The organism is Novosphingobium sp., assembly GCF_965229225.1.
In the GTDB taxonomy this organism is placed as follows: Bacteria; Pseudomonadota; Alphaproteobacteria; order Sphingomonadales; family Sphingomonadaceae; genus Novosphingobium.
Genome location: NZ_OZ245867.1, coordinates 3,210,789 through 3,267,891 on the forward strand (window position 1 = coordinate 3,210,789; position 57,103 = coordinate 3,267,891).

Genomic DNA, 57,103 nt, shown 5'->3' on the forward strand with positions numbered 1-57,103 from the left:
GCGCCCGCGCTGCGGCGGAGATCGATCCGGCTTCGACGATGGCGAGGAAGAGATCGTAATCGGGATCGAACATTGTTTCCCTGTAGGAGAAGCTGCATTGAATTATTTCCTTCTACCGGAAGACGGCAGCGGGGCCTAGGGGAGGGGCATCGGATTTTGGGAGTCGGTGCGATGAGCGGATATGTCGAGCGTTCGGGGCTGCAGGTCGCGGGAGTTCTTGCGGACTTCATCGAAACGCGCGCACTGCCGGGGACGGGGCTGGCGGCAGATGCCTTCTGGGCCGGGACGGCGGACATCTTCGGGAAGTTCGCGCCGCGCAATGCCGCGCTGCTGGCCAAGCGCGAGGGCTTGCAGGCGAAGATCGACGCCTGGCACAAGGCACGCGCCGGGCAGCCGCAGGATATGGCCGCGTACAAGGCGTTCCTGACCGAGATCGGCTATCTGGTGCCCGAGCCCGCGCCGTTTTCCGTGGCGCCGCAGAATGTCGATGCCGAGCTTGCCGTGACGGCGGGGCCGCAGCTGGTCGTGCCGATCCTCAATGCGCGGTTCCTGCTGAATGCGGCGAATGCGCGCTGGGGCAGCCTTTATGATGCGCTCTATGGCACCGATGCGATTCCGGGTGCAGCCGCTGGCAAGGGCTATGACCCGGTGCGCGGCGAGCAGGTTATCGGCTGGGCCAAGGCGTTTCTGGATGAGGCGGTGCCGCTGGCGACGGGTTCGTGGGCGGACTGGACCGGCGGCGATCTTGCGCTGAAGGATCCGGCACAGCTGGTAGGCCATGCGGGCGCGAACCTGCTCTTGCGCCACAATGGCCTGCACATCGAAGTGGTGATCGATCCGGCGCATCCCATCGGCAAGGACGATCCGGCAGGCATCGCCGACGTTGTGCTGGAAGCGGCGATCTCGACGATCTGTGACTGCGAGGATTCGGTCGCGGCGGTCGATGCCGAGGACAAGGTTGCGGCCTATGCCAACTGGCTGGGGCTGATGCGGGGCGATCTCGAGGACACCTTCGAGAAGGGCGGCGCGATGATGACGCGCCGGCTCAATCCGGACCGCGTCTATACCGCGCCCGATGGCTCGGCGTTGACGCTGCATGGCCGTTCGCTGCTGCTGGTGCGCAATGTAGGCCACCTGATGACCAATCCGGCGGTGCTGCTGCCGGGCGGTGGCGAGGCGCCGGAGGGCATTCTCGATGGCATCGTCACCAGCCTGATCGCGATGCACGATATCAATGGCGCGCGGACCAACAGCCGCACGGGTTCGGTCTATATCGTGAAGCCCAAGATGCACGGGCCGGAAGAAGCCGCCTTCGCCAACGATCTGTTCGATGCGGTGGAGGATGTGCTGGGCCTTGCGCGCCATACGCTGAAGATTGGCGTGATGGACGAGGAGCGCCGCACGAGCGCGAACCTTGCCGCGTGCATCCATGCGGTGAAGGACCGCATCATGTTCATCAACACCGGCTTCCTTGATCGCACCGGTGACGAGATGCACACCTCGATGCAAGCCGGCGCAATGCTGCGCAAGGGCGACATGAAGACGAGCCCGTGGATCATATCCTACGAGGATCGCAACGTGCAGATCGGCCTCGCCTGCGGGCTTTCGGGCAAGGCGCAGATCGGCAAGGGCATGTGGGCAATGCCCGACCGCATGGCTGACATGCTGGTGCAGAAGATCGGTCATCCCAAGACCGGCGCGAACACCGCATGGGTCCCTTCGCCGACGGCGGCCGTGCTGCACGCCACGCATTACCATCAGGTCGATGTATTCGCCCGGCAGGTGGAGCGGCGCGCGGAAGGGATCGCCAGCCTCGACGCACTGCTGACCATTCCGGTCGCGGCAGGCCAGAACTGGTCCGAGGCGGACATTCAGGCCGAGATCGACAACAATGCGCAAGGGATTCTGGGCTATGTTGTGCGCTGGGTCGATCAGGGGATCGGCTGCTCCAAGGTGCCGGACATCAACGACGTCGGCCTGATGGAAGACCGCGCCACCTTGCGGATTTCGAGCCAGCATATCGCCAACTGGTTGCTGCACGGGGTGGTGACGGCGGAACAGGTCGATGCGGCGCTGCTGCGCATGGCGGCGAAGGTCGATGCGCAGAACGCGGGCGATCCGCTGTACCAGCCAATGGCGGGTGATCCGGATGGCAGCCTCGCGTTTCAGGCGGCGCGGGCGCTGGTGTTCGATGGCGTATCGCAGCCGAGCGGCTATACCGAACCGCTGCTGCACGCGTTCCGCCAGAAGGTGAAGGCGGCCGCCTGATCCGGAGAACCGCCCGATGACGATTGCCATGCCGGTGCCAGATGCCGAGACGCTCGCCAAGCGCGAGCGGATCGCGCGGGCGCTGCGGGCGATCGTGCCGGGAGAAGGCGTGATCGATGCGCCCGAGGCGCTGCGTCCGTGGGAATCGGATGGGCTGACGGCCTATCGCCAGCCGCCGCTTATGGTCGTGCTGCCCGAAACGACGGCGCAGGTATCTGCCGTGCTCAAGTGGTGCCACGCGGAAGGCGTGAAGGTGGTGCCGCGCGGGGCGGGGACGTCTCTTTCGGGCGGGGCGCTGCCGCTGGCGGATGCGGTGCTGCTGGGGCTGGGCAAGTTCAAGCGGGTGCTGGAGATCGACTACGAGGACCGCGTGGCAGTGGTGCAGCCCGGCGTTACCAACCTTGCGATCACGCAAGCGGTGGAGGGGCGGGGCTTCTACTACGCGCCCGATCCTTCGAGCCAGATTGCCTGCACCATCGGCGGCAATGTCGCGGAGAATTCGGGCGGGGTGCATTGCCTGAAATACGGCCTGACCACGAACAACGTGCTCGGCGTCGAGATTGTGATGATGGACGGCGAAATCGTGCGGCTGGGCGGGCGGCACCTCGATCCGGGCGGGCTGGACTTGCTCGGCGTGGTGGTGGGGTCTGAAGGGTTGCTGGGCGTCGTCACCGAAGTGACGGTGCGCATCCTGCCCAAGCCCGAGACGGCGCGGGCGGTGCTGGTGGGCTTTCCCGATGCTGAGCAGGCAGGCGCGTGCGTGGCGCAAGTGATCGCCGAGGGGATCATCCCGGCAGGCATGGAAATGATGGACCGGCCCGCAATCCATGCCGCGGAAGCCTTCGTGCAGGTGGGCTATCCGCTCGATGTGGGGGCGCTGCTGATCGTCGAGGTCGATGGGCCGGCGGCGGAATGCGATTTCCTGATCGGCGAGATTGCGCGGATTGCCGATGCCAATGGCGCGGTGACGACGCGGGTATCGCAGGATGAGGCCGAGCGCATGGCGTTCTGGGCGGGGCGCAAGGCGGCGTTTCCGGCGGTGGGGCGGATTTCGCCGGATTACCTCTGCATGGACGGGACGATCCCCCGCCGCCGCCTGCCCGATGTGCTGCGGCGGATGGAGGAGCTTTCCGAGGAGTACGGCCTGCGCGTTGCCAACGTGTTTCATGCGGGCGACGGCAACCTGCATCCGCTGATCCTCTACGACGCAAATGTGCCGGGGGAGCTCGACAAGGCGGAAGCGTTCGGCGCGGATATTCTGCGGCTGTGCGTGTCGGTCGGCGGGGTGCTGACGGGCGAACATGGGGTGGGGATCGAGAAGCGCGATCTGATGCCCGAGATGTTCAGCGAGGCGGACCTCAAGCAGCAGCAGCGCGTGAAATGCGCGTTCGATCCAGAGCTGTTGCTCAATCCGGGCAAGGTGTTTCCGGTGCTGCACCGCTGCGCGGAGCTGGGGCGGATGCATGTCCATCTCGGCGCGCTGCCGCATCCCGAGCTGCCCAGATTCTGATGATGGGGCGCTTCTGATGCTGGAGCCGAGGGATGCGGCGGATCTTGCCGAAATCGTCGCCGATGCGGCGGCGGAGGGGCGCAAGCTGGAACTGCGTGGCGGGGGCACCAAGGCGGCGTTTGGTGCGCCGCGTGAGGCGGAGATTGTCTCGCTGGCGGGGCTGACGGGCGTGGTCGACTACGATCCTGCGGAACTGGTGCTGACGGTGCGGGCGGGGATGCTGCTCTGCGATGTGCAGGCGCTGGTGGCGAGCGAAGGACAGATGCTGGCCTTCGAGCCTTGGGGCGATCCAGGCGCGACGATCGGTGGCACCGTGGCGGCGGGCGTGGCGGGTTCGCGCCGGGTGACGGCGGGGAGCGCGCGCGATCATTTGCTGGGGCTGACAGCGGTTTCGGGGTGCGGCGAGGTGTTTGTCGCAGGCGCCAAGGTCGTCAAGAACGTGACGGGCTATGACCTGCCCAAGCTGATGGCGGGATCGTGGGGACGGATCGCGGCGATGGCCGAACTGACGCTCAAAGTGCTGCCACGTCCGCGCCATGTGGTGACGTTGGCGGCGCGCGGCTTGGCTCCGGCGGCGGCGCATGCGGCGATGGCCTGCGCGCTGGGGAGCCGGGCGGATGTGTCTGCCGCTGCCGCATTGCCGGATGGGACGGTGCTGCTGCGCGTGGCGGGCTTTGCGCCCTCGGTGGCGGCGCGTTGTGCGGTGCTGCCGGAGCTGCTTGCGGGCCATTGCGCGCTTGAGGCCATGGCCGAGGACGAGGACGAGGCCGCGCCGCTCTGGCGGCAGGCGATGACGGGTGAGGCCTTGCACGGGGCGGTGCGCTGGGATGTGCATCTGCCGCCGCGCCATGCGCCAGACCTGATCGCTGCGCTGCCTCCGGGGGCCGAGTGGGCCATGGACTGGGGCGGAGGGCGGCTCTGGATCGGCAGTGACCACGAGGACGAGGCTGTGCGCGAGAGTGCGACACTGCTGGGCGGAGAGGCGCGGCTGGTCCTGGCGCCCGAGGCGATGCGGGCGCGTGTGCCCGCGTTTCATCCGCGCGCAAAGGGCGTGCTGGCGCTGGAAGCGCGGGTGCGGCGGGCGTTCGACCCCAAGGACGTGTTTGCCACTGGCCGGTTTGCGGAGGATGCGCATGCAGACGCAGTTTGACGCAGGTGCGCTCGCCGATCCGGCGATGGCGACCTCGGAAAGCGTGATCCGCAAGTGCGTGCATTGCGGGTTCTGCACCGCGACCTGCCCGACCTATGTGCTGCTGGGTGACGAGAACGACAGCCCGCGCGGGCGAATCTATCTGATCAAGGACATGCTGGAGAACCAGCGCGTGCCGGGTCCGGAAACGGTCAAGCATGTCGACCGCTGCCTTTCCTGCCTTGCCTGCATGACGACGTGTCCTTCGGGCGTGAACTACATGCACCTCGTCGATCACGCGCGGGTCTATATCCACGAGCATTATCGGCGGCCCTGGCATGAGCGGGCCACGCGGCGGTTGCTGGCATGGGTGCTGCCCTATTCCGGGCGGATGCGGCTGGCGCTGGAGCTTGCGCCGCTGGGCCGGCCATTCGTACCGCTGATGGAGCGGATCAAGGCGCTGCGACCCTTGGCGGCGATGGTCGCGCTGGCTCCCAGGCGGGTGCCTGCGCCGGTGCTGGTGCAGCCTGAACGGATGGCGAGGCCCAAGGGCCGCGTCGCGCTGCTGCAGGGCTGCGCGGAGCCGGTGCTGAGCCCTGAGGTGCGCGCGGCGACGGTGCGCCTGCTGGAGCGGGCGGGGCACGAGGTGGTGTTTGCAAACGGCGAGGGCTGCTGCGGCGCGCTCGTCCACCATATGGGGCGCGAGCATGATGCGCTGGATGCGGCGCGGCGCAATGTCGATGCGTGGATGGCCGAGATCGAGGGGAAGGGCCTCGATGCGGTCATCGTCACCACATCAGGCTGCGGCACCACGATCAAGGATTATGGCCATATGCTGCGCGGCGATCCCGCCTATGCCGAAAAGGCCGCGCGGGTGAGCGCGCTGGCGATGGATGTGAGCGAATATCTCGCCAAAGTGGGGCTGCCACCGGTGACGGCGCGGGGGCTTGCTGTGGCCTATCATCCCCCCTGCTCCTTGCAGCACGGCCAGAAGGTGACTGAGGCACCGAAGCGGCTGCTGGCGGAGGCAGGCTATGCCGTGCGGCTGCCGGCGGAGGCACATCTGTGCTGCGGTTCAGCGGGCACCTACAACATTCTCCAGAGCGAACTCGCCGGCCAGCTCGGTACGCGTAAAGCTGAGCGGCTGAGCGTGCTGGAGGCCGATGTGATCGCCACCGGCAATGTGGGCTGCGCGGTGCAGATCGCGCGCCACTCCGGTCTGCCCGTCGTCCACACCATCGAACTGCTCGATTGGGCCACTGGCGGCCCGAAACCCGCAAATCTCAGTCATCTTCCCCAGGAGTAACACGCATGACTCGTATTTCGCTCGAACAGGCTCAGGCCGTGATCACCGGCGCGCTCAAGGAAGCGCGCGTGCTTGGGCTGAAGCCGATCAGCGTGGCCGTGCTCGATGCCGGCGGCCACATGATCGCCTTCGCGCGCGAAGATGGCTCGTCCAACCTGCGCCCGCAGATCGCGACCGCCAAGGCATCCGGCGCGCTGGCGCTGGGGGTTTCCTCGCGCACGATCGGCGAGATGGCGATCGAGCGGCCAACCTTCATCAACGCGGCGGCGGGGCTCAATCCGGCGGGGATCGTGCCCGCCGCTGGCGGCGTGCTGGTGAAGGATGCAGACGGCGCGGTGATCGGCGCGGTCGGCGTGACGGGCGATACCAGCGACAACGACGAACTCGCCGCGCTGGCCGGAATCAGGGCGGCGGGGCTCGCCGCCTGATGCCTCAGCCGGGGCGGTGGCCCATGGTCCACACGTAGGCCGCCACCGCCCGCGCATCGGCCTCATCCAAGGGCGCGCCGCCCATCGCGGGCATGCCGCCGCTGGCCTTCTTCGGCTTGGCGACACCGGTGCGGATCGTGGCGGCAAGGCCTTCGAGCGAGCCGTCGCTCCATTGATAGGCGGGGCCGACAAGCGAGCCGCCGGCGGAGCTGCCGCGCCCGTCAGAGCCGTGACAACCCGCGCAGGTGCCGCCCTTGGCCTCGCCGAAATAGATTCGCTGGCCGAGCGCGACTTCTTCCGCGTTCGAGCCGGGCGGGGCGAGCGGGGGCTTGCCGCTGAACGGATCGCCGGTGGTGAGCGCGCTTTTCACCGGCGCGCGCGGGGCGGCGGTGAGCGGAGCGTCCGCCGCGCCGTGGTACGTCACGCGCCAGATCGTGCCGCGCACGTCATCGGCGATATAGAGCGCGCCGTCCGGCCCCACGGCGAGGCCCGCCGGGCGGTGGGCGGCGCGGCCGGGTTCGCGGTATTCTCCGGCAAAGCCATCGGCAAAGCGGATCCATGTCCCCGAGGCCTTGCCGTCCTTCAGCGGCTGGAACGCGACGAGATAGCCGTCCTGCGGCGCGGGCGCGCGGTTCCATGAGCCGTGGAAAGCGATGAACGCGCCTTCGGCATAGGCGGCGGGGAAGCGGCGTGCGCTGTAGATCGCGACATCATTGGGCGCCCAGTGCGCGGGATAGGCAGCCACGATGGGCGTTTTGCCGGCGCAGCGGCCCTGCATTTTGCCCCCATCGCCGCCATATTCGGGGGCGAGCACATGGCGCTGGCCATCGTAGTAGCAGGTCGGCCAGCCGAAATCCGCGCCCTTGAACGGGGAGAACAGGATCTCGCTCGGCAATTCCGCGCCTTGTTCGCCGGAATAGAGCGCGGGCCAGTTCTGCGAGAGCTGATCGCGACCGTGCTGGGTGGCGAAGACGCGGCCCGCGCTGTCGAACGCGATGCCGCCGGTGTTGCGGATGCCGGTGGCCCAGCGGTCGGCGGGGGAGAAGACCTGTCCGGTCTTGTCGGCGCGGTAGGCCCAGATGCCGCCGCGCGTCTGCTGTTCGATGCAGGGGTCTGCGCCCTTGGCACCTGGCTGGCGATTGGGGCTTTCGCACGTGTTGGAGGCTGAGCCGGAATTGACGAGGATGAGGCCGCCCTTGTCGATCGCGAAGGGGTGCATCGGGTGATCCCCCTTCATGACGAGGCCGGAGACGACCGTTTCGCCCGCGCCGCCGGGCACTGCCACGCCGGGGGTGAGCGCATAGCGGACGATGGTGCCGCCTTCTTCGGCATAGAGCGCCCCGTTCCACAGCGCGATGCCGGTGCCGCCTTGTCCGCCCTTGCGGGCATTCGAGCCGAAGCGCTCGGTCACGTCGGCGGCGCCATCACCATCGCGGTCCTTCAGCGCGACGATGAAGCCGCCGGCAGGTGCGGGTGCGCCGGGGAAGTAGTCGGGATAGTCCCAGGTGTTGACGTAGACCGTGCCGTCCGCACCGACGGTGAGGTGGCGGGCATGGCCGAGGTGATCGGCAAAGACCGTGGCGCAGAAGCCCGGCGGCAGGCTGAGCCCGCCGTTGTCCGGCGCGCAGTCTGCACTCGCGGGTTCAGACGCGGCAGCCAACGGCGCGCGCGGCGAGATGATGGCGAGGCCGAGCGCGGCGGCGCTGGCGGCGGCGAAGACGGTGCGGCGCGAGAGATGTTTGATCATGGCGGGACTGTGGTGGTCCGGCCGCCGACGGTCAATCCTGATCGGAGGGAAATGGCGGTGAAGACGGTGCCATGATGGGTGGCAGGGGACCACGCCTGCCAGTGATGAGGGCTGGTGGCAGATGCGCCAAAGGACCAGAGCCGCGCAGTACATGTGACTTTATGGTCACGTAAGTACCATGTGCATAGGTGTGAGGTTCAGCAGCATGTTTCAACGTGGCGCTGGTCGCCGGTTGCAAATGCCATATTCCCATTATATGACCCTTAAGTCATGTCAAAATCTTGGACTCACACCGCCCCGATTGCTGAAATCCGCTCTCATGTCGCGGGGCACTGGTTGTTCGTCACGGTCACTACCGAGTGCGGCACGACCGGGATCGGGGAGGCGACGTATTTTCCCCATCCGCTGGCGACTGCGGCGGTGATCGAGGACCTCGGAAGCATCTATATCGGTGCGGATGCCTTCCGGCCGGAGTGGCTGTTTCAGCTGGCGATCAAGCACCACTGCATTCGCGATGCGTGCCAGATTGCGGCAGTTTCCGCCCTTGATCAGGCGCTCTGGGATATCAAGGGCAAGGCGCTGGGCGTGCCGGTGTGGCAGCTGCTCGGCGGGCTTGTGCGCGACAAGGTGCGCGCAATCCTGCTGGTTGAAGCGGCCTCGGTCGATGCGCTGATCGCGGGGGCCGTGGCCGCGCGCGACGAGGGCTTCACCGCCATCAAGCTCAAGCCCTTCGTGGGTGATTGGGCACGGCAGACGACCGCGCGGATGCTGCAGGATGTGATCACCACCGTGCAGGAAACCCGCGCGGCGGTGGGCTGGGATATCGACATCGCGGTAGAGTTGCACCGCAATCTGCCACCGGACCTTGCGGGTGTGTTTGCCGATGGGGTGCGGTCCATGCGGCCCTACTTCCTCGAAGATCCGGTCATGCCGTTCAGCCTTGCGGCCAATGTGCAGGCCGCGCGCAGCATGGGCGGAACGGTCGCGCTGGCTGAGCGGGTGACCAATATCTGGGAGTTCCGGGATTACTCGGATTGCCCCGATATCGCGATCCTGCGGCCGGATATCGGCCTAGCTGGCGGCTTTACCCAGATGCGCAAGATTGCCGCGATCGCCGAATCGCGCCAGCAGCGCATCGTGCCGCACAACTTCACTTCGCCGGTGGCGACGGCGGCCCATATCCAGATGGCGGCGGCGACGGTGAACTGGGATGTGCAGGGCTATGTCCGCGAGGATCGCGATCCCTGGCGGCAAGTGGTCAAGGCCGTCAACCGGATCGAGGACGGTTACCTCGTTATCCCCGAGGTGCCGGGGATCGGGATGGAGCTTGATCTGGAGTGGCTGGAAGGCGCGAGCTACCAGCCGTTCGGAAGCCAGTTCCACCATGGCCTTGCGCGCGCGGCTGATGGTGGGCCGCGCCAGATATGAGCGCATCGCTCGCCGAATTGCTGCGCGGTTTTGCCGGTGCGCGGGTGGTGGTCGTGGGCGGACGCGGGGGCGTGGGCGCGGCGGTGGCGGCGCAGGCCTGCGATCTGGGCGCGCAGGTTGTCGCAGCCTCGCGCCAGGGCGCGGCGGACTGGACCGCGCCGGGGCGCGGCCATGCTGTTCACGCCCGGCTCGATCTGGCCGATCCCGCTTCGATCCGCGCCTTCACGAAGCGGATGGCGGAGGAGTTCGGCGCGGTCGATATTCTGGTGACGGCGGCGGGCGTGACCCGCTCGGTCGCGCTGGCGGACCTGCCGCGCCTTGATGATGCGTTGATCGAAGAAGTGTTCCTTGCGAACGCCATCGGGCCGCTGCGGTTGGCACGAGACCTTGCGCCGCTGCTGCGCGCCGGGACCGATCCGGTCTTCGTCAATGTCTCTTCAGTCGCCGCGCGGACAGGCCTTGGCAGCAACATCGCCTATGGCGCCGCCAAGGCTGCCATGGATACGGCGATGATCTCGCTCGCCAAGGCATTGGCGCCGGCCGTCCGGACGGTGAGCGTGGCCCCCTCGGCGCTCGACACGCCGTTTGCGCAGGGACGCGGCCCCGAATTCATCGCGCGCACGATTGCCGCCACTCCGCTCGGCCGGCTGGCGAACGTGACCGAAGTGGCCAATGCGGTGCTGGCCGCGGCGCGCCTGCTGACGGCCACCACGGGGGCGACAATCTACGTCGACGGCGGCCGCCATCTCTGACTGCGGGAATGAACCCGCCGCCGCTTGCCAAGCTGGAGCCTGCCGATGCGCGATGTGATCCTGACCTGCGCTCTTACCGGGAACATCACCCGGCCTGAAATGACCCCCTATTTGCCGATCACGCCCGAGCAGATCGCGATTTCGGCGCTGGAAGCGGAAGCTGCGGGGGCGGCGATCGTGCATATTCATGTGCGGCATGATGATGGCCGGCCCTCGATGGAACTGGCGCATTACACCGAGGTGGTCGAGCGCATCCGGAACGCCGGATCGCAACTCATCCTCAACCTCACCACGGGGCCCGGTGGGCGCTTTGTGCCGGATGCCGATGATCCGCGCATCGCCGCGCCGGGAACGACCCTGCTGCCGCCGCTCGAACGGGTGGGCCACATCCCGGCGCTGCGCCCCGAAATCGCCACGCTCGATCTCAATACGATGAATTCGGGGGATCAGGTGGTCATGAACACGCCGCGCAATGTGCGGGTCATGGCGGATGCCATTCTGGACGCGGGGGCGAAGCCTGAGATCGAAATCTTCAATCCGGGCGATCTGGTGCTGGCGCGCGAACTGCTGGCGGACGGGCGCTTCGGGCCGAAGCCGATGTTCTCGTTCGTGCTTGGCATCAACTATGGCTGGCCGGCGAGCATCGAGGCGATCCAGCTGGGCCTTGCCATGCTGCCGCCGGGCGCGATCTGGTCTGCCTTCGGGGTTTCGCGCAGCAGTTTTCCCATGGTGGCCGCCGCGACGCTGATGGGCGGGCATGTGCGCGTGGGCTTTGAAGATAACATCTACCTTGAAAAGGGTGCGCTGGCCCGCAGCAACGCCGAGCTTTGCGCCAAGGCGGCGCGGATCGTGCGCGATCTGGGCGCGCGTGTGGCAACACCATGGGTGGCCCGTGAAATGCTGGGGCTGGGTATGCCGGGAACCAGCGCATGACGTTCCTGGGCAAGCTGCATGTTCTGGATCTCTACGGCACGCCGCGACAGCGCGGGCACCAGCACGGCGAGGCGCTGCGCCAAGAGATCGCGCGCCACCACGAGCTGTGGGAGGAAGCGATTGCTGCCGATCTCGGCGCACCGGCGGGCGCCTATCTCGACGGACTGATGGATCAGGGCTTCCTCGATGCCGCAGAGCGCCTTGCGCCCGACCTGCTGGAGGAACTCCGCGGCATCGCCGAAGGCTCCGGCATCCCCTACGCCCGCGTGTTCGCGCGGATGCTCTCCGATGAGGAGCCGTGGGTGCGCATGGAATATGCGCGAGACCGCGAGACCGCGCCCAAGGGCTGCTCATCGCTCGGTTCAGATGCCGGACCAGATGCGCCGCTGCTCATTGCGCAGACCATGGACGTACCGACATGGTGGGATGGCGGACAGACTCTGCTGCGCTTCATGCAGCCTGATGGCGACCGTGCCATGGTCTTCACGGTGGCTGGCAAGATCAGTTTGTGCGGCATGACCAGGCGCGGCCTTGCCATCACCTGCAATTCGCTGCTGCAACTCGATCCGGCACGCACCGGCCTTGCCGAAGACCTCGTCGTGCGCAGCTACCTGGCCAGCGGTTCTCCGGCAGCCGGGCACGGGTTCCTGCGGCATGTTCACCACGCTTCGGGCCAGAACTATATCGTCCCCGATGGCCACGGCCGCGCCGTCAGCCTCGAATGTTCGGCAAATGGCGTCAGCGAATGGCGCCGCGATGCCGGTGATCTCGTTGTGGCGCACAGCAATCACCCCGTCGCCAATCCGCACCAAGGCTGGTTCGAGGCGATGATTGCCGGGATGGACGAAGCGCAGCGCACCGCCCGCTTCGGTTTCACCACCGAGGCGCGCCTCGCGACGCTTTATGAGCGCATCGATCCAACCCAGCGGCTGGATGTCGCGGCGGCCAAGGCGGTGCTCGCCTGCCGCGAGGGGCCGATTTGCCGCGTGGGGGAAATCGAGGGCAAGCGGGATGGCTTCAGCTTCGGCTCGCTGGTGATGGAACTGGGGGAAGTGCCGCGTCTCCATGTCGCGCCGGGACCAGCTGACAGGACAGCCTGGCAGGAGTTTGACGCGTGACACTCGATCCACTCCTGCCGCGCAAAGTGCTGTTCATCGGCGATTCCATCACGGACTGCGACCGGCTCCGCCCGGTGGGCGAGGGGGTCATGGGCACGCCGCTCGGCACAGGTTATGTCGCGCTGGTCGCCGCGCTGCTCACCGCCCGGCGCCCGGCGCACCGCCAACGCATCGTCAACATGGGCGTTTCGGGCGATACGGTGCGCGGCCTTGCGGCGCGCTGGCTGAGCGATGTTCTGGCGATCGCGCCCGATCACGTGGTGATCATGATCGGCATCAACGATGTGTGGCGCGCGTTCAGCCGCACGAACTGGGGCGATTGGCAGATCGGGCCGGAGGAATACCGCGCAACGCTGACGCGGCTGGTGACCGAGACCCGCGCAGCGGGCATCGGGGTGAGCGTGGCAGGGCCCTTCTTCATCGAGCCTGATCGCACCGAGCCGATGCGGGCGAGAATGGATGCCTATGCAGCAATCGCGGCTGAGGTCGCGGCGGAGCAAGGCCTCGGCTTCATCGATGTGCAGGCCGCGTTTGACCGGGCTCTGGCTTCGCTGCATCCGATGGCGCTTGCCCCGGATCGCGTGCATCCGGGGCTTGCCGGGCACATGATCATTGCAGATGCAGTGGTGGCGGGCCTGTTCGGGGCGCTCTGATCAGCGGTCAAGCACGGTCGCGCCGATCAGGCTCGGTTCGCCGCCGATCATGGCCTGATCGCGCCGATCGAGTGCGCGGCGGATCGCGGCGTGGCGGCGGGCGGTGATCTCGTAGCCGCGCATCAGTGCGCCGGAAAGGATGAAGCATACCAGCGGCACGAAGGTGGAAGTCATCAGCATGCCGAAGGTTGCGCTGGCACTGTTGAGCTTGGCCGAGGGATCGAAGCCGACAATCGAGAGCATGTAGAACCCCAGCGCCCCGCCGATCGCGCCGCCTGCAGGATTGAGCAGCGTGCGCATCGAGAAATAGATGCCCGGGCGCGACTGGCGGGATTTGAGGCTGTCGTAATCTGCCAGATCGGCCAGCAGCGCGCTGGGAAACAGCATGTTGGGCGTGCCGAGCGCGCTGACGAAGCTGCCGAAGGCCAGCATCAGCAGGAAATTGGCCTGCCCGCCCGGCGGAAACAGCAGGTAGACCGGCAGCAATGCGCCGTTGAGGATCTGGCCCCAGGCATAGACCTGATGCTTGCCGAAGCGCGCGGCGAGCCGGGTGCAGACCGGGATCGCGAGAAGTTGCGCAGCGGTGGCGCTGAGCAGGAACAGCACGATCCCCTCGCCAAAGCCGAAGTAGTTGTCGAGCACGATGGTGATCAGCGCATAGCTCACGGCCCAGCCGATCGCGCTCAGCAAGTCGGCGGCGATGAAGCGGCGGAACGGGCCGTTGAGCGTAAAGACCGTGCGCATCTCCAGTATGCCGTAGCTTTCGCCCTGCGTGACGGTGCCGACGGGCACTTTCCACACGGCAAGGCCAATCGCGATGGGCATGGTGATCATGCCGATCAGGCCGAACACGGCCATGGCCTCGCGGTTCAGCGCCGAAGTCTTGAGCAGGCCGATCCCCGGCGCCGAGAGGATTTCAGGGAGGGCAAGGAAGAACACCCCGCCAATCAGCAGGGTCAGCGTCTGCGCCCCGGCAATGCGCGAGCGTTCGGCGTAATCGGTGCTGATCTCGCCGGTCCAGCTGTTGTAGGGCGTCGCGATCACTGAATGCGCGATGTAGAAGCTGACAATGGCGAGCGCGAACCATGCGTTGCCGGCATCGGCGGGCGGCATGTAGGCCACGTAGAACGCGGGAACCGAGATGAGCGCGCCGCCGATCAGCCAGGGCTTGCGCGGGCCGAACCGGCCACGGGTGCGATCGGAGAGATAGCCGATCGGCGGATCGATCACGCCGTTGAGAATGCGCGCAAAGAGAATGATCGTGGCAATGCCAGCGGTCGTCGCGGCAGTATGCTTGGCGTAAAACGCCATGAGCAGCGCCGGGAAGGGCGAGATCAGCAGCGAAAGCGGCAGCCCCGGCAGGGCATAGGCCGTAAGCTGGCCGAAGGGGACCTTGCCGCTCACCAGCCGCCGACTCTGGCGGCAAAGCCCTGAGCCGCGCGCGCGACGGCGCGGGCGAAGGTCGGTTCGGTGGGATAGTGGCCTGCGCCGGGCACGATCTCCAGCACCGCATGCGGCACCGCCTGCGCCAGATCGAAGGCGTTCTCCGGCGTGGTGCAGCAATCGTAGCGGCCGGTGATGATATGGACTGGAATGCCCGCCAGCCGGTGCGCATCGCGCAGCAGCTGGTCATCATCGACGAAGAAATCGTGCGCGGCAAAGTGCGCGAAAATGCGGCCATAGTCGCGCCCGCGTGCGGGGTCGGGCGGGGTCAGCGGCGCATCGAAGTGCATGAAGCCTTCTTCGTAGAGGAACAGCCGGGTGGCGAATTCTGCCGCAATCTCGGGATCATCGCCAAGGATGCGCTTGCAATAGGCAGCGCGCAGATCGCCGCGCTCCTCGGGCGGGACCGCACCGGCAAACGCCTCCCACAGTTCGGGAAACAGCGCGCGGACGCCGTGGAACCACCAGCGCGTGTCACGCTTGCGGCAGAGCCATGCGCCGACAAGGAACAGGCCAAGGCAGCGTTCGGGATGCGCCTGCGCATAGGCGAGCGCGAGGGTGGAGCCCCAGGAACCGCCGCTGACCAACCAGCGCTCGATGCCGAGATGGCGGCGCAATGCCTCCATATCGGCGATGCTGTGCTGCAGGCTGTTGGCAGCGAGTTCGCCGCGAGGGGTGGACTGGCCGCAGCCGCGCTGCCCATTTCGGCCCAATGGATCTGGTGGCCATCGCCAACGTCGAGATGCCCCGAAGCGCGCGGGGCGGCCATTGTGCAGAACGGATCGTCGAGCCGCCGCATCAGCCGATGGCTTCGCCGCGTTGCAATTTCTGAAGCGTTTCGATCACCATCGCATCCTCGCGCTCGGCGAGGGCGGCGTGGGCCTTGGTCGGGCGCACGAACACGGTTAGCTCGCTGATCTGGCCGCTGTCGTCGATGGTGAAGATATCGAGCCCGTGGACTTCGACCGCGCCGATATTGCCCTTGAACTCCATGATTGCCTCGTCGCCCGCTGCCCAGGTGCGGTCGTAGCGGAAGTTTTCGAGGACCTTGGGGATCGACTGGAGAATGATCGCGAAGTGATTGGGATCGGTGACGGGCTTGTGATGGCGCGGGGTGAACAGCCGCGCGCCGGGGGCGAGCCATGCGCTGACCGAACTGCCGGTGCCGGCCCTGACCTTTTCAAGCACGGTTTCGACGAAGGTTTCGGCGGCAGTGGTCATGCAAATTCCTTTCGGGCGAGGGCGAGCAGCGGCCAGTGCCAGTCCGCCGCACCGATGGCCTGATTGGCTGTGCCGGTGAGGAAGAGGCCGCTTTCGGGATCGGTGAACATGCGCGCGGCGGGGGCACCGGAATGGCCGATGAGGGTCATGCCATCGCGCTCGACCCGGAACAGGCCGAGCCCGACACCGGTGCGCGGCGCGGCCATGCCTGCGGGCGCGGTCCAGTCCTGCATTCCCGCCAGTGTCTCAGCTTTGCGGAACAGCGACCCGGCGAGCAGCGCGCGCAGGAACGTGGCGAGGGCCGCAGCGGTGGCGACAAGGCCGCCGCCAGCCCAGTCGAAGCTGAGCGAAACGCCGCTGGCGAGAAGTGGCATGTCGCCGAAGTATTGATCGATTTCGGGCAGCCGCGCAGGCTCGCGGTAGGCCAGCCAGATATCGTCGATGCCAGCCGGATCGAACAGGCGGCGGCGATAGGCTGCGTGCAGCGGCTCGCCCCCCGCGCGCTCGATGAGGAGGCCGAGCAGCATGTAGCCGGTATCGGAGTAATGGAAGCGCGCGCCCGGCGGGGAGAGGCGCGCATCTGCCGTTCCGCTGGCAAAGAAGTGGTTGATGACCCCGGCATTGCCATCTTCGGGGCGGGCCGGGTCGAAGGGCTGCCAATGCTTGCCGGGATCGAGCATCAGGCGGCCGATCACGCTGCCCGGTGCCGGGCCGCCCAGCGTTTCGGCATCATCCTCCATCGTGTCGCGGATGCCGGCGGTGTGCGAGAGCAAGTGGCGGATCGTGATCCCGCCATCGAGCCGCCCGCAGGTCAACGCGCGGTCGATCACGCCGAGATCGTCGAACGGGGTGTCGAGCGAGAAGGCGCCTTCCTCGATCAGCTGGAGGATCACCGTGGCGGTCATCGTCTTGGTGATGGAGGCGACGTGGAACGCGCCATCGGCGGTCGCGGGTGCGCGGGCGGCGGCGAAGCGGCAAGTGCCGTGGCGATCCTCGATGCGCAGGATCGGCGTGTGGAGCGCCGGAGGGAGCGCGGCGAAGGACTCTGCCAAGCCTGTTGCTGTTGGCGTCACGCCAGCGCCTCCATCCAGCCGAGCGTTGCGCCGGTGCCGGCAAACGACATGTATTCCGCGCCCCAGGCTCCCGCGTAGCCAGCGGCCTCGATCCCGGCGAACAACGCGGCGAAATCGAGCGTGCCCTTGCCGGGCGGCTGGCGGCCGGGCAGGTCGGAGAACTGGATGTGGGCAATAGCCTCCCGATGCGCCCGGTAGCTGGCGAGCGGATCCTCGCCGCCTGCCGCCGCGTGATAGAGATCGAACAGCAACTTCAGCGCCCCGCCATAGCCGGCGGCGATGGCGGCGGCTTCGACGGTTGTACCGATGAGTGCAGTGGGGGCTTCGGCACGGTTGACCGCTTCGACCACGAACTGCGCCGTGATCCCGCGCTTGCAAGCTTGCTCCAGCGCGAGCGCGACACTGGCGCGGTAGACATCGAGACAGGCTTCGCGGCTCAGGCCATCGGGCACGCGTGAGGGGCCGATGTGAAGGAAGGCGGGCTTCAGCAGCGCGGCGGCATCGAGCCCGATATCAAGCGCCGCGGCAAAGGCGGCTTCGCGCCCCGGTACGCCCGAAAGGCCGGGGCCGCCGCCCAGATAATCGCCCATATCAAGGTTCATCAGCGTGACGGGCAGGCCCGATGCTTCTGCCGCTGCGGCCCAATCGGCTGCGGCGGCTTCGCCCGGCACCTGAATTTCCGCGCCGCAGAAACCCGCCGCTTTGGCCGATGCAAAGCGTTCCGCGATCGGCAGATCGCGCCACATCAGGGATACGCTGGTGGTAAAGCGCCTCAAGCCGCGATCCTTTCCGCCTCGGCAAAGCGGGCCAGCGCTTGCCCCGCGCGGTCCACCGTCTCGGCGATATCGGCATCGGTCATCGCGGTCGAGCCGACCATCAGGCCGCGCGTGGCCATCAGCACGCCCGCCTCCAGCATCAGGCCGTGCAGTTGCTTCATCCGCGTGAGGGAATCGCTGCCGGAGCGCACATGAAACTCGCGGTAGTTGCGTGCCGGTTCGCGGAAGAACTGCAGGCTGGTCATCGAGGCAAGGCCATTGGCGCGCATGGCAAGGCCGAGCGCCTCGAAATGCGCGGCAAGCCCCGCGCGCAAGGCATCGCCCTGCCGTTCGAGCTGCGCGAAGGCCTCCGGCGTCAGCGCATCGAGGGCGGCGCAGCCGGCGGCCATCGTCATCGGATTGCCGGTGAAGGTGCCCGAATGGCTGATCTTGAGCGGCCCCGCCAGATTGTCGAACACGGCCATCGCCGCGCGCGTGCCGGCCACTGCGCCGATGGGCAGGCCGCCGCCGATGATCTTGCCGAGCGCGGTCATGTCCGGCGTGACGCCGAGGCGGCCTTGCGCGCCGTGGTAGCCCGCGCGGCCGCAGAACACCTCGTCGAAGATCAGCACCACGCCGCGCCGCGTGCAGAATTCGCGGATCGCGGCGAGATAGGCGGGGTCTGCGCGGGAGAAGCCGAGCCGGGCGGGGATCGGATCGATCACCACGGCAGCGAGATGATCGGCCTGATCCTCAAGGATTGCCAGCGTGGCGGCGGTATCGTTGAACGGGAAGATCACCGCTTCATCGAGCAGGCTCTGCGGCGTGCCGCGCCCGAAGGGCGGGGCTGCGGGGCGGTCCGCCGGGCCCCAGGTCTCGGCAGTGGGCAGGAAGCTCGCTTCGACCAGATCGTACTGGCCGTGATAGCCGCCTTCGGACTTGGCGACCTTGGAGCGGCCCGTCAGCGCCCGCGCGCCCTTGATGGCAACCATGACCGCTTCGGTCCCCGAATTCATGAAGCGCACCTGATCGGCACCGGGCCAGCGCGCGCAGATGCGCTCGGCCAGCTCCACTTCGGGCTCGGCGGGGAGGATGCAGCACAGCATGCGCTCGGCCTGCGCTTTCACCGCCTCGATCGTCGGGCGGTGGCCATAGCCGTGGATCAGGGTCGAGAAGTTGTTGACCCAATCGATATAGACGTTGCCATCGACATCGGTGACGCGGCAGCCCTCGCCGTGGCTGGCGTAGAGCATCGGCGGGCCGAACACGATCATGTGGCGGGTGTTGCCACCGGGCTGGACGGCGCTGGCACGGTCGAACAGTGCGCGCGAACGATCATAGGCCATGGGCTTGGTTCTCCCGTTCGGACCAGATGCGTGAGGGATCGGTGCGGCCATCGCCGCCGTGGAGCCTGAGCCGGGTCGACCAGCCGAGGTCCTTGCCCGAAATCAGCAGCACGATGGCCGCCGCGCCGAGCCATAGCCAGATAGAGTGGCTATAGACATTGCCGCCGCCGCCATCACCATCGGGGCGCAGCTTGAACGCGCCGTAGAGCATGTTGAGACTGCCGTGGACGATGATCGCAGGCCAGACGCTGCCGCCGGACAGGTTGACGAAATAGACCGCCACGATCGTCATCGCGGTGCAGGTGATGATGAAATTGAACTGGCCGAGCAGGAGGTTCGGGATCGTGTTCTGCCCGGTCAGCAGCAAGGGCACTTCGCGCGGGAAGTGCCACAGCGCCCACATCACGCCGAGCAGGAGCGCTGCGGACAGCGGGCTTGCCAGACGGCGGGCGAGCGCGGGCCAGGCAAAACCGCGCCAGCCCAGTTCCTCCAGCAGAGCGCCCTGATTCATGAACAAGGCGATGCCCCAGGCTGCGCAGAACGAGCCGAGCGACTGCATGCCGAACGCCTTGACCAGAACGCCGCGCGCCGCATCGCCGACCAGGAAGAACGCGGCGGCGGACGAGAGCCCGGCGGCCCCCGCGACGATCAGCAGCAAGGCGGCATAGAGCCGCACGCCTTCGCGCCAGGTCTGGTCCCCCAGGATCGGCTTGTAGAGCGAGAGCAACGCGCCAAGACCCTGCCGGCCCCAGCCGATCCCGGCCACAAGCAGGGCCGCCGTGGTCGGCGCGCCCGGGAAGAACAGGAACATCGAGACCTGCGGCACTTGCCAGTAGCCCATGAGGCTGAGCGGCACGCCATCCGAATGGGCCGCCCAGTAGGGGTGGGCAGCGGCGACCTTGGCGCGCTCGATGTAGAAGTAATCCCCCAGGCTCACGCCCGGTCCGCCGAAGTTTGGCCAGAGCACGGTGTGGATCATGGCGTAGGCCCACAGCAGCGCGGCGATGCCGACAGCGATGCCATAGAACCAGCGGACCGGATGGCGGCGGATCGCTGCGGAAAGGTTCATTGCGCCATGATCCTCGTCCAGGCGCGGCGGGCGCCGGCGATGGTGAAATCGATATCGTCATCGGTCATCGGGGTCGAGCCGACAAAACCGCCGCGCATGGTGAGGAGATCTTCTGCCAGCAGCTCCGTCTGGATCACCGGCAGCTTGGGGGCGATTTCGGTGGCGAAGGCATAGGCCAGCTCGCGGTAGTTGTTCAGCGGAAGTTCGGTAGGGGTCATGCCCGAAAGCGAGCCTTCGCCCAGCACTTGCGCCTTGATCCCGAGATCGCGCGCAGGCCTTCGCGCAGCCTTTCGCCCTGCGCGGCCATTCGGGCGAAGACTTCGGGCGTCAGCAGGCGCAGCGAGGTGGTGCCGCAGGCCATCGCCATCGGATTGGCGGTGAAGGTGCCGCTGTGCTTGATCTTCGGATCGCCCTCATCGACCTCGAACACACTCATGAACTTTTGGCGGCCGCCGCAGCCGCCGACAGGAATGCCGCCGCCGATGATCTTGCCCATGGTGGTGAGATCGGGCGTGATCCCGATCTCGCCCTGAAAGCCGTTGTAGCCGGCACGCAAAGACCAGACCTCATCGAAGATCAGCACGATACCGAGCTTCTCCGTCTCCTCACGCAGCATTTCAAGATAGGGGCGGTGCGGCGCAACCATGCCCAGCTGCAAGCGCTGCGGATCGAGGATCACCGCGGCGAGCTGGTCCGCCTCGGCGCGCAGGATGGCGCGCGTCGCCTCGATATCGTTGAGCGGCAGGACCGTGACGAGATCGAGCAGGCCCTGCGGGTGGCCGGCCTGATAGGCCGTGGCATTGGGCCGCTCGGCCGGGCCCCAGTTGCCGGGGTTCGACTGGAAGCTGGCTTCCAGCAGGTCGAATTGGCCGTGATAGCCGCCTTCCATCTTGGCGATCCTGGGCTTGCCGGTATAGGCGCGGGCGGCCTTGATCGCGATCTGGTTGGCCTCGGTTCCGCTGTTCATGAAGCGCACCCGTTCGACCGAGGGAATGCGCTCACACAGGATTTCCGCCAGCGAGACTTCCCATTCGGTGGGGAGCACGGCGGACATCAGCCGCCCCGCCTGCGCCGCAAGCACATCGACGATCTCGCGCTTGTTGTGGCCGTGGATCAACGAGGAGAAGTTGTTGACCCAATCGAGCCGGCGGTTGCCTTCGACATCGGTGATCCAGCAGCCATCGCCGGATGCGGCGTATGTCGGGTTGGGCTTCTGCACGACGAGGTGCCGCGTGTAGCCCGAGGGCATGACATGGCGCGCACGTTCGAAGAGCTGGGCGGAAGCGGTCTGGTTGTGTCCGGCGGCAGCGGCGGCCATGGCGGATTCCTTCAAAAAATGGAGACTAGAACTTGACGTTGTTGGCGCCCTTGGTGCCCAGCATCGCCCGCGCTTCGTCTGGCGTGGCGATCTCGAGGCCGAGCTCTTCGAGAATGCGGCGGATGCGGCCGACCTGTTCGCCCGACGATTTCGCGAGCTGGCCCTTGCCGTACCAGAGCGAGTCCTCGAGCCCGACGCGCACGCTGCTGCCCAGCAGCGCGCCTTGCGTGATCGTGGGGATCTGCGCCTTGCCCGCCGCGAGGCATGACCAGATGTAGTTCTCACCGAACAGCTCGTCCGCGGTGTCCTTGAAGTGGTGGACATGGCGCATGCCGGTGCCGATGCCGCCAAGGAAGCCGAACACCGACTGGATGAAATAGGGCGGCTTCACCCAGCCCATCGTTTCCAGCATTTTCAGGCTATAAAGGTGGCCGATATCGAAGCATTCATACTCGAAAACGACGCCGCGTTCCTGGCCGAGTTCCTTCGCGATGCGCTCCATCGAGGCGAAGGTGTTCTGCATGGTGAGGTCCTTGGTGCTCAGCACGAAGAGCCTTTCCCAGTCGCTCAGCTTGTCGAGATCATACTTCATGCCGAGCATCCAGTTGGCCGCATTCATCGGCCCCATGTTGAAGCTGGTGATCTCGGGCTCGAACTGCTTGGGCGCGGCGAGCCTCTCATCCAGCACATCGGCCCAGGCGGTCTTCACATCGAACCCGCCATCGGGCTTGCGGCGGATCGCCGGCTGGCCGGTGGTGATATTGATAATGACGTCGGACTGCTGCTTGATGCTGGGCAGGTACTGGGCATAGACCGCCGGATCGGTGACGGGGCAGCCGGTTTCGGCATCGCGCGCATGGAGGTGGACGATGGCAGCGCCCGCTTCCGCTGCGCCGACCGAATCCGCGATGATCTGTTCGGGCGTGATCGGCAGATAGGGCGACATGACCGGCATGTGCATTGCGCCCGTGGTCGCGCTGGTGATGATGACCTTGTTGGTCTTGCGCATCAGGTTCTCTCCGGATTGTTCTACTGTTGGAAAATTCGGGCCGGGCTGAACGCGCCGTTGCCCGCCAGCATCTGGCCGCCATCGGCCGGCATGATCGCGCCGGTCACATAGGATGCGGCGCCTGACGCGAGGTAGAGCGCCAGCATCGCGACATCGCCGGTGCTGCCGAAGCGGCGCAGCGCAGTCGCCTCGGTCGCGATCTTGCGCATCGCTTCGTTGGGGGCGAGCTTGGCCATGCCTTCGGTGCCGTCGATCGGGCCGGGAACGAGGCTGTTCACCCGCACGCCTTCCGGCCCCCATTCGAAGGCAAGGCATTTGACCAGCATGTCGATCCCGGCCTTGGCCGCGCAGACATGGGCCTGCGCGAAATAGGGGGCCGAGCCTTGCGGCGCGGAGATCGCAATGAAAGAGGCACCGGGCTTCCTCGCCAGATCATATCCGGCCCGAAACACATGGAAGGTGCCAATCAGGTCGATGTCCACCACGGTCTTGAAGCCATTGGGGGAGAGCGCGGCCGCAGGGGCGACGAAATTGCCCGCCGCACCCGAGACGATCACATCGAACGGGCCGTTTGCCTCGGCAGCGGCTTTCATCGCCGCGCCCACCGCATCGGCATCGCGCACATCGGCGGCAAAGCCGATCGCGCCGTGACCGATCGCGGCGGTTGCGGCCTCCACCTTTTCAGCCTTGCGGCTCAACACTGCCACCTTGGCCCCGTGCGCGGCATAGGCCTGGGCGATGGCGAGATTGATGCCGCTGGTTCCGCCAGCGATGAAGGCGCTGCGGCCAGCGAGCAGATCGGGGACGAAACTCACGATGCAGGTCCTTCAAAGGCAAGAGGCTGACCGGGGCAGGGCCATTCGAACGACACCAGCCGCCCGGTTGAGGAGAGCGTGACGAAAGCCGTGCGCCGGTCCGGGCCGCCGAAGGCGATGTTGGTGGCGTAGTAATCGTCGAGCGGAGTGAAGGTGCGCGCAGCGCCATCGGGCGAGATGCGCCAGATGCCGCAAGCGTTGAAGCTGGCGACGCAGATGTGGCCCTCGGCATCGAGCGCCATGCTGTCGAGGAAGTTGCGATCGGGCAGGCCGGCCACGAGGTGCCCGCCAGCCGGGGCAGGCCAGGGCAGCAGGCTGACTTCGCCAGGTGCGACAACGGGATAAGACAGGATCCGGCGCGTGACCGTTTCGGCCACGAACAGCGTCTTCCCGTCGGCCGATAGGCCCACGCCGTTGGGGGTGAGCAGGCCGCTGACGACCGGACGCAGGAAGCTGCCATCCGGCGCGCCGTAGTGGATCGCACCAAGCCCCAGTGTGCGTCCGTCACGCTTGCCGTGATCGGTGACGTATAAATTGCCCAGCGCATCGAACACCAGATCGTTGGGGCTCTGCAGGCGCATGCCGCCGGAGGCATCGTAGAGGCGCTGACTCTCTCCAGTGACGAGTGAGACGCGTTCGATCCAGCCGGGGACATCGGATTGCCCGGTCGGCCGCCGCCAGCCATTGGCTTCACTGGTATAGAGCCAGCCGCCGGAATTGGCGACGACGACCCACCCATCGGGGCCGAGCGCTGCGCCGTTGGGGCCACCATCAAGCTGCGAAATGACCTCAAGGTCACCGCTGGGATGGACGCGGGTAAGGGCGCCGCCCTCGATCTCCACGACGACCACACTGCCGTCCGAAAGCGCGATTGGGCCTTCGGGGAAGCGCAGCCTATCTGTGATGACCTGAAGTGTCACGCGCGACTCTCTCCCGTTCCGAGAGAAAGTTTATGACCCGTGGGTCATATAATGCAACCGGTTTTTACGCGGGCGGTTTTCCGGCGCCCCGCGCGGCCAGTTCCAGAAAGAGCGCGCTGTGATCGAGTTCGGCGTTCGGCCCTTGGCACATGGCCGCGTAAAGCGCCTCGGCAAGGCCGGCGAAAGGCAGGTCGAGCCCCACGCCGGCAGCAGCAGCGGTGATCGTGCGCATGTCCTTGAGCTGCACGGTCGCCTTGCCGCCGGGGGCAAAGCGGCGCTCCAGAATGCGCGCGCCGTGCTGGCGCCAGATCGTGGAATCAGCAAAGCCGCCCATCAGCGCCTGGTGGACCGCCGCCGCATCGCCGCCGCCCGCCTCGACCAGCAGCATGGCCTCCGATACCGCCCCGATCGTCACGCCGACGATGAGCTGGTTGGCAAGCTTGGCCAATTGTCCGCTACCGGCGGGGCCGACATGGGTGACCCGGCCGAGAGCCTCCAGAACCGGCTGCACCCTCGCTACCGCTTCGGCGCTGCCGCCTGCCATGATCGAAAGCGTGGCCTCGATCGCCCCTTTCTCGCCGCCCGAGACCGGCGCATCGACGCAGGCAATGCCGCGCTCGGCAAGGCGCGCGGCCTGCGTGCGCGAAGTCGCGACCGGGATTGAACTCATCACCACGACCGCCGAGCCCGGCGCGAGCGCCTCGGCCACACCAGCATCGAACAGCAAGGCATCGCAGGCTGGTCCATCGGTGAGCATGAGAATGGCGATCTCTGCGCCGCGCGCCGCCTCTGCCACATCGGCAATCGCGACGAGGCCATCCTGCGCCAGCGCTGCCGCCTTTGCGAAGCTGCGGTTCCACACCGTCACCCGGTGTCCGGTCCGCGCCAGATTGCGCGCCATCGGGGCGCCCATGATACCCGTGCCGAAGAGGGTGACGGCGGTCATGCCAGAGCGGTGGGTCCCGCGATCGCGGCCACCAGATCGGCGACTTCGGGATCGGGCGGATTGTGCGCATAGACCGCGCGGTAGATGAGGAGCGCATGGAAGCGGCACAGGAATTCGGGATCCGCGTCACCTTCTCCTGCCTCACCGGTGTCGGTCTGGACCCGGGTGCGGTTGAACAGGCTCTGGTCCATCATCCCGCCGACGGTGCGCACGGCCAGCATCAGCAGCGCCGGATCGAGCGCGGGATTGTTGAACCGCGCCAATGTGCCATCCCAGGCATGTTCGGCAATGATGCGGTTGCGGCGCTGCCACAGCTCGCGCATCGCATCGTCGGTCTCGCCCATCTGGATGATGCAGCGCAGGATGCCGACATTGCGCAGGAAGCCGCGTTCATACCAGGTGACTAGCGCCAGCGTATTGCGAAACGCCGTCTCGCGCGGGGAGAACGAGGGCAGGGTCTGCGGCTCGAACGCGACGAAGCGGCGCGCCAGCTCGATCAGGAACTCGTCCTTCGTCTTGAAGTAGATGTAGAACGTGCCCTTGGCGAGCCCGGCCTCGGCCGAAATCTCCTCGACGTTGAGATCGCGGTAGCCGACATTGTCCAGCAGACGTGCCCCGGCGGCCAGCAGCTTGAGGCTGGTCTTCTCGCCACTGCGGACTTTGCGGATCTCGAGCGCCAGCGCTTCGAGATAGGTGGTAAACTTGATCGCGCCGATATCCGACAAGGCCCGGTCCTCTGGTTAGACGGCCTTCCCGATAGCGCGGCAGGGCCGAGGCGTCGACACCGCGCATCAGGCCGATCAGTACCGGAAGCTCACCCGCGCGCCGATCACGCGCGGCGAGCCCTGATAGTAGAGCACATTGCCAGTGAGCGGATCGCCGCCGCCGGGATTGCTGGCGTTGGGCGCATAGAAGATCGACAGCGGCACGAAAGTGTTGGTCACGTTTTCCGCATAGACCTCGAAACGGGCAGACCCGATCGTGGCGCCCGCGCGCAGATCGAGCGTGGTATAGGCGGGGATCTGCTCCACCGGGGTCCCGATGCGCAGCAGGCCCGAAAGCGCATTGCCGCGGTGGGTGACAGAGGCGCGCGCAAAGCCTTCGACCTTGTCCGTCACCGGGAAGCTGTAGTTGATCGATCCGCTCGCGGTGAAATTTGCTGTGCCGGGAATGCGCGCTTCCTTGATCAGCGCACCCGATGCGATGACATCCTTGAGCTTGCTGGAAATGATCGTGGTGTTGGCTGCGAGCACAAGGCCTTTGCTCACTTCGTAGCTGGCATCGAGATCGACGCCGTAGCTGCGCGCGGAGCCGGCGTTGCCGATCACTTCGCCCACGCCGCCGGTGCCTTCCTTGGTCACCACCTGCAGGTTCGACCAGTCGTTGTAGAACACTGCCGCATTGAACCGGCCGCCCGTGCCGAACTGGGTCTTCACACCCGCCTCGTAGGCGCTGAGCCGTTCGGACTTGAAAATCTGGTCCGCCGGTGTGGCGCCGGCCACGAGCACGAAGAGATCGTTCTGCCCGCCGGAGCGGAAGCCCCGGCTGAACGCGATGTACGCAGAAACGTCGCTGTTGGGCTGCCAGCGCAGGGACACGCGCGGGTTGAACACGTTGTCCTCGCCCTTCGAGCCGAATGTCTGCGGGAAGGGCAGGCCGCTGAACAGGCTGGTCGCGAGTGTCGCGGACTTGCGCTTGTCGTTGAAATAGCGCGCGCCGGCAAGCAATTGGAACTTGGGCGTTACATCGAACGTGCCCTCGGCAAAGGCCGCGATCTGGCGCGAGTTGCTGGTGGTCTGGGCATCGAGATCACCCGAGCCGGGGAGCGTATAGCCGCACAGCCCGCCGCACAGGATATTGGCGATCCCCGCCGGGGTCAGCGGCTCCTGCGGGCCGCGGATGCGGAAGCCCACATCGCGGTTGCGGTAGAAGCCGCCGGCAGTGAGCTGGAACGGCCCCTTGAACGCCGAGACAAAGCGCAGCTCCTGATTGAATTCCTTGACCCGTAGTGTGTTGTCGGTGCGCGATCCCTGGAACACGAACTGGCCACCGCTCAGCGGCACGCCGATCTGATTGGCGAGCGCAATGATGCCGAACTGGTCGGTGGTCTGGTCGATCCGGCGCTTGAAATAATTGCTCGAGGACAGGAACGTGCCGAAATCAGCCTTCTGTTCGAGCACGAGGCTGTACATCTCGAAATCGTCGGTCATCCCGACTTTGCCGGACGAGAAATAGCCGGTGCCGTCGCGTCCGCCGCGATTGGGATAGCCGCGGTCGGCGCGGCTGAGGAGCACCGAGGCCGTGGCTTTGAAGCTATCGTTCGGCGTGATCGCCAGCGCGGCGCGGCCTCCCCACGAATCGGCACCATTGGCATCGGGGGTGGTGGTGGATTTCGTCCAGATCGTCTTCACATCGGGCGCAGCGGGGCCGAGAATGGGATTGGGCTGCGGCAGGAACCGTGCGGTGACGGTGGCGGCGGTGCGGTCGATCCAGCCCGCGTCCTGCTGCCAGAAGCCGACGACGCGCAGCGCGACCTTGTCCTTCACGATGGGCAGGTTGACCATGCCGTTCACGCTGCCATTGGTGCCGCCGCGCATGACCGCGCCGACATTGCCCTCGATCGCGCCGGCCACTTTCCCGGCATCGGGCTTGTTCGTGACCACACGGATCGTGCCCGCGAGCGAGCCTTCGCCGAAGATCGTGCCTTGCGGCCCGCGCAGCACTTCGAGCCGCGCGGCATCGAATACCGCCGCCTGCGGGAAGAACCCGCCGACCGAGAAGGGTGCGTCATCGATATAGAGGCCGACAGCCGTGCCAGTGGTGCCGTTGATATTGCTCGTGTTGAGTTCGGCAATGCCGCGAATGGCGATGGCACCGGTGCCGGTCTGCTCGGTGCGGAATTCGACGCCGGCCACATCCTGCAGCGCGGTGCCGATATCGGTGGCACCGGCGGCGCGAAGCTGTTCCTCGGTAAGGACGTTGATGGCGATGGGCACGTCCTGCACGCTTTGCGCACGCTGGTTTGCCGTCACGATGATTTCGTTGTCCTGCGTCTGCTGCGCCGCAGCGGGGGCAGCCATGACCAAAGTCGCCAGAGCTGACGAGACCAACAGTGTGCTTCGTGCTTGAACCATTCCCGCCTCCAATCGCCGCGTCATCACCATCTGGCACCCTGCGCCAACCCGGGGCAGGCACCGAACCGGGGCAGTCCGTGTTCGGATTTGCCTCCCAGTCGGCCTTGTGGCCATTTAATGACCCGATAGTCATGTTGAATTGCCGTTAAACCGGCGTCAAGCCCCTTGTTTGCGATGATTGGAGATTTCCAGGGCTCGCGTTGCGAAAGAAAAATGACCTAATGGTCATATTAAATGAGGCGGATCTGAGTTTGGGAGGATTCTTGCCAGAGCACCCCTTTCGCCGCGCTATGTCAGCCGAAATGGCGAGCCGCTTGAAACAGGCCATCGAGGCCGATCGAAGGCGGTCGGCAGTCTTCTGGGGCAGATTCCATCGCGGAAACATGCGCACTGCTGCGATGAAGTGATGCCTCCAAAGCTGAGCGCGGTCGCGCACCTGCCAGCAGAGCGCCGCTGTCGCCGATCTTTCAAGGTTTGACCCTAAGCGACCGGCCGGGGCTAAAACGCCACCAAGCTCTGCAGATTTCAACGAAGCCGGTGACCGCCGCGGTACAGGAAAGTGGAGCGGGTGAAGGGAATCGAACCCTCGTATTCAGCTTGGGAAGCTGCTGCTCTACCATTGAGCTACACCCGCGCACGGACCGGCTGACAGCCAGATTCGGCGGCGATGCCGGAGGCGCCGTATGGCGGGATCGCTGGCGCGCATCAAGCCCCTTTAGTATGCCGGACGGGCTGGAAAGCCTCCGGGGCTACCTCGTCAGGATGCGAAACGTGGCGCTGGCCTTGGCGATGAGGGCATCGTCCGCGAACACGCGGGCATCGGCGAAGGCGAGTGTCTTGCCGAGGCGGGTGGGGGCGGCGCGCACTTCGAGCCATTGGCCGACCTTACCCGTGCTCATTAAATCGACCGAGAGATTGATCGTCAGCGCCGAGGCATTCTCCAGCAGGAGCACGCAGGCGAGGCCCATCGCGTTGTCGGCAAGAGCCGAAATCACGCCGCCGTGCAGCAAGCCGCGCGCGTTGCAGTGGGGCGTGTCGATCCTCAGCGCGAGCACGAAGAGATCATCGGCGCGCCGCATGTAGAGCGGCTCCCATGGGTCGGTGACCGGGCTTTGGCGGAAGTGCCGCGCGAAGCCGTCGGGTATGCCGGGGGCGATGCTTGTCATGTCCGGTCCAGGAATGCGGTGATCGCTGCGAACACGAGCGCCGGGTCTTCGAGCTCCGGTGTATGGCCGAGTGCATCGAAGGTGACCTGCTCGACCCCGTCATAGAGCCGCGCGAGCGAGTGGGCGTTGCCGGCCGGATGCGAGCCATCGGCGGCGCCCCAGATCGAGAGCATGGGCTGGGGCGGGCGCGGCAGTTCGGGGCGAGGGGCGAGGTAGATCTGGTAGGCGCTGGCAAGCGACCACAGTGCGCCATGGCTGAAAGACCGCTCAGCGCATGCGCAGAAGTCCGCGATGCGTTCCTTGCGGCCGACCGAGAGCACATACCACTGCGGCATGCGGCGCGGGGCGAGGCGGCGCATTGCGAGCTGGCCGATGATCGGGCGGGCGAGAATGCCCTTGGGATCGCGCCCGGCCTTCCAGATCGCGAAGGCCTCCGTGCCGCCGCCCTGGATCAGGCACAAGTGCGAGGCGAGTTCCGGCATGCGGCGGGCGATATCGAGCGCGGCGAGGCTGGCGGCGCAGGAGAAGGCAAAGACGCAGCCGGACCCGCAGACCGCGCGGATGAAGCCGGCGAGGTCGTCATTGGTTTCGGTGAAGCCGAAGCCGTACCCGCTCGCGGCCGCAGTGAAGCCCATGGCGGGCAATTCGACCACCACGACGCGGAAGCGTTCGGAGAACATGGCCAGCAGCGGGGCATAGACCTCGATGGTCATCGGGGGATCGACGGTGAAGACGATGGTCTGCCCCGAGCCAGCTTCCAGATAGCGATATTGCACTAGCGGGGTAGAATGGAAGCGCACCGCCGGGGTGGCCGTTGCAGGCCAGCCCGTGCGGAACCGGGCCATGCGCGCCGCGCCGTTCCACGTATCGAGGCGCGCGCCGAGCCGGGCCAGCAGACCGGGCATCAGGCGCTCCGTTCGGCAGCTTGATGGCGCGCCGCGTGCGAGAGGAAGAACCACGCCGCGATAAGGAACGCCGCGATTCCGAGATGGCGGGCGACGATCGCGGTCGGCGCGCCAGCGTGCGCGGTGAGCCAGGCATCGCCGAGCGGCATCACCAGCGCGGCGAGCGCCGTCCAACGCAGCGCGGCGAAATCCTGCCGGATCAGCAGGATCGTGGTGATAACCGCGATGAAGCCGGCGCGCAGGCCATAGACCTGGACCCATGCCGCCGCTTCCGTTCCCGCCAGCGGCAGGCCCATGTAGGTGGCAAAGCCGAGCGGATTGGCGAAGGTGCGAACTGCATTGAGGCCTTGGAGTGCGGCGATGGCGACGGCCAGCCAGAACCCGATGGTGCGCATGCCGCGCAGACCCGCCTGTCTGTCATTCATTGTGTTGATCTCCCACGATTGCCCGGTGGGTTACGGCATTGCGAGAGGGCTGTAATTTTGCGATATCGCAAACCGCTTTTCTGTTTACGCGAGGATTCGGGGCATCACCGTCAATCCGCAAGACCTTGCCGATCTTATCGCCATCCGCGAGGCAGGCACGCTGAGCGCGGCGGCCAAGGCGCGCGGGGTGGCCATTTCCACCGTTTCGCGCCGGATCGAGACGCTGGAGGCTGCGCTCGGCCTCTCGTTGGTGGACCGCCGCGCAGATGGTGTGTGGCTGACTCCCGGCGGGCTCGCGATTGCCGAGGCGGCCGAGCCGCTGGCAGAGCAACTGCTGCGTGTGCGCCGGGTGGCGGACAGCTTGCGCAAGGGCGGTGCGCAGGTGCCGGTGCGGATATCGGCGACCGAGTTCGTGATCTCCGACGTGCTGGCCCCGGCGCTCGACCGGCTGTGGGCGAGCGGGGCGGATTTTCCGGTGCACCTGCAATCGCAGGCCGATGTTGTCAGCCTTGCGGGGCGTGACGCCGATCTTGCGATCCGCATGGTCCGCCCCGAAGGCGCGAGCCTCTATGCGCGGCGGCTGGCCGAGATCCGGCTGGGGTTCTTTGCGGCCCCGGCCTATCTGGCGGGGCGGGCGGCGGACACGATCGACCTCGGGGCCGAACGGCTGCTCGTCTATGATGACAGCTACGGGCGCCTTCCGGAACTGGAGTGGATCGCCCGTCGCGGTCTGGACGAGAGCGTCGTGATGCGCACGGGGAGCACGCGCGCGTTGCTGACGGCGGCGCTGTGCGGGGCCGGAATTGCCTTTCTGCCCGCACCATTTGCGGCACGGACGGGGACGCTGGTCGAAATTCCGCTGCCGGCTGCCCTGCCGACGCGGCAGCCCTGGCTAATCGTCCACCGCGACTTGCGCGGGCTGCCGGCCATCAAGCTGATCCAGAAGTGGATCGTGGCGACCTTTGCAAACCTGTAGGTTTTGGCAGGCGCGCGCGCCGTTGCATGCGCGCCGCCGCCGTGGGATGCCTTGCGCCGCTGGCCAGATGCAGGAGCGGTGATGATCGAATTGCTGAGCGCGCCCACGCCGAACGGGTGGAAGATCTCCATCATGCTCGAGGAATGCGGCCTTCCGTATGAGGTGAAGTGGATCAACCTCGGCAAGGGCGAGCAGTTCGCGCCCGAGTTTCTGGCGGTGAGCCCCAACAACCGGATTCCTGCAATCATCGACCATGAACCGGCAGATGGGGGCGAACCGGTGCCGGTGTTCGAGACCGGGGCAATCCTCGTTTATCTGGCGGAGAAGACCGGGCAGTTCCTCCCCACCGATCCGCGCGGGCGCAAGGCGGTGATGGAGTGGCTGTTCTGGCAGGTCGGCGGGCTGGGGCCGATGCTGGGGCAGCACGGGCATTTCCGGCTCTATGCGCCCGAGCGGATTGCCTATGCCACCGAGCGGTATCGCGCCGAGGCGCTGCGGCTTTACGGGGTGCTCGACCGGCAACTGGCGCGGCAGGAGCATGTGGCGGGCGAGGCCTATTCGATTGCCGACATGGCCTGCTTCCCGTGGATTCAGACGTGGAAGGCGCAAGGGATTCCGCTGGAGGAATTTGCGGCACTGAAATCGTGGTATGATCGGCTGAAGGAGCGCCCGGGCCTGCGGCGCGGGATGGCAGTGGGGCGCGAGCGGATCAACAAGCGGCCGCAGGACGATGCCGAGACGCGGCGGGTGCTGTTCGGGATCAAGGATGAGGAAAAGCCATGAGCGTGCGAGTCGAGTTTTTCTATGACCTGTCCTCGCCGTGGACACGATTGGCGTTCCACAATTTCCGCGCAGCCATTGCGGGGCGCGATGTGGCCGTCACCTGGCGGCCGTTTCTGGTCGGCGGGGTGTTCAACGCGGTGAACCAGAGCGTGTATGAAAGCCGCGCCAACCCGGACAATCCGAAGTTCCGGCTGAGCTTCGTGTGGCTGAAGGAATGGGCGAAGCTGGCGGGGCTTAGGATGAATTTCCCCTCGGAGTTCCATCCGGTGAAGTCGGTCCACGCCATGCGGTTCTGCTGCGCTTTGGCGGAGCAGCCTGAGGTTTTGCTGCGCTTCAGCGAGGCGGCGTTCGAGGCCTATTTCGGCGACGCGCGCAATATCGATGATCCGGAAGTGCTGGTGGATATTGCCAATGCCTGCGGGCTCGATGGCGCGGCGCTGCGGGCCGCAGCGGGGAGCGATGCGGTGAAGGCGCGGCTGCGCGCGAACACTGACGAGGCGATTGCGCGCGGGGCCTATGGTTCGCCGACGATCTTCGTCGATGGCGCCTTCATGTACTTCGGCAATGATCAGCTGCCGCTGGTGATGCAGCGGATCGCGATGGTGGAGGCCGGCTGAGCGCAGTTGCGCTGGATCAATGATCCGGTGTCCAGAAGTGTGGAGTTTCGATCTGTCCAGTTGGAGTGACAGATCATGCGCATTCTTCTCGTTCATCCGAACTACCATTCCGGCGGCGCGGAGATTGCGGGCAACTGGCCTCCCGCCTGGGCGGCTTATCTCGCGGGGGCGCTGCGCGGGGCGGGCTACGACGACGTTCATTTCATCGATGCGATGACCGACCATGTCGATGACGCGGCCCTCGAAGCGCGCATCCGCGAACTGAAGCCCGATGTGGTCGGCACCACCGCGATCACGCCCTCGATCTACAAGGCCGAGGAAACGCTGAAGATCGCCAAGAAGGTCTCGCCCGCGATCATCACGATGCTGGGCGGTGTGCATGCGACTTTCATGTTCAAGCAGGTGCTGACCGAGGCGCCGTGGATCGATGTGATCGTGCGCGGGGAAGGGGAGGAAATCCTGCTCGAACTCGTGCGCGCCATCGACGACGGGCGCTGGCCATTGGCGCGTCATGAAATCGAGGGGCTGGCCTTCCTCGATGGGGCAGACATCATCGCCACCAAGGCCGCGCCGACGGTCAAGGACCTCGAAAAGATCAAGCCCGACTGGGGCATTCTGGAGTGGGGCAAATACATCTACATCCCGCTCGGCAAGCGGGTGGCGATCCCCAACATGGCGCGGGGCTGCCCGTTCACCTGCTCGTTCTGCTCGCAGTGGAAGTTCTGGCGCGATTACCGCATCCGCGATCCCAAGGCGGTGGTCGACGAGATCGAGACGCTGGTGAACGACCACGACGTCGGCTTCTTCATCCTTGCCGACGAGGAACCCACGATCAACCGCAAGAAGTTCATCGCCTTCTGCGAGGAGCTGATCGCGCGGGGCCTGCCGGAGAAGATCCAGTGGGGCATCAACACCCGTGTCACCGATATCCTGCGTGATGAGGAATACCTCGCGCTATACCGCAAGGCGGGCTTGGTCCACGTCTCCCTGGGCACCGAGGCGGCTGCGCAGTTGAAGCTCGATCTGTTCAACAAGGAAACCACGGTCGAGCAGAACAAGAAGGCGATCCGCCTGCTGCGCGAGGCGGACATTCTGGTCGAGGCGCAGTTCATCGTGGGGCTGGAGAACGAGACGGCGGAGACGCTGGAAGAGACCTACCGCATGGCGATGGACTGGAAGCCGGACCTCGCCAACTGGTCGATGTATACGCCCTGGCCGTTTTCCAACCTGTTCGAGGAACTGGGCGACAAGGTCGAGATCCACGATTTCGACAAGTACAACTTCGTCACCCCGATCATCAGACCCGCCGCGATGGACCGGGCCGAACTGCTCGACCGGGTGATGAACAACTATCGCCGGCTCTATATGCGCAAGGCGCTGTTTTCCTATCCGTGGCAAGGGACGGGATACCGGCGCAAGTACCTGCTCGGCTGCCTCAAGGCGTTCCTCAAGGCGGGCTTCCAGCGCACGTTCTATGATCTGGGCCGGGTGAACTACTGGGGGCCGCAATCGAAGAAGGGCGTCGATTTCAAGTTCGACCGCACCCGCACCCGCACCAACCACCGCGCCGAAACCGGCGATTGGCAGGCGGTGGCAGAGACCAGCCGGAAGGCGGCGAAGCGCGAGGCGGTGGTTCATGAGGCTGCCGGCGTGATCAAGGCCTGCGGCGGCGGGACAGAGCAACTGACCGACGAGGAAGCCGATGCGTTAAATGCGCTGCCCGCGAGGGGCGATCTGCCGCCTACCCGAGGTGACGCGCCGGGGCGGAGCGGGGCGCATATATGACGGCGCTGGCCGGAAAGGTCGGCCCCAACGCGATCATTCAGCTCGCCGATGTGCTGGCCGACCGGATCGGGCTGGAGGAGCGCGCGGCGACATTGCGTGCGGCGGGGCTGGCCAAGTATCTCGCCGCCGATCCCGAACGGATGACCGACGAGCGCGAGGCAGCTGCGCTACACCGGGTGGTGCAATCGCGGCGTGCGGGCGATTGGGACGAGCTTTCGTGGGAAGCGGGAGAGCGGACCGCCGAGTACCTGCTCGAAAACCGCATTCCCAAGGGCGCACAGTGGCTGCTGAAGCGCCTGCCACCTGCGTGGTCTGCCCACATGCTGCTGCGGGCGATCCGCGCGCATGCCTGGACCTTTGCCGGTTCGGGGGCGTTTTCGGCCCGGATGGAGCGCGGCGCGGTGGTCATCTCCATCGCGGACAATCCGATCGCCATGCCGGGATGCCCGTGGCACCGGGGCGTCTTCACCCGGCTGTTTCGGGAACTGGTGAGCCCCCGCGTGCTGGTGCGGCACGATCACTGCTGCGCGCAGGGCGCCCCCGCCTGCAATTTCGTGATCGGCTGGACCTGATCACCAGTTGACCCGTATTCCACAATTGCTACCAAGCAGTATAAACAAAGCAATAGTGGGAGAGCGGCGATGGTTACAGCCTCACAGGTCATGCTCACGGCGACCGAGCGCGTCACACTGGGCGTCCCGGCAGCCGAAGCGGTTGCGCAGGAAGCAGCGGCGCGCGGTGCCAAGCGCGTTTTCATTCTCGCCAGCAGCTACCTCAATCGCAAGACCGACGAGATCCGCCGCATCGAGGCCGCGCTGGGCGAACGCCACGCCGCGACGCACGACGGCATCCAGCCCCATGCACCGCGCAGCGATGTGCTTGCAGCGGCCAATGCCGCGCGGGCTGCGGGGGCCGATCTGGTCGTCACCGTGGGCGGCGGTTCCGTCACCGATGCGGGCAAGATCCTGCTGATCTGCCTCAAGCACAACATCACCACGATCGAAGGCTTCGACGATTACCGTGTGCGGGTGGATGATACCGGCGCAATGGTGATCCCCGAATTCGACGGGCCGGACGTGCGCGCGATCTGCGTGCCGACGACGCTTTCGGGCGGCGAGTTCAACCCGCTTTCGGGCGCGACGGACGAGGCGATCAAGCTCAAGCAGGCCTATACCCAGCGCGAAATGGTGCCCGTTTGCGTCGTGCTCGATCCCGCGATCACGGTGCACACGCCCGAATGGCTGTGGCTCTCCACCGGCGTGCGCGCGGTCGACCATGCGACCGAGACGCTGGCCTCGTTCCTCTCCAACGATTTCTGCGACGGCATTGCCGATAGCGCGCTGCGGCTGCTCGCGGCGGGGCTCCCGGCGGTGAAGGCGGACCCCGCCGACCTCGACGCGCGTCTCAAGTGCCAGATCGGCGCGTGGCAATCGATGATCCCGATTATCGGCGGCGTGCCGATGGGGGCAAGCCATGCCATCGGCCATGTGCTGGGCGGCACCTGCGATGTGCCCCATGGCCACACCAGCTGCGTGATGTCACCCTATGTCCAGGCGTTCAATGCGCCGGTGAACGGCGAGCGGCAGAAGCGCATCAGCGCCTGCCTCGGCGATGCTTCGCGGCCCGCGCCCGAACTGCTCGACAAGCTGATCCGCGGGCTGGGAATGCCGCGCAGCCTCAAGGAAGTGGGCGTGCGCGAGGATCAGCTCCAGCTGATCTCCGAATACACGCTGGAGGACATCTGGGGCCGCACCAACCCGCGTACGATCAGGACGGCGGCGGACGTGATGGAAATCTTGCGGACCGCGATGGGCTGATGCACAAACTCGCCGACATGACGGACATGGCGGAGCTGATGGACAAGCCGAAGAAGAAGCGTGCCGCCTCCCAGCTCAAGGACGAAATCACCGCCTACAAGCGGCGGCGCATCCTCGAGGAAGCCAGCCACTTCTTTTTCCTCAACGGCTATGAAGCGACGACGCTGGATTCGGTGGCCGAGCAGCTCAACGTGACGAAGCCCTTCATCTATTCGTACTACAAGAACAAGGGCGAGCTGCTCTACGAGATCTGCCAGACGGGCATCCAGCTTTCGCTGACCGCGCTGGAAGAGGCGCTTTCTGTGGAAGGCACGGCGAGCGAGCAGCTGAAAATCGTGGTCGAGCGGGTGGCGCGGATCATCATCGAGAACCAGCGCTATGTGACGGTCTACCTGCGCGAGGAAAAGAGCCTGCTGCCCGAAGACGCGCGGCGCATCCGCGATCTGCGCCATACCTTCGATACCAAGCTGGCCGCGCTGCTGGAGAAGGGGCGCAAGTCTGGCGAGTTCGATGTGGCGGCGCCTTCGCGCACCGCGATCTGGGTCTCGGGCCTCTTGAGCTGGATCGCGCTTTGGTATCACGAGGGCGGGCGCTGGTCGGCCACCGAAGTGGTGATGGACGCGATCACCATGGTGCAGAAGATGGTGCAGCCGGCAGGGGGCAAGCATGCCTGAGGTGAAGGGCCACACCGATCCGCGTGTGCTGGATCGTCGTCGCTGCGTGCTGCGCTACCTTATCGAAGATTTCGCGGCCTCGCAGCCCGATGCGGTCTATGCCGTGTTCGAGGATGGCGGACAGTGGACTTATGCCGAGCTGCGCGAACTGGTGGTGCGCAAGGCGGCGGGTCTTGCCAAGCTCGGCGTAAAGCGCGGGGATCATGTTGCCGTCTGGCTGCCCAACGGGCGCGAGGCGCTGATCACGTTTTATGCGATCAATTACCTCGGCGGCGTGTTCGTGCCGTTCAACACCGCCTATCGCGGCGCGATCCTCGAGCATGTGCTGGCTAATTCGGATGCCACGGTGCTGGTGGCGCATGGCGGACTGCTGGACCGGCTGGAGGGCGCGGATACCGCCGCGGTGACGACCATTGTGCAACTGGGCGAGGGGAGCGCCCCGGCGCGCTTTGCTGTCCATGCCTTTGCCGATGTGACGGGCGAGGAAGCGGACCTCGCGCCGCTGGATCGCCCGATCGAGCCGTGGGATACGCAGTCGATCATCTACACCTCGGGCACCACAGGGCCGTCCAAGGGCGTGCTCTCTTCCTACCTGCACCTCTACACCAATGCCGGGCCGGAGAGCTGGCACTTCGTGGGCCGCGAGGATCGCTTCCTCGTCAACATGCCGGTGTTCCATATCGGCGGCCTCGGCATTCCTTTCGTGATGCTGGCGCGCGGCGGCTCGATTGCGTTGATGGAGAACTTCTCCACCGACACATTCTGGGATTTCGTGAAGCGCACCGGCTGCACCACGATCTTCCTCCTGGGCGTGATGGCGACTTTCCTGATCAAGCGCCCGCCGGGGCCGGAGGATACGGGCCACGGCGTGCGCAAGGCCTTCATGGTGCCGCTGACCGAGGCGGCGGGGCCGTTCCACGAGCGCTTCGGGATCGACGTCTACACGATCTTCAACATGACCGAGATTTCCTCGCCCATCGTCTCCGAGCCCAATCCGGTGAAGCTGGGCACGTGCGGAAAGATCCGCCCGGGGGTCGATGTGCGGCTGGTCGATGCCAACGATTGCGAAGTGCCGGTGGGCACGGTGGGCGAGATGATCGTGCGCACCGACCGGCCCTGGGCGATGAACCACGGCTATCACAAGAACTCCGAAGCCACCGCGAAAGCCTGGCGCAACGGCTGGTTCCACACAGGCGACGCGTTCCGCTGCGATGCGGAGGGCTATTTCTACTTCGTCGACCGCGTGAAGGACGCGATCCGGCGGAGGGGCGAAAACATTTCCTCATTCGAAGTGGAGAGCGACGTAACCGCGCACCCCGATGTGCGCGAGGCGGCGGTGATCGGCGTGCCGAGCGAGTATTCGGAAGACGAGGTGATGGCCGTGATCGCCCCGGTGCCGGGCGCGAGCATCGACCCGGTGAAGCTCTCGGAATTCCTGGCGGCGCGGATGCCCTACTTCATGGTGCCGCGCTATGTCCGGATCATGCCCGAACTGCCCAAGACGCCGACGGCCAAGGTGATGAAGGCCGAATTGCGCGCCGAGGGGATCACGCCCGATACATGGGACCGCGAAAAGGCAGGGATGCGGCTGAAGAAAGAGCGGCTTTAGACGAAGGGGAGGAGCACGCTCCTCCCCTTCGCGTTGTAGCCAGCCCTCAGAAATTCACCCCGAACGTCACGCCATAGGTACGCGGCGGGGCGACCGAGCCGACGCGGACGCTGCTGAACAGCGGGGCGGTGATGATGTTGTTGGTGATGACCAGCTTGTTGGCGAGGTTGCGGCCCCAGATGTCGACCGACCACTTGTCGTTCGCCGAGGTGAAGCGCAGCCCCGCGTTGATCAGCGCATAGGGCGCCTGCGTCGCATCGGCATTGTTGAACTCGGTGAAGAAGACGCGGTCCTGCCAGTTTACTTCGGCGCGCGCGTTGAGCTTGCCCGCCGAGCCGATGGGGATATCGTAGTCCGCACCGGCGCGGAACGAGAATTCCGGCGCGTTGGAGAGGCGGTTGCCCGCCACGCTGATCTGCTTGAAGGCCTGCCGGTAATCGCCGGTGGTGAACTTGCGGTACTTGGCATTGAGGTAGGTGCCGAAGAGTTCGAGCGTCAGGCCCGGCAGCGGCTTGGCGCGCAGTTCGGCCTCGATGCCATAGTTGCGGGCTGATGCGGCGTTGACCGTGGTGACGACGCTGCTCGCATCGACGAAGCCGACCTGCAGGTCGGTGTAGTTCATGTAGAACGCGGCAAGATTGGCCTGCAGCTTGCGATCTGCCGTCGCGGTCTTGAGGCCGACTTCATAGCTCCAGACGTATTCGGGGTTGATCACGTCGTTGCGCGAGCCGACGTTGATCACGCCCGATTTGAAGCCGCGCGTGACCGAGGCGTAGACCAGCGTGGCATCATTGGCCTGATAGTTGAGCGTGACCGTGGGGGTGAAGGCGTTCCAGCTCTTGGCCTTGTCGGTGTTCACGCTGCCAAGGAAATCGAACGTGCCGACGCCTTTGCGCTTTTCGTGGCTGAAGCGGCCGCCGGCGGTGAGCTTGAGCTTGTCGGTCAGCGCGTAGGAGCCCTGCGCATAGAAGCCCAGCGCATCGATGGTGACGGTGCCGTTCTGCAGGTAATTCAGGCTGTCGAAGGCGTTGTCGGGGACGAACGGCGGCACCTGGCCGGCGATCTTGAGCAGCACGGCAAGGTTGGTCAGCGGCACGCGCACTTCGCCGTAGAGGTTCTCGTGGAAGTACATCGCGCCCAGCAGCACATCGAGCTTCTCGGTCTTGTAATGGCCGACCAGTTCCTGGCTGAAGGTCTTGCTGTTCTCGATGTAGTTGTTCTGTCCGAACATGTTGGCGTCGGACGCGTCGAGGTCGTCGCGGTTGAAGCGCTTGAACTTGTGGTACGAAGTGATCGACTTCACGTCCCAGTCGCCTGGAGTCCACGCGATGGTGCCGGTGAAGCTGTGGCCGTCACGCTGGTTGAGCGGTTCCTGATCGGACCAGATGTTGCGGATACTGGCGGGGCGGCCTGCCGCTGCCGCGACCGTGAACAGCGATTTGCCGCCGAGGATCGAGCCGAGCAGGTTCTCCGGCGCCACCGTGGGGCCGAAGTAGTGGAATGCGTAGTTGCTGTCGTCCTCGTGGAAGTATTCGCCCGAGAGCGTGATTTCCACGTCGTCCGCAGGCCTCGCGAGGATCGTTCCGCGCAAGGCATATGCATCGCGGTTGTCGATGTCCTTGCCGGTAAACTCGTTGATGCCATAGCCGTCGCGGCGGTCGTACTTGCCGGCGATGCGCACCATCAGCTTGTCGCCCGAGATGGGACCGCCGACCGCGCCTTCGATGGCGACGGCGTTGTAGTTGCCATAGCTGCCGCGCAGGTAGCCATCGAGCTGGTCGGTCGGCTTCTTGGTGATGAGGTTGATCGCGCCCGCCGTGGCGCCGCGGCCATAGAGCGTGCCCTGCGGCCCGCGCAGCACTTCGACGCGTTCGAGATCATAGAAGCCCGAAAGCTGCGCAGCGGGGCGGGCGATCTGCGCGCCGTCCTGCAGGAAGGCGACGCCGCCGTCTGCGCCGAGATCGATCGAGGTGAGGCCGATGCCGCGAATGAAGATGCGGTTCACGCCGAACTGATCGCCCACCGAAAGGTTGGGGATCGCGGTGGCGAGCGACTGGACGTCCTTGACCCCGCCAACGCCGAGATCGGCGGCCGAGACGGCGGAAACCGAAGCGGCGACTTTCGACAGCGATTCCGAACTGCGCGTGGCCGTCACCACGATATCCGCAAGGCCCTCGGTCGGCTGAGCGGCAGTCTGGGCGGCTTCCTGCGCCACGGCGGGCGCGGCGATCAGCGCGCCGCCTGCGAGCAGCACGGCCAGCGCGGTGCGGCGCAGATTCGAATCGACATGTGCGGAAAACTGGCTGCGAACCATCTTCTATCCCCTCATCCCCCGCAGTATTGAAACTGCGTACCTTTTTTATCTACTGGTGCGTAGATACCTGTTCCGCTAGGTAGATGGCAAGTGATAATCAGGGAGAGTGGCTTGACCACGCTGAAATTGGAAAGCCTGGCCCCGGCCGGAGACCCGGTCGATCTGGCCGCGCTCGCTGCCGATCCCGCTGCTCTGCGCGCCGCGCTGGCAGAAGCCGACGCTGCCACGCTGATGCTTGTGCTGGTGCAACTGACGGGCGATCACGGTCTGCTTGATCGCGCACGGCCGCACATCACCGGGCCGATGAATTACCACGAGGCGATGCCCGATGACTTGCGTGCGGAGATCCGCGAGCGGCTCGAGGCGACGCTGCTCGATTACGCGCGCACCGGCGATCCGCTGCCGCCGCTGCCCGAAGGCGATTTCCTGCAGGACATGCTGTCCACCGCCGTCGGCGAGCACGTGAGCGCGGACTATACCGCGATGATGCGCGAGGATCTGGAAGCCGCCCAGCCCGATCCGCGCGGGCTGATCTGGCGCAAACGCCCTGCGCCCGCCGCGCTCGAAAGTTTCCCGGTGGTGATCATCGGCGCTGGCATGTCTGGCGTGTGCGCCGCGATCCGGCTGGGGCAGGCGGGCATTCCCTACACGCTGATCGAGAAGAACGCGGCGGTCGGCGGCAGCTGGTACGAGAATTTCTATCCGGGCTGCGGGGTCGATACCCCCAACCACTTCTATTCCTACTCGTTCGAACTGAACCACGAATGGTCGCACTTCTTCGCCAAGCGCGACGAGCTGTGGACCTATTTCGAGCGCGCGACCGACAAGTACGGCATTCGCGAGCACATCCGCTTCGAGACCGAAGTAAGCGCGGCGACCTACGACAGCGCCTCCGGCACCTGGGACGTGGCGACGCGGGATGCGTCCGGCGCGGTCACCCACATCAAGGCGCGCGCAGTGATCTCGGCGGTCGGCGTGCTCAACCGGCCCAAGCTGCCTGAGATCGAGGGGCGCGAGACTTTTGCCGGCACTGCGCTCCACACCGCGCAGTGGGAAGAGGGGCTGGACCTCAAAGGCAAGCGCGTGGTGATGATCGGTACCGGCGCTTCAGGCCAGCAGGTCGGCCCGACGATCGCGCCCGATGTGGCCAAGCTCACCATCCTGCAGCGTTCGCCGCATTGGGTGGTGCCCAATCCGAACTACTTCGCCGAAGTGTCCGAAGGGATGAAGTGGGTGCTCGCTCACGTGCCCTTCTTCGCGCGGTGGTACCGCTTTCAGCTGTTCTGGGCCTTTGCCGATGGCCTCCATGCCTCGCTGCAGGTCGACCCGGCGTGGGACGACGGCGGCAAATCGATCAACCAGGTCAATGCGCGGCACCGCCAGTTCATGGAGCGCTATCTGCGCGGCAAGCTGGCGGGCCGCGAGGACCTGATTGCCAAGTGCACGCCGAGTTACCCGCCCTATGGCAAGCGCATCCTCGTCGACAACAACTGGTACGACATGCTGCTGCGGCCCAATGTCGATCTGGTCACGGGCGGGATTGCGAAGATCGTGCCCGAAGGTGTGATCATGGCCGATGGCACCCTGATCGAGGCCGATGTGATCATCTACGCGACCGGTTTTCAGGCCAGCAAGATGCTCGCGCCCATGACGATCACCGGCGAGGGTGGGCGCGATCTTCATGCACTCTGGGGTCCGGATGATGCCACCGCGTATATCGGTACGATGGTTCCGGGCTTCCCGAATTTCTTCATGCTGATGGGCCCCAACACCGGGCTCGCACATGGCGGAAACGTCATCTTCATCACCGAATGCCAGATGCGCCTGATCCTGACCGCGCTGCGCGAGGTGCTGGAGACGGGGGCAAAAGCCATCGACGTGAAGCCGGCGGCGCACGATGCCTATGTCGCCGATGTCGATGAGCGGCATGCTCGCATGGTCTGGACCCACAAGGGCCTCACCAACTGGTATCGCAACGATGCGGGCCGCGTCTTTGCGCTTCTGCCCTATCGGCTGGTCGACTACTGGAAGATGACCAAGACCTTCAAGCCAGAGGATTTCAGCCTGACATGAGCGCGATTGCGATCGAACTGGCCGATGGCCGCATGATTTCCGGCAGCTGCGATGCGCAGTTCACCGGGGTGCTGGCCGAGTTTCGCCGCAATTTCGAGGAGCGCAAGGAGCAGGGTGCGAGCGTTGCGATCACGCTGGGCGGGCGTATGGTGGTCGACTTGTGGGGAGGGCTCGCGAAACCGGAGACGGGTGAGGCGTGGGGCCGCGACACGGTCTCGATAGTCTATTCCTGCACCAAGGCGGCGACGGCGCTGTGCCTCCACATGCTCGTCGATCAGGGCAAGGTTTCGTACGAGACGCTGGTCGGCGAAATCTGGCCGGAATTCGCCAGCGGCGGCAAGGAAGCAACCACCGTCGGCATGATGCTGGCGCACACTTCACCGGTCCCCCATTTGCGCGACCCCATCCGCACGGGCGGGCTTGCCGACTGGGACTACATGACCGCGCGCGTCGCCGCCGAACCCGCGCACTGGGAGCCGGGCACACGGCAGGGCTATCACGGTGTAACCTACGCATGGACAGTGGGGCAGATCGTGCGCCTCGTTGCCGGCATGCCGATGGGGCAGTATTTCCGCGAGAAAATTGCCGGGCCGCTTGGGCTCGATTTCCATATCGGTCTGCCGGAAAGCGAGGAGCCGCGCGTCGCGCCGATGATCGCGCCCGATCCGGCGGAAGTGAACTTCACCTCGGCCTTCTTCCGCGCCGCGACCACGCAGCCGGGGAGCTTGCCCAACCTGTTCCTCACCAACCTTGGCGGGGCGGACTTCAACTCGCGCGAGGTTCATGCGGCGGAAATCGGCAGCGCCAACGGCATCACCAATGCGCGCGGGCTTGCCGGCATGTACGCACCGCTGGCGAACGGTGGGGGCACTCTGCTTTCGCCGGACCGGGTGCGCCGCATGGGCCGCGTCAGCGCCGCGACGCACAGCGACGCGGTGCTGTGCCAGCCGATGCGCTTTGCCATGGGTTTCATGATGAGCACCGACAACCGGGAATCCGGCGCTGACAGCCTGATCCTCGGCGAAAGCGCGTTCGGCCATGTCGGCATGGGAGGCAGCGTTGGCTTTGCCGATCCGGCGCAGGGGCTGAGCATGGGCTACACCATGAATCGGATGGGTGCAGGCATTCTCGTCAATGCACGCGGACAGGCGCTGATCGACGCGGTATACCGGGCCGTGGGCATGGCTTCCGATGCAAGCGGGGCGTGGCGATAGCGGCGCACCCGACTTGCGCCAATTTCCCTATCAGGCAATGGTTTGACATAAGTGGCGAACAATAACTTGTCGCCAAAACGGCACAATCCGCGCTAATGTTACCTAAGTGACAGGGGCGGGCACAAGATTCGCATGGGTGCGGTAACGACAGAACTTGGGCGCGAAACGGCCGCCAATGCCCGTTTCGACGTTCAGCTGATCGGCCCGTTCCGCCTTTCAGGGCCCGATCGCGCGGCCATTCCGATTCAGGGCCGCCGCACCCGCGCCTTGCTCGCCACCTTGGTGCTTGCCCCGCAGCAGTCGATGGGGCGCGAGCGGCTCGCTGGCCTGTTCTGGGGTGATCGCAGCGATGCGCAGGCGCGCGCCAGCCTGCGCCAGTGCCTGCTCGAACTGCGCGGCGTGCTTGCTTCCGGTGGCGGCAGCGATGCCGATCACGTCATCGCGACGCGAGAGACGGTCGCGCTCGTCCCGGGCGCCTTCACCTGCGACGCCCTCGTCTTGCGCCATGCGCTGGGGGGTGAGGACTGGGAAGCGGCGGCGCGCCTGATCGACGGAGCCGGCACCGCGCCGCTGCTGCAGGACCTCGAACTCGGCGGAGCCTATGGCGAGTGGCTCGATATGGCCCGCGCCGAAATCGATGCGCGCATGGCCGATGGGCTTGCCCGGCATCTGGCTGCGCGCGAAAGTGCGGGTGATTGGGCCGCTGTCAAGGCACTGGCTGCCGCATGGCTACGCCGCGATTCGCTGAGCGAACCGGCCGTGGCCGCGCTCATCCGGGCCGAGATTGCAACCGGCGCGCGGGCAGCGGCGCACATCCGCTATCAGGCTTTCCGAGATCTGCTCGCTGCCGAGATCGGTGTCGCTCCCGGTCCGCTGGTCGATGCCGCGCTGCGCAGCGAAGCGAGCGTCGAGCCGCTCGTGGTGGCAGCGGAAGCGGTGTCACCTAAGGCGGCCGCATCGGCACCGCCTTCGCCGGGCGGTGCGCTGGTGCTCGCCGTGCTCGCCTTCGACAATCTGTCCTCCGATCCCGATCTCGCCGATTTTTGCGATGGTGTTTCGGAAGAGATCCAGCGCACCGTCGCGCGCGGCACCGGGATCGCGGTGGTCGCGCGCGCATCCAGCTTCCAGTTCCGCGGGGCTGACAAGGGCGTCGCCCAGGTCTCCGCTGCGCTTGGCGCCTCGCACCTGCTCGATGGTTCGGTGCGGCGCAGCGGCACGCGCCTGCGCATCACGGCCGAACTCGTCGAGTGCGCCAGCCACCGTGCGGTGTGGAGCGAGCGGTTCGACGGCGATCTCGAGGATGTCCTCGCGCTGGAGGATTCGATCGCCGAGCAGGTGGCCACCGCGCTTCAGCTCACGCTGCTGCCGCGCACGCCGACACCGGCGCTGGAGCCGGCGACTTACGAACGCTTTCTGCGCGCGCGGGGCCTGCTTGCCGATGGCGATGCGCAGTTCGACAATACCGCACGCGAGGCCGTGCCGCTGCTCGAAGCGGTTACGGCAGATGCGCCAGGCCATGCCCCGGCGTGGGAAATGCTCGCGCTCGCCCGCGCGCTCGTGCTGCGTTCGGGGCGCAGCACGCAGCCTTTTGCCGAGGCGCGGGAGGCCGTGGTCGTGGCCGCGAAGACGGCGCTCCGGCTCGATCCGCGCCGCGGCGGGGCCTACCGTGCGCTCGCCATGCTCGAGCCGTGGGGGCACCATTCGGCGCGCGAGAAGCTGCTGCGCCAGGCGCTGGAAGTCGCCCCGCGCGATCCTGCCACGCTGACTGACATGAGCGATTTCTGCTGGGGCGTCGGCCGCTTCCGCGATGCGCTCGCCTATGCCGAGCAGGCCTGCGAGCTCAATCCGCTGATGCCCGCAGCGCGGCTCCATGTGGCGCAGATGCGCGCCTATGTCGGCGATTACGATACCTCGGTAAGCATGCTGGAGGAGCTGCACCTGCGCTGGCCGCAGAATGCCGGTATCCTGATGGCGCTGCTCAACTGGGCGGGGTCACTCGGCTATCCCGATGTCTACTATCGCCATATCAGCGCGATCGATGGTTTCGAAGGCTGGCAGGGGCGCGATCTTGCTGCCGTGCGGGCCTATGTCGAAGCCGTGTTCTCAAAGGACATGAACGTGAAGCTGTCGCGCGCGGCGCGCTATCGGGGCCTGCTCGAAGCGACCGGCACGATCACGCTGAGCCTGCCCACCGGCCTCGGTTTCATCGGCCTTCCGGATGAGGCCTTCGAAATGGTCGAGCAGGCCGACTACAGCCACGTGTTCGACCCGGCCGGGCCGAGCCCAAGCCTGTTTTACCCTGGCGTGGCGCTCGGCCCGTGGAGCTGCCTGCTTTCGCACCCGCGCTTCGTCCGCGTGTGCCACAGGCTCGGCCTGTGCCGCTATTGGCAGGATACCGGCCAGTGGCCGGATTGCGCGGCCTGGGTGCCGTTCGATTTCAAGTCCGCGGTTCGCCGCGTGGTTGAAGCAGGGCCTGCGCCCGGCGAGTAAAAGCCATTCAGGCGGTCTGCCCGTAGGTGTGCAAGGTCGTCCGGATGTGGAATTGGGCATCGGCGGTGTAGGAAATTCCCAGCGCCACCTCGATCGGCAGATACGCCATGTCCCAATTCGTCGGCGGGGTCCCTTTCGCGTTGAGCGAGGGGGGCGGCACGGCGAGCTGCGTTTGCGGGCTGTGAACGCCCCCGCCGAATGTGGCGTGGAGCGTTTCCTCCATGCTGTCCGAGCAGAGGAATTCGACCACCGTGTTCGCGCCGGAAAAGAATGCGAGGTCGCGGATATTGCTGTGCTGCACTGTCGAGGAAACGATGGCGCGGTAGGCGGCGCAGTCCATGTCGAACACATCGCGGAACTGGCGCAGCGTGTTCACTTCCATCCCCGCCGAGTCGGTCCCGATGCCGCTGTCGATGCTGCCGGTGAAGATCCCGTCGGCGAGCAGGATGTCGACGAAGGTGTTGAGATCGCTTTCCTCATCGAGCAACTGGCCGAGGCTTGCCATTGCCGCCGTTGGCCTCAGACCCATGCGCATGCAGCCGATGCTCTGGCTTTGCGCGTGGGGATCGAACTTCGCCATGCCTTCGATCGCCATGTCGATCGCAAGGTCCGCCGGGGCGGCACCTTCCGCCATGCGCAGCGCCGCCATGCCCATTTCCGTGCCCCAGATCTCGCGCGCAGAAAACATCACATAGCTGTTGTCGGTGAACGCAAACGGCTGGATCCACACCCGGTGCGGATCGTGAAGCAGATTGTCCGCCCCGACGCTGTAGCGCAGCGCGGGGAAGGTCCAGACGAGCTCGGTATGGCTCACCGTATCGCAGCCGGTCCGGTGCTCCCAGGTGCTCGAGAGGCTTTCATGCCGCGTCACGCAGAGCAGGCCATAAGTCTTGCCCGGCAGCGGGGTGTAGTGGAAGGGCGCCCGGTCCGGCGCGGCGGCATTGAAGCGCGTGTCCAGGTGCTGCGCGATCAGTCCGCGGTCGACCGCGATCACGAACAACCACGTCCGCGCGCCGAGCGATTGCCACGGTGGCAGCAGCTGGTCGGTCGAGAAGGATTCGATGAATGCGGTCATGGCAGGCCCACTCCTCGGCGGGGACCGAAGAAGCCGCGCAGCGGGCGATACCAGCGCGCGACAAGATCGCTTGAGCCGGTCGTGGGCGGCAGGCCATCCCGGTCGATGGGAAACTCGCGGATGATCCGCATCGTGTCGAAGTTGATGTCTGCCATGAACCGGCAGCCGGCCACAGTATTCACCGAGAACGGCTTGCCAGTGGGTTCCTTGCCCACGTCGAGGAACACCTCGAGGATCTGGTGGAAGCTCGCGAGGTCGTTGAAGGTGAGGTCGATGTCCTTCTCGTTGTAGAAGCGCACGTCGCGCACGTTGAGGTATTGCGCCCGGCACGTGACCAGCGCCTGATAGACCGCGCGGTGCGGATTGGCGGCATCGCGATACTGCTTCAGGCCCACCGTGCGCATTGCCGTGGGGATCAGCCCCAGCGAGAAGGTGTCGATGAAGTTGGCGGCGGTGGCCACGCCGCCCAGCAGCTTCGACGCCTCCGGGCTTTCGAGGAGGCTTGCCAAGGTGCGGCGCGGCGGCTGGGTCCCGGTCGGGGTCGGCAGGAACGGCTTCGTCTCGACCCTCATGAACTCTTGCTGCGCCTGCATTGTGCCGGTTTCGCTGTCGGGCCAGCCGGGAAGGCTGATCTTGCCGCGAAAGCTGTCCGGATAGCGGCCCTCGCCGATCTCGATATCGGCGAGCAGCTTGCCGAGGCCGAGCATCTCGCGCCCGCACACGCTCGACATCGGATTGCCGACGACAATGAAGGGCAGGGCCCATTCGACCGCGGTATCGGTGATGAGCTTCGCCGCGCCCACGCCATAGCGCATGACGGGGATTGCCACGAAGACTTCGGTCTGGCTGATCGCGCCGCGATCGGAGTAGGCCACTTCGCCCAGATGCGCGCTCGCTGGGGCCGAGCTGATCATCGTCGGGTAGTCAAGAAACAGCACGGTCGCGTATGGCCAGAACGGCACCGGCCGATAGACGTAGCCGCGCGTCTTTTCATCACCGATATTGAGATAGCGGTCGCAGTATTCCTGAACCTTGGCCATCGATACGTTGAGGTAGAAGGCATTCACCGTCACACCGGGGAAGTGATAGGGCGGGGGCACCTGCTGGCTGGCGGCGGACTGGACGTAGGGGATGCGTGTGTTCATGCCGCCGTGCTCCTGTCTTCCGTGAGGAAACGCGCGGCGCCCGCCTCCACCGCAAACCGTGATCCGAACGCGGCAGCCAGGCTGGAAACGCCGGCGGGAGCGCCGCCTTGCAGCACGCGGCGCAGCGCCTCGCAGGCGATCCGCACACTCGCGCCGTAGCCATCGAGCGTTTCCATGGAGAGACGCCGCACCCGCCGCCAGGGGTCGTGCGCTTCGACAATCATGGTAAAACGCGCCGCCTCGCGCCGGGCCTCATCGGGCTCCTGGGGCCAGACGCGCGCCATGGCCGAGCCCGCCATGCGCCACGGCGCGGCACCCGTCAGCCCCATGCCGATGCCCGAAGCGCGATAGCCCGCGCGCATCGACCAGTGCATCGCGGAATAGATCGCGATGTCGGGCACCCCGGTCAGCGCGCCGGCGGTGATCACACTGGCCCAGTCGGTCGCCACCGTTTCGCACGGCCCTGCGCCGAAATCGAACATGGCGGCAAGGCTTCCCGCCGGCACCATCGCCAGCGCGCCGCCGCGCCGGATCACCGTGCCCGGATCGGCAAGCCCTGCCATCGTCGCGACGCTCCCGCGCGAGACGACTTCGGCTGCGGAGATGCCGAGCTTCAGCGCGCGGGTATCGGGCCAGCGCTCCACCGCCGCGAGCAGCAGGCAGTCTGTCACCGCCGGGGTGAGCGCCGCACCGGGGAGCACCGCGATGCCTGCTTCCCGCGCTTCGGCATCGCGGGCGAACAGCGCCTCGATCACCCGCCATTCACCGCCGAGATCGAGGTAGTGCGTGCCGCTTGCCAGACAGGCATCGAGCATCGGCATGGCGGTGGCCGCGAACGGCCCGGCGGCATGCAGCACCGCGTCCACATCGGCGAGCGCCGCGTGCAGGGCCTCTGGCGCATCGAGCGGAAAGGCCCGCCATGGCAGGCCCAGCGGCTCCGCCACCGCGCGCACCGCCTGCGGATTGCGGCCCGCCAGCACCAGTTCAAGCTCGCCCGCCAGCGCCGCCGCGATGGCTCTGCCGGTATAGCCAGAGGCTCCATAGAGCAGCGCGCGGCTCATGCCCGGTCAAACACCCAGCGGACGAGACTGCCGAGGAACGCGCGTTCCTCCGAAGGTGGCAGCGCGCCATAGACCGCAGCAAACTCGTGCTCCGCCGCGCCTGCCATCGCAGCGGCCACCTTGCGGGCATGCTCGATCGAGCCGCGCGCGTGCATCAGGCGGGCCAGCCACAGCACATCCTGCGCGCTGCGCTCCTCGCGGCTGAGACCGAGGAAGGCATCGAGCCGGGCGCGTTCCGCCTCATCGCAGGCGGCGCGCACGTGGATCAGCATCAGTGTGCGCTTGGCTTCGGCAAGGTCACCGTTCTGCTCCTTGCCGTAGCCGGGGTCTTCCGAGAGGTTGCGCAAATCATCCTCGATCTGGAAGGCAAGGCCGAGGAAATAGCCGAACCGCACGACCATTTCCGGATCGAGCCGCCCGCGCGAGCCGATGATGAGGCCGAGTTGCGCCGGCCAGATCATCCCCATCCACGCGGTTTTCTTGAGCGCCATGCGCATGTAGTCGGCTTCGGTCAGGCCGGTCACGTTGCGGTCACGCCAGCCGAGTTCAAGCGCCTGGCCCTCGGCGGTCTGGCGCGCCATCGTCGCAGTCACGTCCATCACTTGCCGGATCACGTGGCTGCCCAGCGGGCTCACTGCGTCGATCAGCGGGCCGAAGGCGGCAAACAGCAGCGCGTCGCCAGCGTTGATGGCCAGAGGCACGCCGTGGAGCGCATGGAGCGTGGGCTTCCCACGGCGCAGTTCGCTGCCGTCCTGCACGTCGTCGTGGATCAGCAGCGCATTGTGCAGCATCTCGATCGCCGCCGCCGCGCGCACGGCTGCTGCGGGGGCCTCGCCGCCAAACACGGAAGCATTGGCGAGGCAGATTGCCGGCCGCAGCATCTTGCCGCCGCGTGAGGGATAGTCCGCCAGCATGTCGTCAAGGAACGGGGACGGCGCTCCCGCCGCGAGATAGCGCATGACTTCCGCCCGCGTGGTGGCGCCGTAGCGCTGGAGTAGGGCGCCGTGGGCCGCCATCACGCGATCTCGACCACCAGCTGGCCAAGCGGAAGCGGCTGCGTGGTGCAATGGACCGCGCCGGAATAGACGCCAGCGGGCTGATCTGGCGGAACAAAGACCATCACGGTGAGGCCGAGCCCGCCCGCGTTCGTCTCGAAAGCGACCCGGGCAATCGGCGGCGCGATGATGCCGTGAGGGACGAGGCCGCCGCAGCTGATCTGGTCCGCCCCGGTGGGCGAATCCGGACGCGCCAGCGTGGCGGTGTGCGCTTTGGCGGTGCGCTTGCCGTCAAACCGCACGTTGAGCTGGATCGCGGCCGCCGCCGTGCCGGAGATCGGGTGCGATCCTGGATGCCGCGTGGGATGCGGGGCCGGGTGCTGGGGCTTGACCTCCTGAAACGGTGGCACGGGGGTCGAACCCGGCGGCGGCGGGGTCATCAGGGTGTCCATCTGGCGCAGCAGGGCTTCGCAGATATCGAACGTCGCGCTGCTGAGCTGTTTGGCGAGGCCCAGCAGATTGGCGGCCATGTGGCGCACATCATCGGGTACATCGCGCACGTTGTAGGCGCCGGCGCGGAACTGCTCGGCGGCCTTGCGGCCCTGCCCGATCGTGTCGCTCAGCACATCGTAGGCCGTGCGCACCGTGTCCGCGATGGCTTCGTTGACCACGAGCGCATCGGGATCGCGGGCGCCGCCCTCCGGCGCGGGATCGGGCGCGGGCGAAGCCGTGGGCGCTTGTGCCGCTGCGCTGGTGATCGGCTTGCGATGGGGCGCGGAGCGGGCGGCCACGGGTCGGGTCACCCGCTGATCCGGGCCAGAGACTGCGGCCACCGGATCGTGCTGCTCAGGGGTGGTCATAGGCGATGATGTCCTTGAGGTCCGGCGCACCGGAAATGGCATGGGCAGCCAGCAATCCCGACATGACCGCCCCTTCGACGCAGCCGGAGTGGAAGCCGCTGTCGGTCCAGTCTCCGGCGATGGTGAGATTGTCGTAAGTCCGGTCGAGCGGCGAGATGCGGCTGCGCCAGCTGCCGGGGGTGTGGATCACATAGCGGTCCGAGGGGTTGACGTTGGCGCGCCAGTACTGCGTGGCGAACCGGGCGCGGCCTTCCGGCTCCGGCCCGCCGCTTTCGTCGGCCTTGAGCACGTCCCAGCGGAACTGGCCGGCGGCGTCATAGGCGCCCGGCCAGATCGCGCGAACGGGGCCTTCGAGAAAGCTTTCGGCATTGGCGCGCACTTCGGCATCGCGGGCCGGCTGATAGGTCATGTCGCCCTCGGCGGGAGGCTGCGCCGGATCACGCAGCACGGCGCAGAAATAGACCGAGGTTGCTGGCGGTCGCTTCCAGCTTTCTTCGGGCACGACATGCGCCATATCGCACCAGGTATCGAAAGGCTTGGCGAAGGCGCCGGTGATGTAAGCCGGGTTGACCGCGTTGTTTCCGGGCCAGCCCAGAGATTCGAGATCCTTGTTCAGCCACACCTGGAAGGCCTGGCTGGCCACCGTTTTTACATCGCGGCACATCGCCTGCCAGCGCGGATCGCGTGAGACGATGCCGTTGGCACAGTGCGGGACGGCACCCACACCGACGCCCAGCACGACCATGTCGAAATCGCGGCCTACTTCGAGCACCGCTTCGCCCTCGCGGCGGCGGTCCCAGTGCGATTCGAACTTGCGGCCTTCTGCGAGCAGCGCATCGCCGCGTTCGAGCTGCTTGTAGTCCGGCACGGAAGGCCAGCACGGGCGGCCCTGCACATCGATGAGCGGCTGGTACTCTCCGCCGCCTGCGATCTGCGCCTGCACATCGAACCGCAGCCGGGCGGCATGGGTGCCTGCCGTGTCGAGCTCGATATCGGCAAGGCGGTGGAAGAAGCGGAAATCCACGCCGCGCTCCTTCAGCGCGGTATAGAGCGGGGCGAAGACCACATCGCCCATCCCGGCGCGCATCCGCCACATGAATGCGCCGCGATAGCCGAAGAAGGTGCGCAAGGTGCCGCGCAGGCCCTGCCCTGCGGAGAGGCGCGGCTTTGCGGGATCACCGTCCTCATAGCCCATCGAGAGATCGTAGAGACCCCGCAGGAACGGTGATTGCAGCGAGCGCAGCGAGGCGCCGTTGAGCCGCATCCATTCGCGGCACTCGTAATCGTCGATCGCATCGAGCCCGCGCGGATCGAACATGATCCCGTAGCGCAGAAACCCGGTCAGCGTCGCGAGCGTGAGATCGGCGATCTCCCACAGGAAGCGCAGGCGATGATCGGCGAGGAAGCGATCCTCGATCCACTGGCGCAGCGGCACGGCCAGTGCGTCCACCGCGCTCATGAGCAGGCCCGCCGTCGCCGGGCTGACTGAACGCACCAGCGTAGCCAACACCCCGAGCACTTCGGCCATCAGGGCGGCAGAGGCGAACAGCCCCATGCGCGCCAGTTCGGCGATCCGCGCGGCCAGCTCCGCCGGGTTAGCCGGACCCGCTGCGTGCGGCGCATCGAAGCGCGTGATGAGGCCCTGCCCATCGACCGTGGTATCGAGCACCAGCGCACGCAGCAGATCGAAAGCGCCGGCCATGTAGTATTGCAGGCTGAACACCGCGTCTGGCGCCAGCGGATCGCCGGGATAGCCAGCGCGCGGCGGCATGTGTACCTGCCAGCGCTGGAACCCGCCCGCCTCGCTGGCGGAACAGAGCGCGACGTCGTTCTCCGCCGTCCAGGCATCGCGGAAATCGCCATAGAGATGGCCGAGGCCCTTTGCTTCCAGCTCCGCGTGGCAGGCGCGCATCATGCGGAAGGCGTTGTCATAGAAGCCGAGCCAGATGTGGAGGCCATGCTCCTCGATCCGCCCGTTCTCGCCCCGGCCCGAGGCGCCCTTGCCGCCAAGCCGCCAGCCTTCCTGATAGACCGTGACATGATAGCGGCCACCATGCTCCGGCCCGGTCAGTTCCCAGGCCGTTGCCATCGATGCGCAGCCGCCGCCGATGATGGCAACCTTGATGCGCGAATCGGGTGTGGTCGCGGCTGTCAGAGATGCCTCCGCATCGACTGCGTGCAGACCGCCTTGTGCCGTTTCATTCCCGCCCTCCAAGGCTAAGTATCCATGCTTAGGCGGAAATGTCCACCAGCCTCGCACGGCGCCGGCGCACTCCGGACCCGAAACATGCAAGCGGGCCGGGAGCGCAATGCTCCCGGCCCGTGCTGACCGGTGCGGCGTGCGCGCGATCAGCGCTGCGCGAGCATCTGGTCCCCGCGCGACTTCGCGGCGGCAAGCGCTGCGGTGCGGGCCTTGGCGCGGCAGGCGTTGATCGCGAGGCGCTCCTGAGGGGTAATCGTGCCGGTGGACGTGCCGCAGACGCGGTTAACGGCGCCAGCGATGCGGGCCTTCAGCGTTGACTGCCCCTCTTCGCTCGCAAGGTTGAGGTCTGCAGTGGTGACGACCGCGACCTGCACGGTTGTCTCGTCCGCAGCCGGAGCTGCGCTGGCGAAGGCGGGGGTGGCCATCGCGCCGAAGGTGAAGGTGGCGGCGATCGTGGCGGCGAGGAAGGTCTTGGTGTTCATGGTGGCTCTCCCGTGAAGTTTCGGCGGTTCGTGCTGCCGATGAAGTGGTTCTAGGGGGGCAGCGTCAGGGCCAGCGCAAAGCGAGCGTGAGTCGACCGTCAAAAGTGCAGCAGCGGTGAAAATGTTCTCGGGCCAGCGCGGTTTGCCCGGGGAAGATTCCGCCGCGCCGGTCGAGAGAGGCACAAGCGAAAGGGCCGGGAGCGTGGTGCTCCCGGCCCTTTGCTGACCGTTGTGGCGATGTGGTGCGGGGATCAGAGCTGTGCGAGCACCGAGGCAAGTGCGAAGGCGGCCGTGAAGAATGTCTTGTGGGTCATTTTTTGCTCTCCTGTCGGTTTCGGCGCCGCGCTCCCCCGTGGGTCGCGGAGTCTAGTCCCCGTCGGCGCCGATGAGCCTGTGCTAGGGAGCGTGCGTCAAATGAGGCGCGGGTCCAGCGTCAAACGAGCGTTAAAAACTGCACTGAAGCGCAGAAATCCGGCGCGAAAGATCGGGGCGCTGCGACGAGGCCCCATCGATCGGCCCCAAAGCGAAACGGCCCGGCCCCTTTCGAGGCCGGGCCGTCCCGGTATTCACCTTGAACAGAGGCGATCAGCCGCCGGGGCTGTCGTTCGTGTTCGTGCCGATCAGCGCACCGATACCGCCACCCAGCACGGCACCACCGAAGATGAAGCCGAGATTGGGGTGATAGCCAGCCGGGGGAGGCGGCGGAGGCGGAGGTGGCGGAGGCGGCGGCGGAGGCGGCGGAGGCGGCGGCGGGGGAGGCGGCGGCGGGGGAGGCGGCGGCGGGGGTGCCGGCGTCGTCGTCGTCGTCGTCGTCGTCACGGTCGTCGTCTTCGGCATATACTTTGCCGAACGCTTCCGCTTGTGCTTGCCCTTGCGAGCAAGGCTCTTCTTCTTGAAGGACTTCTTGTGCTTTGCTGGTGCGCCTGCATCAGCGTAAACCATCACAGGTGCTGCAATCAGCGATGCGGCTGCAAGTGCACACATCGCCCGGGCTATAAAGCCAGCGGGGGGGTTAGCCATCTTTCTACTCCACACAAAAGCGGCGCCTCGCAAGCGGCGAAGGTAAACTGCGATTTTCTTATTGGACCCCGATCCACGTATGGACCCTCAGGGAAAGTAACTATCATAGGTAATTTGCGTTCGCAAAGAGCGATTGCGTCATCGGCTCGCATTTGCAGTAAGTAATTAATTTATAAAATAAAAATACATTCAATCTGGCACAAAATCTGCTTTGTCGCTGTTACCATGCGATTTTGTCTGATTGATATGAGGATGCAGGTCGCACATGCCCGGTACACGGCTGTGCGAAATAAAATAGCAATATAACAATAGATTAACCATCAATGTGCGGCGCTGAGATCGACATCGCTGCGCGGACGCGGTGCCAGCCAGACCAATATCGCTGCGAGTGCGAACAAGGCGGTGCACCCCCAGAATACCGCGTTTGTCGCCAGGGTTACGCTTTCGGTCTGGACGATTCGCTCGAGAACCATTCGCCCCTGCTCGGCGGTGAATCCCGTTCCCTGCGGCAGTGGATGAACTAGGCCGGCAAGGTCCTCATGCGCCATTTTGGCCTCGCGCTCCCACATCGTCGTCGCAAGCGAAGTGGCAAAGGCCCCTGCCAAGGTGCGCATGAAGTTCTGCAGGCCTGCCGCCGAGGCGGTCTGATCCGGGCGCACCGATCCCAGCGCCAGCGACGTCGTGCCGATGAAGAAGAACGGCATGCCCAGCCCCTGCAGGAACTGCGGCAGCGCGATGGTGAAGAAGTCCATCTGGCTTACCCAGCCGGTGCGCAGCAGCGAGATTGCGCCAAGCCAGCAGACGCCGAACGAGACCAGCATGCGCACGTCGTACCGGGCCATCATGCCGGCGGCCACGGGCGACATCAACACCGCGAGCACGCCGACGAACGCCGTGGCATAGCCGGCATACGTCGCGGTGTAGCCAAGGTTGGTCTGGAGGAAGAGCGGGATGACCACGATGGCGGAAAAGAACCCGGCGTAGGCAATGCTCTGGGCGGCAACCGCCGCGCTGTAGCCGCGCTGGCGGAACACCGAGAGATCGACCACCGGATTGGCTTCGGTCAACTCCCAGATCAGGAACGCTGCGAAGC

The 57,103-nt window shown here is 66.2% G+C and carries 51 protein-coding genes and 1 tRNA gene (2 of these 52 only partly in view); 21 read left to right on the top strand and 31 right to left on the bottom strand.

The genetic code is table 11. The features are described from left to right. A protein-coding gene (locus tag ACO06X_RS14985) for a LysR family transcriptional regulator (protein WP_421837022.1) crosses the window boundary here: on the bottom strand, positions 1-73 show its beginning. The gene continues 818 nt to the left of window position 1, outside the view; the window shows 73 of its 891 coding nt (coding positions 1-73); it begins with the start codon at positions 71-73; its stop codon lies off the left edge, out of view. A 98-nt stretch (positions 74-171) separates the two neighbouring features. Here ACO06X_RS14985 and ACO06X_RS14990 point away from each other — a divergent pair, with 98 nt between their 5' ends. Genes ACO06X_RS14990 through ACO06X_RS15010 form a run of 5 tightly spaced genes read left to right on the top strand, consistent with a single transcriptional unit; the run spans position 172 to position 6,641 of the window. Then, entirely contained in the window at positions 172-2,268 is a 2,097-nt protein-coding gene (locus tag ACO06X_RS14990; RefSeq protein ID WP_421837023.1) for a malate synthase G, read from the top strand. A 16-nt stretch (positions 2,269-2,284) separates the two neighbouring features. Then, positions 2,285-3,778 carry an FAD-linked oxidase C-terminal domain-containing protein gene (locus tag ACO06X_RS14995; protein WP_421837024.1) on the top strand — a complete coding sequence of 498 codons (1,494 nt, stop codon included), beginning with the start codon at positions 2,285-2,287 and terminating at the stop codon, positions 3,776-3,778. Between the two features lie 16 nt (positions 3,779-3,794). Then, entirely contained in the window at positions 3,795-4,928 is a 1,134-nt protein-coding gene (locus tag ACO06X_RS15000) for an FAD-binding protein (RefSeq protein ID WP_421837025.1), read from the top strand. After that, positions 4,912-6,213: a glycolate oxidase subunit GlcF gene (glcF, locus tag ACO06X_RS15005; RefSeq protein ID WP_421837026.1), complete on the top strand. Its 1,302-nt coding sequence runs from the start codon at positions 4,912-4,914 to the stop codon at positions 6,211-6,213. The genes ACO06X_RS15000 and glcF overlap by 17 nt, the downstream gene beginning before the upstream one ends. 5 nt (positions 6,214-6,218) lie before the next feature. Further along, entirely contained in the window at positions 6,219-6,641 is a 423-nt protein-coding gene (locus ACO06X_RS15010; RefSeq protein WP_421837027.1) for a GlcG/HbpS family heme-binding protein, read from the top strand. 4 nt (positions 6,642-6,645) lie between these two features. On the opposite strand, the gene ACO06X_RS15015 is transcribed toward ACO06X_RS15010, so the two are convergent. After that, entirely contained in the window at positions 6,646-8,388 is a 1,743-nt protein-coding gene (locus ACO06X_RS15015) for a c-type cytochrome (RefSeq protein WP_421837028.1), read from the bottom strand. 270 nt (positions 8,389-8,658) lie between these two features. On the opposite strand from ACO06X_RS15015, the gene ACO06X_RS15020 reads away from it, so the two are divergent. The 5 genes from ACO06X_RS15020 to ACO06X_RS15040 are packed head-to-tail and all read left to right on the top strand — an operon-like array spanning position 8,659 to position 13,272. Further along, positions 8,659-9,816, top strand: a complete 1,158-nt coding sequence (locus ACO06X_RS15020; protein ID WP_421837029.1) for a mandelate racemase/muconate lactonizing enzyme family protein — start codon at positions 8,659-8,661, stop codon at positions 9,814-9,816. Then, positions 9,813-10,568, top strand: coding sequence for an SDR family NAD(P)-dependent oxidoreductase (locus ACO06X_RS15025; protein WP_421837030.1), 756 nt, complete (start codon positions 9,813-9,815; stop codon positions 10,566-10,568). Before ACO06X_RS15020 ends, ACO06X_RS15025 begins: the two co-directional genes overlap by 4 nt. A gap of 45 nt (positions 10,569-10,613) precedes the next feature. Further along, on the top strand, positions 10,614-11,501 hold the full coding sequence (locus tag ACO06X_RS15030; RefSeq protein ID WP_421837031.1) for a 3-keto-5-aminohexanoate cleavage protein: 888 nt from the start codon (positions 10,614-10,616) through the stop codon (positions 11,499-11,501). Next, complete coding sequence (locus ACO06X_RS15035) at positions 11,498-12,619, top strand: C45 family autoproteolytic acyltransferase/hydolase (RefSeq protein WP_421837032.1); 1,122 nt, start codon at positions 11,498-11,500, stop codon at positions 12,617-12,619. The genes ACO06X_RS15030 and ACO06X_RS15035 overlap by 4 nt, the downstream gene beginning before the upstream one ends. Beyond that, complete coding sequence (locus ACO06X_RS15040) at positions 12,616-13,272, top strand: SGNH/GDSL hydrolase family protein (protein WP_421837033.1); 657 nt, start codon at positions 12,616-12,618, stop codon at positions 13,270-13,272. The genes ACO06X_RS15035 and ACO06X_RS15040 overlap by 4 nt, the downstream gene beginning before the upstream one ends. Here ACO06X_RS15040 and ACO06X_RS15045 read toward each other — a convergent pair whose 3' ends face one another. From ACO06X_RS15045 to ACO06X_RS15135, 19 genes are all read right to left on the bottom strand, one after another. Beyond that, complete coding sequence (locus ACO06X_RS15045; protein WP_421837034.1) at positions 13,273-14,676, bottom strand: MFS transporter; 1,404 nt, start codon at positions 14,674-14,676, stop codon at positions 13,273-13,275. Further along, on the bottom strand, positions 14,673-15,428 hold the full coding sequence (locus ACO06X_RS15050) for an alpha/beta fold hydrolase (RefSeq protein ID WP_421837035.1): 756 nt from the start codon (positions 15,426-15,428) through the stop codon (positions 14,673-14,675). Before ACO06X_RS15050 ends, ACO06X_RS15045 begins: the two co-directional genes overlap by 4 nt. 85 nt (positions 15,429-15,513) lie before the next feature. Continuing rightward, on the bottom strand, positions 15,514-15,936 hold the full coding sequence (locus ACO06X_RS15055; RefSeq protein WP_421837036.1) for a hypothetical protein: 423 nt from the start codon (positions 15,934-15,936) through the stop codon (positions 15,514-15,516). Further along, positions 15,933-16,988 (bottom strand): serine hydrolase domain-containing protein, encoded by a 1,056-nt coding sequence (locus tag ACO06X_RS15060; RefSeq protein ID WP_421837037.1) that lies wholly within the window; start codon positions 16,986-16,988, stop codon positions 15,933-15,935. Before ACO06X_RS15060 ends, ACO06X_RS15055 begins: the two co-directional genes overlap by 4 nt. A 17-nt stretch (positions 16,989-17,005) precedes the next feature. Next, the gene (locus ACO06X_RS15065; protein ID WP_421837038.1) at positions 17,006-17,785 is read right to left on the bottom strand and encodes a TIM barrel protein; all 780 of its coding nucleotides are present in this window, start codon (positions 17,783-17,785) and stop codon (positions 17,006-17,008) included. Then, positions 17,782-19,110, bottom strand: coding sequence for an aspartate aminotransferase family protein (locus ACO06X_RS15070; RefSeq protein ID WP_421837039.1), 1,329 nt, complete (start codon positions 19,108-19,110; stop codon positions 17,782-17,784). Before ACO06X_RS15070 ends, ACO06X_RS15065 begins: the two co-directional genes overlap by 4 nt. Continuing rightward, positions 19,100-20,179 (bottom strand): CPBP family intramembrane glutamic endopeptidase, encoded by a 1,080-nt coding sequence (locus ACO06X_RS15075; protein WP_421837040.1) that lies wholly within the window; start codon positions 20,177-20,179, stop codon positions 19,100-19,102. The genes ACO06X_RS15070 and ACO06X_RS15075 overlap by 11 nt, the downstream gene beginning before the upstream one ends. Continuing rightward, complete coding sequence (locus ACO06X_RS15080) at positions 20,176-20,397, bottom strand: hypothetical protein (RefSeq protein WP_421837041.1); 222 nt, start codon at positions 20,395-20,397, stop codon at positions 20,176-20,178. Before ACO06X_RS15080 ends, ACO06X_RS15075 begins: the two co-directional genes overlap by 4 nt. Continuing rightward, on the bottom strand, positions 20,394-21,497 hold the full coding sequence (locus ACO06X_RS15085; protein WP_421837042.1) for an aspartate aminotransferase family protein: 1,104 nt from the start codon (positions 21,495-21,497) through the stop codon (positions 20,394-20,396). The genes ACO06X_RS15080 and ACO06X_RS15085 overlap by 4 nt, the downstream gene beginning before the upstream one ends. 25 nt (positions 21,498-21,522) lie before the next feature. Continuing rightward, positions 21,523-22,506 (bottom strand): 3-keto-5-aminohexanoate cleavage protein, encoded by a 984-nt coding sequence (locus ACO06X_RS15090; RefSeq protein ID WP_421837043.1) that lies wholly within the window; start codon positions 22,504-22,506, stop codon positions 21,523-21,525. Positions 22,507-22,526: 20 nt separating this feature from the next. Further along, positions 22,527-23,324 carry an SDR family oxidoreductase gene (locus ACO06X_RS15095; RefSeq protein ID WP_421839925.1) on the bottom strand — a complete coding sequence of 266 codons (798 nt, stop codon included), beginning with the start codon at positions 23,322-23,324 and terminating at the stop codon, positions 22,527-22,529. Next, entirely contained in the window at positions 23,318-24,241 is a 924-nt protein-coding gene (locus tag ACO06X_RS15100; RefSeq protein WP_421837044.1) for an SMP-30/gluconolactonase/LRE family protein, read from the bottom strand. The genes ACO06X_RS15095 and ACO06X_RS15100 overlap by 7 nt, the downstream gene beginning before the upstream one ends. Positions 24,242-24,305: 64 nt before the next feature. Further along, positions 24,306-25,187: an NAD(P)-dependent oxidoreductase gene (locus ACO06X_RS15105; protein WP_421837045.1), complete on the bottom strand. Its 882-nt coding sequence runs from the start codon at positions 25,185-25,187 to the stop codon at positions 24,306-24,308. Then, positions 25,184-25,912, bottom strand: coding sequence for a TetR/AcrR family transcriptional regulator (locus ACO06X_RS15110; RefSeq protein WP_421837046.1), 729 nt, complete (start codon positions 25,910-25,912; stop codon positions 25,184-25,186). The genes ACO06X_RS15105 and ACO06X_RS15110 overlap by 4 nt, the downstream gene beginning before the upstream one ends. Before the next feature lie 75 nt (positions 25,913-25,987). Then, positions 25,988-28,267, bottom strand: coding sequence for a TonB-dependent receptor (locus tag ACO06X_RS15115; protein WP_421837047.1), 2,280 nt, complete (start codon positions 28,265-28,267; stop codon positions 25,988-25,990). A gap of 614 nt (positions 28,268-28,881) precedes the next feature. Further along, positions 28,882-28,955: transfer RNA gene (locus ACO06X_RS15120), tRNA-Gly, on the bottom strand. A 115-nt stretch (positions 28,956-29,070) separates the two neighbouring features. Beyond that, positions 29,071-29,487 carry a PaaI family thioesterase gene (locus ACO06X_RS15125; protein WP_421837048.1) on the bottom strand — a complete coding sequence of 139 codons (417 nt, stop codon included), beginning with the start codon at positions 29,485-29,487 and terminating at the stop codon, positions 29,071-29,073. Continuing rightward, positions 29,484-30,392 carry an alpha/beta fold hydrolase gene (locus tag ACO06X_RS15130; RefSeq protein ID WP_421837049.1) on the bottom strand — a complete coding sequence of 303 codons (909 nt, stop codon included), beginning with the start codon at positions 30,390-30,392 and terminating at the stop codon, positions 29,484-29,486. Before ACO06X_RS15130 ends, ACO06X_RS15125 begins: the two co-directional genes overlap by 4 nt. After that, positions 30,392-30,817 carry a DUF4267 domain-containing protein gene (locus ACO06X_RS15135; protein ID WP_421837050.1) on the bottom strand — a complete coding sequence of 142 codons (426 nt, stop codon included), beginning with the start codon at positions 30,815-30,817 and terminating at the stop codon, positions 30,392-30,394. Before ACO06X_RS15135 ends, ACO06X_RS15130 begins: the two co-directional genes overlap by 1 nt. Positions 30,818-30,920: 103 nt before the next feature. Between ACO06X_RS15135 and ACO06X_RS15140 the strand changes: the two genes are divergently transcribed. From ACO06X_RS15140 to ACO06X_RS15175, 8 genes are all read left to right on the top strand, one after another. Then, a complete protein-coding gene (locus ACO06X_RS15140; RefSeq protein WP_421839926.1) occupies positions 30,921-31,793 on the top strand; it encodes a LysR family transcriptional regulator in 873 nt (290 codons plus the stop codon). Between the two features lie 81 nt (positions 31,794-31,874). Beyond that, positions 31,875-32,576: a glutathione S-transferase N-terminal domain-containing protein gene (locus ACO06X_RS15145; protein WP_421837051.1), complete on the top strand. Its 702-nt coding sequence runs from the start codon at positions 31,875-31,877 to the stop codon at positions 32,574-32,576. Next, on the top strand, positions 32,573-33,193 hold the full coding sequence (locus tag ACO06X_RS15150) for a 2-hydroxychromene-2-carboxylate isomerase (protein ID WP_421837052.1): 621 nt from the start codon (positions 32,573-32,575) through the stop codon (positions 33,191-33,193). Before ACO06X_RS15145 ends, ACO06X_RS15150 begins: the two co-directional genes overlap by 4 nt. A 75-nt stretch (positions 33,194-33,268) precedes the next feature. After that, a complete protein-coding gene (bchE, locus tag ACO06X_RS15155; RefSeq protein ID WP_421837053.1) occupies positions 33,269-34,978 on the top strand; it encodes a magnesium-protoporphyrin IX monomethyl ester anaerobic oxidative cyclase in 1,710 nt (569 codons plus the stop codon). Next, complete coding sequence (gene bchJ, locus ACO06X_RS15160; protein WP_421837054.1) at positions 34,975-35,550, top strand: bacteriochlorophyll 4-vinyl reductase; 576 nt, start codon at positions 34,975-34,977, stop codon at positions 35,548-35,550. Before bchE ends, bchJ begins: the two co-directional genes overlap by 4 nt. Positions 35,551-35,619: 69 nt before the next feature. Continuing rightward, the gene (locus ACO06X_RS15165; protein WP_421837055.1) at positions 35,620-36,795 is read left to right on the top strand and encodes an iron-containing alcohol dehydrogenase; all 1,176 of its coding nucleotides are present in this window, start codon (positions 35,620-35,622) and stop codon (positions 36,793-36,795) included. Beyond that, positions 36,795-37,469 carry a TetR/AcrR family transcriptional regulator gene (locus tag ACO06X_RS15170; RefSeq protein ID WP_421837056.1) on the top strand — a complete coding sequence of 225 codons (675 nt, stop codon included), beginning with the start codon at positions 36,795-36,797 and terminating at the stop codon, positions 37,467-37,469. Before ACO06X_RS15165 ends, ACO06X_RS15170 begins: the two co-directional genes overlap by 1 nt. Next, positions 37,462-39,078, top strand: a complete 1,617-nt coding sequence (locus ACO06X_RS15175; protein WP_421837057.1) for an AMP-binding protein — start codon at positions 37,462-37,464, stop codon at positions 39,076-39,078. The genes ACO06X_RS15170 and ACO06X_RS15175 overlap by 8 nt, the downstream gene beginning before the upstream one ends. Before the next feature lie 46 nt (positions 39,079-39,124). Here ACO06X_RS15175 and ACO06X_RS15180 read toward each other — a convergent pair whose 3' ends face one another. After that, positions 39,125-41,392 carry a TonB-dependent receptor gene (locus ACO06X_RS15180; RefSeq protein WP_421837058.1) on the bottom strand — a complete coding sequence of 756 codons (2,268 nt, stop codon included), beginning with the start codon at positions 41,390-41,392 and terminating at the stop codon, positions 39,125-39,127. 111 nt (positions 41,393-41,503) lie between these two features. On the opposite strand from ACO06X_RS15180, the gene ACO06X_RS15185 reads away from it, so the two are divergent. The 3 genes from ACO06X_RS15185 to ACO06X_RS15195 all read left to right on the top strand — a co-directional run bounded on the left by ACO06X_RS15185 (position 41,504) and on the right by ACO06X_RS15195 (position 47,169). Further along, complete coding sequence (locus ACO06X_RS15185; protein ID WP_421837059.1) at positions 41,504-43,465, top strand: flavin-containing monooxygenase; 1,962 nt, start codon at positions 41,504-41,506, stop codon at positions 43,463-43,465. Continuing rightward, the gene (locus ACO06X_RS15190) at positions 43,462-44,679 is read left to right on the top strand and encodes a serine hydrolase domain-containing protein (RefSeq protein ID WP_421837060.1); all 1,218 of its coding nucleotides are present in this window, start codon (positions 43,462-43,464) and stop codon (positions 44,677-44,679) included. The genes ACO06X_RS15185 and ACO06X_RS15190 overlap by 4 nt, the downstream gene beginning before the upstream one ends. 132 nt (positions 44,680-44,811) lie before the next feature. Continuing rightward, positions 44,812-47,169 (top strand): BTAD domain-containing putative transcriptional regulator, encoded by a 2,358-nt coding sequence (locus ACO06X_RS15195; RefSeq protein ID WP_421837061.1) that lies wholly within the window; start codon positions 44,812-44,814, stop codon positions 47,167-47,169. A gap of 7 nt (positions 47,170-47,176) precedes the next feature. Here ACO06X_RS15195 and ACO06X_RS15200 read toward each other — a convergent pair whose 3' ends face one another. The 9 genes from ACO06X_RS15200 to ACO06X_RS15240 form a co-directional block, all read right to left on the bottom strand. Beyond that, a complete protein-coding gene (locus ACO06X_RS15200; protein ID WP_421837062.1) occupies positions 47,177-48,244 on the bottom strand; it encodes a hypothetical protein in 1,068 nt (355 codons plus the stop codon). Then, on the bottom strand, positions 48,241-49,389 hold the full coding sequence (locus ACO06X_RS15205) for a hypothetical protein (protein WP_421837063.1): 1,149 nt from the start codon (positions 49,387-49,389) through the stop codon (positions 48,241-48,243). The genes ACO06X_RS15200 and ACO06X_RS15205 overlap by 4 nt, the downstream gene beginning before the upstream one ends. Then, positions 49,386-50,450: a saccharopine dehydrogenase family protein gene (locus tag ACO06X_RS15210; RefSeq protein ID WP_421837064.1), complete on the bottom strand. Its 1,065-nt coding sequence runs from the start codon at positions 50,448-50,450 to the stop codon at positions 49,386-49,388. Before ACO06X_RS15210 ends, ACO06X_RS15205 begins: the two co-directional genes overlap by 4 nt. Then, positions 50,447-51,466, bottom strand: a complete 1,020-nt coding sequence (locus tag ACO06X_RS15215) for a polyprenyl synthetase family protein (protein ID WP_421837065.1) — start codon at positions 51,464-51,466, stop codon at positions 50,447-50,449. The genes ACO06X_RS15210 and ACO06X_RS15215 overlap by 4 nt, the downstream gene beginning before the upstream one ends. Beyond that, positions 51,466-52,305: a hypothetical protein gene (locus ACO06X_RS15220; RefSeq protein ID WP_421837066.1), complete on the bottom strand. Its 840-nt coding sequence runs from the start codon at positions 52,303-52,305 to the stop codon at positions 51,466-51,468. The genes ACO06X_RS15215 and ACO06X_RS15220 overlap by 1 nt, the downstream gene beginning before the upstream one ends. Continuing rightward, positions 52,292-54,565: an FAD-dependent oxidoreductase gene (locus ACO06X_RS15225; protein WP_421837067.1), complete on the bottom strand. Its 2,274-nt coding sequence runs from the start codon at positions 54,563-54,565 to the stop codon at positions 52,292-52,294. The genes ACO06X_RS15220 and ACO06X_RS15225 overlap by 14 nt, the downstream gene beginning before the upstream one ends. An 89-nt stretch (positions 54,566-54,654) precedes the next feature. Beyond that, positions 54,655-54,990, bottom strand: a complete 336-nt coding sequence (locus ACO06X_RS15230; RefSeq protein ID WP_421837068.1) for a UrcA family protein — start codon at positions 54,988-54,990, stop codon at positions 54,655-54,657. 585 nt (positions 54,991-55,575) lie between these two features. After that, complete coding sequence (locus ACO06X_RS15235) at positions 55,576-55,932, bottom strand: hypothetical protein (RefSeq protein ID WP_421837069.1); 357 nt, start codon at positions 55,930-55,932, stop codon at positions 55,576-55,578. A 398-nt stretch (positions 55,933-56,330) separates the two neighbouring features. After that, positions 56,331-57,103, bottom strand: the 3' portion of a protein-coding gene (locus tag ACO06X_RS15240; RefSeq protein ID WP_421837070.1) for a DHA2 family efflux MFS transporter permease subunit. The gene runs 751 nt beyond the window's last position; 773 of the gene's 1,524 nt are visible here — the last part of the coding sequence; its start codon lies beyond the right edge, outside the window; it ends in the stop codon at positions 56,331-56,333.

Bases quoted from the DNA above. Each gene is read 5' to 3' on its own strand.
- ACO06X_RS14995 (WP_421837024.1), top strand. From the start codon at position 2,285: ATGACGATTGCCATGCCGGTGCCAGATGCCGAGACGCTCGCCAAGCGC.
- ACO06X_RS15010 (WP_421837027.1), top strand. From the start codon at position 6,219: ATGACTCGTATTTCGCTCGAACAGGCTCAGGCCGTGATCACCGGCGCG.
- ACO06X_RS15085 (WP_421837042.1), bottom strand. From the start codon at position 21,497: ATGGCCGCCGCTGCCGCCGGACACAACCAGACCGCTTCCGCCCAGCTC.
- bchE (WP_421837053.1), top strand. From the start codon at position 33,269: ATGCGCATTCTTCTCGTTCATCCGAACTACCATTCCGGCGGCGCGGAG.
- ACO06X_RS15020 (WP_421837029.1), top strand. From the start codon at position 8,659: ATGTCAAAATCTTGGACTCACACCGCCCCGATTGCTGAAATCCGCTCT.
- ACO06X_RS15220 (WP_421837066.1), bottom strand. From the start codon at position 52,305: ATGACCACCCCTGAGCAGCACGATCCGGTGGCCGCAGTCTCTGGCCCG.
- ACO06X_RS15200 (WP_421837062.1), bottom strand. From the start codon at position 48,244: ATGACCGCATTCATCGAATCCTTCTCGACCGACCAGCTGCTGCCACCG.
- ACO06X_RS15180 (WP_421837058.1), bottom strand. From the start codon at position 41,392: ATGGTTCGCAGCCAGTTTTCCGCACATGTCGATTCGAATCTGCGCCGC.
- ACO06X_RS15130 (WP_421837049.1), bottom strand. From the start codon at position 30,392: ATGCCCGGTCTGCTGGCCCGGCTCGGCGCGCGCCTCGATACGTGGAAC.
- ACO06X_RS15215 (WP_421837065.1), bottom strand. From the start codon at position 51,466: ATGGCGGCCCACGGCGCCCTACTCCAGCGCTACGGCGCCACCACGCGG.
- ACO06X_RS15145 (WP_421837051.1), top strand. From the start codon at position 31,875: ATGATCGAATTGCTGAGCGCGCCCACGCCGAACGGGTGGAAGATCTCC.
- ACO06X_RS15210 (WP_421837064.1), bottom strand. From the start codon at position 50,450: ATGAGCCGCGCGCTGCTCTATGGAGCCTCTGGCTATACCGGCAGAGCC.
- ACO06X_RS15190 (WP_421837060.1), top strand. From the start codon at position 43,462: ATGAGCGCGATTGCGATCGAACTGGCCGATGGCCGCATGATTTCCGGC.
- ACO06X_RS15080 (WP_421837041.1), bottom strand. From the start codon at position 20,397: ATGACCCCTACCGAACTTCCGCTGAACAACTACCGCGAGCTGGCCTAT.
- ACO06X_RS15035 (WP_421837032.1), top strand. From the start codon at position 11,498: ATGACGTTCCTGGGCAAGCTGCATGTTCTGGATCTCTACGGCACGCCG.
- ACO06X_RS15075 (WP_421837040.1), bottom strand. From the start codon at position 20,179: ATGAACCTTTCCGCAGCGATCCGCCGCCATCCGGTCCGCTGGTTCTAT.
- ACO06X_RS15000 (WP_421837025.1), top strand. From the start codon at position 3,795: ATGCTGGAGCCGAGGGATGCGGCGGATCTTGCCGAAATCGTCGCCGAT.
- ACO06X_RS15115 (WP_421837047.1), bottom strand. From the start codon at position 28,267: ATGGCTGCCCCCGCTGCGGCGCAGCAGACGCAGGACAACGAAATCATC.
- ACO06X_RS15125 (WP_421837048.1), bottom strand. From the start codon at position 29,487: ATGACAAGCATCGCCCCCGGCATACCCGACGGCTTCGCGCGGCACTTC.
- ACO06X_RS15030 (WP_421837031.1), top strand. From the start codon at position 10,614: ATGCGCGATGTGATCCTGACCTGCGCTCTTACCGGGAACATCACCCGG.
- ACO06X_RS15195 (WP_421837061.1), top strand. From the start codon at position 44,812: ATGGGTGCGGTAACGACAGAACTTGGGCGCGAAACGGCCGCCAATGCC.
- ACO06X_RS15070 (WP_421837039.1), bottom strand. From the start codon at position 19,110: ATGGCCTATGATCGTTCGCGCGCACTGTTCGACCGTGCCAGCGCCGTC.
- ACO06X_RS15015 (WP_421837028.1), bottom strand. From the start codon at position 8,388: ATGATCAAACATCTCTCGCGCCGCACCGTCTTCGCCGCCGCCAGCGCC.
- ACO06X_RS15090 (WP_421837043.1), bottom strand. From the start codon at position 22,506: ATGCGCAAGACCAACAAGGTCATCATCACCAGCGCGACCACGGGCGCA.
- ACO06X_RS15105 (WP_421837045.1), bottom strand. From the start codon at position 25,187: ATGACCGCCGTCACCCTCTTCGGCACGGGTATCATGGGCGCCCCGATG.
- ACO06X_RS15230 (WP_421837068.1), bottom strand. From the start codon at position 54,990: ATGAACACCAAGACCTTCCTCGCCGCCACGATCGCCGCCACCTTCACC.
- glcF (WP_421837026.1), top strand. From the start codon at position 4,912: ATGCAGACGCAGTTTGACGCAGGTGCGCTCGCCGATCCGGCGATGGCG.
- ACO06X_RS15175 (WP_421837057.1), top strand. From the start codon at position 37,462: ATGCCTGAGGTGAAGGGCCACACCGATCCGCGTGTGCTGGATCGTCGT.
- bchJ (WP_421837054.1), top strand. From the start codon at position 34,975: ATGACGGCGCTGGCCGGAAAGGTCGGCCCCAACGCGATCATTCAGCTC.
- ACO06X_RS15150 (WP_421837052.1), top strand. From the start codon at position 32,573: ATGAGCGTGCGAGTCGAGTTTTTCTATGACCTGTCCTCGCCGTGGACA.
- ACO06X_RS15165 (WP_421837055.1), top strand. From the start codon at position 35,620: ATGGTTACAGCCTCACAGGTCATGCTCACGGCGACCGAGCGCGTCACA.
- ACO06X_RS15235 (WP_421837069.1), bottom strand. From the start codon at position 55,932: ATGGTTTACGCTGATGCAGGCGCACCAGCAAAGCACAAGAAGTCCTTC.
- ACO06X_RS14990 (WP_421837023.1), top strand. From the start codon at position 172: ATGAGCGGATATGTCGAGCGTTCGGGGCTGCAGGTCGCGGGAGTTCTT.
- ACO06X_RS15135 (WP_421837050.1), bottom strand. From the start codon at position 30,817: ATGAATGACAGACAGGCGGGTCTGCGCGGCATGCGCACCATCGGGTTC.
- ACO06X_RS15170 (WP_421837056.1), top strand. From the start codon at position 36,795: ATGCACAAACTCGCCGACATGACGGACATGGCGGAGCTGATGGACAAG.
- ACO06X_RS15025 (WP_421837030.1), top strand. From the start codon at position 9,813: ATGAGCGCATCGCTCGCCGAATTGCTGCGCGGTTTTGCCGGTGCGCGG.
- ACO06X_RS15055 (WP_421837036.1), bottom strand. From the start codon at position 15,936: ATGACCACTGCCGCCGAAACCTTCGTCGAAACCGTGCTTGAAAAGGTC.
- ACO06X_RS15205 (WP_421837063.1), bottom strand. From the start codon at position 49,389: ATGAACACACGCATCCCCTACGTCCAGTCCGCCGCCAGCCAGCAGGTG.